Genomic DNA, 56218 nt, shown 5'->3' on the forward strand with positions numbered 1-56218 from the left:
GTCCCGACTCGTTCCTGCGCTACCGCCACTGGGACGTCGGCTCGCTGACCGACCGCGGCTACGCGGTGCTCGGCCAGGTCGCGCCGTTCCTCGTGCTGGGCATCGCCGCCGCGCTCGTGCTGGGACGCGGTCTCAACGCGCTCGCACTCGGTGACGACGCGGCCAAGGCGGTCGGCGCGCGGCCCGGGCGGATCCGACTCGCCGGCATGGTCGTCGTCATGCTGCTCTGCGGCGCCGCAACCGCCGCCGTGGGCCCGATCGCCTTCCTGGGCCTGGCCGTGCCGTTCGCCGCACGCCTGCTCGTCGGCGCCGACAACCGCGCGATCCTGGCGATGTCGCTGCTGCTCGGACCGGGTGTCTTCCTGATCGCCGACGTCCTCGGCCGGGTCGTCGTCGCGCCGTCCGAGCTTCAGGTCGGCATCGTCACCGCGCTCATCGGCGGGCCTGTGTTCATCGCGCTGTGCCGCCGGCGCCGGGTGGGTGTGCTGTGAGCGCCCGGCGCGCGACGGTTCGGGTGGGCGGGTGGTCGCTGCGGCTGCGCCCGCGCACCGTCGCCGTCAGCTCCCTGCTGGTGCTCGCGGCGCTGGCCATAGCCGTCGTCAACCTGTCCACAGGGGACTTCCCGGTGCCTTTCGGCGAGGTGGTGCGCTCCCTGCTGGGCACGGCCTCCGACGGGACGGGCTATGTCGTACGCGAGCTTCGCCTGCCCCGGGTCGCGGTCGCCATGCTGGTCGGCGCGGCACTGGGCATCAGCGGCGCCATCTTCCAGAGCCTGACTCGCAACCCGCTCGGCAGTCCCGACTTCATCGGCCTGACCGTCGGCGCGGCCACGGGCGGGCTGGTCGTCATGCTGCTGCTCGGCGGCAGCGGCCTGTCCGTCGCCGCCGGCGCGCTGGTCGGCTGCCTGGTCACGTTCGCCGTGATCTACCTGCTGGCCTTCCGGCGGGGCGCCCAGCCCGTGCGCCTGGTCCTGATGGGCATCGGGGTCTCGACGATGCTGGTCGCGTTCGACACGCTGCTCATCGTCCGGGCCAAGCTCGAAGGCGCCATGCAGGCCCATCGCTGGCTGATCGGCAGCGTCAACTCCAGCACGATGCTCGAAGTGGCGCTGATCGGCGGTGCCCTGGTGGTGCTGCTGCCGCCGCTGGTCCGCTACGGGCGCGAGCTGGAGATGCTCAGCCTCGGCGACGAGGCGGCCGTCGCGCACGGGGTCCGCGCCGAGCGGTCCCGGCTCGTGCTCGCGGTCATCAGCGTCGCCCTCGCGGCGGTCGCCACGGCGGTCGCAGGACCGATCGCCTTCGTGGCGCTGGCCGCGCCCCAGCTCGCGAGCCGGCTGACCCGCGCACCGGGCGCCAACATCGGTGCCGCGGCGGCGATGGGCGCCTTCCTGCTCACCGCCAGCGACTGGATCGGCCGGCGGGTGCTGCCGCTGGACCTGCCGGTCGGCGTGGTCACCGCCGCGCTCGGCGGCCTCTATCTGACCTGGTTGCTCGCCGGCGAGTGGCGGCGGGGACGGCAGCTCGTATGACTTCGGAGAGCACAATGGACAACCGGCTGGGTGCGCGCGGGCTGACTCTGGCGTACGACGGCTCCCCTGTCGTCGACGACCTGCACCTCGACATCGCCGACGGGTCGTTCACCGTGATCGTCGGACCAAACGCGTGCGGCAAGTCGACCCTGCTGAAGGCGCTCGCCCGCGTGCTCAAGCCGCGCTCGGGATCGGTCGTGCTGGACGGCGCCGAGATCGCGTCGTACCCGACCCGGGAGGTGGCCCGCCGGCTGGGCCTGCTGCCCCAGTCACCGCTGGTGCCGCCGGGCATCGTGGTCGAGGACCTGGTGGCCCGGGGCCGGTTCGCGCACCAGCGGCTGCTGCGGCAGTGGTCGACGGAGGACGCCCGGGCCGTCTCGGACGCGATGCGGTTGACCAAGGTGACCGACCTGGCCGACCGCTACGTCGACGAGCTCTCGGGCGGCCAGCGGCAACGGGTCTGGTTGGCCATGGTGCTGGCGCAGCAGACCTCGATCATGTTGCTCGACGAGCCGACCACGTTCCTGGACCTGGCACACCAGATCGACGTGCTGGACATCTGCGCCGAGCTCCACGAGGGAGGCCGCACGATCGTCGCGGTGCTGCACGACCTCAACCAGGCCAGTCGGTACGCGACGAACCTGGTCGTGATGCGTGGGGGAGTGGTGGTCGCCCAGGGGCCGCCCTCGGACGTGATGACCGCAGAGTTGGTCAACGACGTGTTCGGCGTGCCCTGCCTGGTCATTCCCGATCCCGCGACCGGCACACCGCTGGTCGTGCCGGTGGACCGCTCCCGACGGGCGCAGGGCGTGCTATTGCCGCAGTGACCGAACGGTCACTAAGGTGCGAGGGCCAGGCGCACCCTCCACCCTCGACGGAGGCCCCTCATGCGACGTCGGCTCCTCGCCGTGCTCCTTGCTCTTGTCCTCCCGCTCACGGTTCCGCTGCCGGCCTTCGCCCACTCCTCCGGCCTGCCACGCGGGGTGTCGGTCAAGCGGGACGGCAACGGCATCGCGCACATCCGGGCCGGCAGCGAGCGTGACCTGCTGTTCGCCCAGGGTTGGGTGCACGCCTCGGACCGGCTGTTCCAGATGGACACCACGCGCCGGCAGGCCTCCGGCACGCTGGCCGAGCTGCTGGGCCAACCGGCACTGCCCGGTGACATCGAGGCGCGGACGATCGGGCTGCGGCGGGCGGCCGAGCGCAGCCTGCCCGCCTACTCGCCCGACCTGCGACGGTCCCTCGACGCGTACGCGGCGGGCGTCAACGCCTGGGTCGCGAGCCATCCCCTTCCGGCGCAGTACGCGGCCGTGCGGATCACCCGCTTCACGCCGTGGACGCCGGTCGACAGCATCGTCCTGCTCAAGGCGATCGCGTTCAACCTCTCGTTCGACCTGGACATCGAGCTGACCGTCGCCGCCGACGCGTACGCCCAGGCCGGTGCGCAGGCCGGTTTCGACGGCGCGGCGCTGTTCAGCGACGACCTGTTCCGCGCGGCCCCGTTCGACGCCGCCTCGACGGTCCCCGACGCGACCCGGCCGCGCACTTCGGATCTTTCCGACGTTGCGCTTCGGCTGGCCCGCGACTACCAGGACCGGGCCGAGCGGACACCGCTGCTGGCCGAGGCCGTCGACCGGACCTTCACCCTCGGCTCCAACGAGTGGGCCGTCTCCGGCCGGCACACCAAGTCGGGCCGGCCGATCATGGCGAACGACCCGCACCTCGGGCTGACCACGCCGGCGACGTTCTATCCGGTCGGGCTCCGGGGCGCCGGCCTCGACGTGCAGGGTGAGAGCTTCGCCGGTGCGCCGTACGTCATCCTCGGCCAGAACAAGCGGGTCGCCTGGGGTGCCACCACGAACCCGATGGACGTCACCGACACCTTCGTCGAGCGGCTGGTGCCGTTCGCCGGGTCGCCCAGCGGTCTGGCCACCGTCTACCGCGGCCAGCCGGAGCCGGTCCTCGCGATCCCGGAGACCTTCCGCGTCAACACCCTTGGTGAGCTGGTCACCGTGCCGCCGGGTGGCGCCGTGCCCGCTGCCACGCTGATCGTGCCGCGGCGCAACAACGGCCCGATCGTCTCCCTCGACCAGTCCACCGGCACCGCGCTGTCCGTCCAGTACACCGGCTTCTCGGCGACCCGCGAGATCGAGGCCGCCCGTGGGTTCAACTACGCCCGCGACATCCGGGACTTCCAACGGTCGCTGGACTTCTTCGACGTGGGCTCGCAGAACTGGTCGGTCACCGACGTCGGCGGCCACATCGCGTACTTCACCAGCGCCGAGATGCCGCTGCGCGAGGACCTGGAGGCGGGCGCGGTGCGGGGCCGGCCGCCGTACCTGTTGCGGGACGGCACGGGCGGCAACGAGTGGCTGCCGGCCACCCGGCTGTATCGGGGCCAGGCCCTGCCCTACGAGATCCTCCCGCCGGCCGAGATGCCCCAGGTGGTCGACCCGTCAGCCGGATTCTTCGTCAATGCCAACAACGATCCCGCCGGCACCACATTGGACAACAACCCGGTCAACGAGCGCCGTCCGACCGGGGGCATCTACTACCTCAACGTCGGCTACGACGGCGGCTTCCGGGCGGGGCGCATCACGGCCATGCTGCGCGCGGCGATCGCGAGCGGCCGCAAGCTGACGGTGCGCGACGTTCAGGACCAGCAGGCCGACGTCACGCTGCTCGACGCCCAGTTCTTCCGCCCGTACCTCGTATCCGCCCTGCGCCGGGCCGACCGCAGCTCCGTTCCGGAGCTCGCCGCCCTGGCCGCCGACCGTCGGGTGACCGAGGCGGTCGGGCGCCTGGCTCGCTGGGACTGCACGACGCCGACCGGCATCCCGCAGGGCTACGACGCCTCCGACGTCTCGGGCCACCGCCGCCCGCCCAAGTCTTCCGAGGTGGCCGACAGCGTGGCGGCGACCATCTACGCGGTCTGGCGTGGCCAGTACGTCAAGAACGTGATCGACGCGCGCCTGGCCCCCGCCGGCCTGCCGCAGCCCAGCGGCCCGGAGGCGCTCAAGGCCCTGCGAGTGCTGCTGGAGCGGTTCCCCGACCGGCAGGGGGTGGGCACGTCGGGCGTCGACTTCTACGCCGTTCCGGGTGTCGCGGACCCCGTGGACCGGCGCGACGTGCTGCTGCTGCGCAGCCTGTCCGACGCGCTCGACCTGCTGTCGGGCCCGTCGTTCGCGGCCGCCTTCGGCGGTTCGACGCGGCAGGACGACTACCGCTGGGGCCGGCTGCACCGGGTGACCTTCTCGGCGCCGCTCGGGGCGCCGTGGTCGATCCCGCCGGCCGGTGGCGCGTTCCCACCGCCGCTGTCGGACCTGCCGGGGGTGCCGGTCGACGGCGGCTTCGGCACGGTGGACGCGGCCAGCCACAACGTCCGCGCGGACTCGGCCTCGGAGTTCACCTTCGCCGGCGGCCCGGTCCGTCGAGCGGTAGCCCAGCCGGGCCGCAGCGGCATCGAGGCGGTCTCGTCCCTACCGGGCGGTACCAGCGAAACCCTGGGCAGCCGCTGGTACGCGAACCTCCTGCCGCAATGGCTGACCAACGAGACGTACCGGGTGGAGCTAGGCCGTTAGGTGGTTGGTGGGCGAGTAGCTGATCTTCCAATCAGCGCAGATGCCCAGGGTGCCGTCCTGGAGGCAGCGCACTCCGACGCTGATCCAGCGCACCTCGCCGTCCGTGTGCGGGGCGAAGCCGACACCGACGGCGAACGCCTCGCCCCGCAGGGACAGACGGTCGCGACCAGGTCAGCGTCGACGCCGAAGGTCTTGCCGCCGCACGGGCCGCAGGCTAGTTCGTCGACGCGGGCATGGTCCGGGGTCTTCGACCTGTGACGACAACGGGGCGGGGTGACCTCGTCGGCACCCCGCCCCGCTGTCTCCCTACCGGATCAGGTCGCGGGTGTTCCCTTCACCTTCAGGTCACGCAGCCGGCCGATGTTGTCGAACGAGCCGAAGCCCACCCGGCCCGAGCCGAACGTGGTGTCCTTCGCGGTCATCAGAGGGTCCTTGACACCGTCCACATAGACCGCGATCTCGCCGGTCGTCGGCAGGTGCTTGACCCGCACCGTGTGCCACTTGGCGTCGACGATCGCCGGGTTGGCGCCCAGCGAGCGGCCGTTCCACTGGTAGTCGATCCGCTCGCGGTCGGCGTTGTTGACTTTGAAGATGCCGTTGTGCGGGTAGATCGTGTTGTCGGTCGAGACGTGTGCGTAGTAGAACTCCGTGTCCGACCTGTAGCCGAACACGATGATCACGTCGCGGTTGGTGACCTCGACGGGGGTGTCGAGCCGGACCTCGGCGGTGACCTCCACGGCACCGAAGGAAGGCCCGGCGGTCAGCACCGCGTACTCGAAGGGCCGTCGCGGTCCGGGTCGTGCCTCACCGGCCTCCGCCAGGATGACCTGACCGTTGGTGAACTGCCACTTCGACGGGGTGACCGGCGCCCAGTTGGTCGGGCGCATGGTGTCCCGCACCTTGACCTCGCCGACGGAACCGCTGGCGAACTCCCGCGTACCCGTCACCTTCCAGATCTTGCCGTTGGCCTTCGCGAGGATGTAGAGCTCACCCTGCGCGTCCGTGCCGAACCGCAGGTCGACGCGGTTCGGGTCGCCGGGCGCCCCGGGTGCCGAGAGGTTCTGCATGCGCACCGACTCACCCGCGGCGTTGAACAAGGCGAGCCGGTGGATGGTCGCCGGCGTGTGGCCGCGGCGCATCTCGGACGCCTCGGTGTACATCACCCGGCCGTCGACCAGGTCGCCGAAGACGTACTTGCCGCGCAGCTTCGGCACGTCCTTGCCCCGGTAGACGAAGCCGCCGGCCACCGCGACCCCCACGTCCGCGGTGCAGTTCCAACCCGGTGCGGGGTCGTGGTCGTACGCGGCGACGGGGTAGACGTAGCCCGTGTCGTCCGCGGGCAGCGGGAAGATGCGGTCGCACGGGTTCGTGGCCGTCTTGTCGAAGACGAACGCGCCCTCGCGCTCGCTCCAGCCCATGTTGTCACCCGCGCGAACCTCGTAGATCGCCTCGATCGCGTGCTCGCCGATGTGGCCGAGATACAGCTTGCCGGTGCCACGGTCCCAACTGAACCGGTGCGGATCCCGGTAGCCGTACGAGAAGATCTCGCCGAGCTTGCCGGCCTGACCGACGAACGGGTTCGACGGCGGGATCCCGTACGCCCCGTTGGCCGCGTTGGTGCCCAGCGGGTCGATCCGCAGCAGCTTGCCGTGCGGGATGGCCAGGTTCTGCGGGTCGGTGTTGCGGGCGCCGAGGCCGCCGTCGCCGACCGCCAGGTAGAGGTTGCCGTAGTCGGCGTCCCCGCGCCGCGCGGTCGGGTTGAAGTTGATCTCCTGGATGCCGTGGACCTGCCCGCCGAACCCGATCCGCAGCACCTCGCGGCGGGAGCCGGCGAACGTGCCGGCCGACGGGTCGGTCGCCGTCCACTCGTTGATCACACCGTGGAAGAGCGTGCCGGTCTGCTGCCAGTCGGGCACCTCGGTTGTGGTCGAGGCCTGCTCCGTGTGGATCGTGTAGAACTTGCCGTTGCGCTTGAAGTTCGGGTGGAACGCGACGTAGCCGAAGCCCTGGCCGAGGCCGCGGCCGGAGAAGAACTGCGGCGCGAAGGTCGCGGCGACGTCGAGGTAGACGTGCGGCACCCCGTTCTCGACGAGGTAGAGCTTGCCGTTGAGGTCCGGCACGGCACGGCGGCCAGAGCCGTCGGGGAGTTCCATGATCGTGTTGATCCGGGCCTGCCGCATGAGCCGGCCGTCGGTGGGCGCCGGGGTCGGCTCGGTCTTGGGGAACGACGCGTACTCCTCGAGCACCAGGCCGAGACGGCTCTGCACCTGTGATTCGGGCACTGGGTCGTAGACGGCGTCGGCGGCCCGGGCGGGCGACGCGACGAGCAGAGACAGGGCTAGCGTGGCGGCGGTGAGGCAGGCGGTGGCGATGGGTCTACGCACGCGATCTCACTCCGTTCTCAGGGACGGGTCAACGCATGTGCCGGTACTGCTTCTCGACGTCGCGCGCCGAGACAACCGTGTCGAGGAACATCAGCGAGTCCATCCGGCAGTCGCACGGGTTCTGCTCGCGGGTGTCCTGCGGGAAGCTGCCGCCGATCTTGATGCCGCGCGGGTCCGACGCGGTGGTGACGTGCGGGCCGGGGCCGTTGACCAGCCAGGGGTCGTCGGTGCGGGTGTAGAACCCGTCGACCGGCTTGCCGTTGCGGTAGAGGGCGAGCGTGCCGTCGGCGAAGTTGAAGGTGGCGGCCAGGTGCACCCACTCGCCGCGCGGCAACAACTCCTGCCACGGCTGGTTGGCCGCGAACGTCTGCGAGTTGCCGCCGTCGATCCGCCGGCCCAGCGCCACGAGCCGCAGCTCGCCGTTGACGTCGATCAGCTCGAGCAGCGCACGCACGCCGTGGCCGTCGGAGTCGCCGGTCAGCAGACCGGCCAGCCCGATCGCGTTGAACCGGTCGTCGGGTGCGGCCGTGACGGAGTTGAGCGCGGGTGCGTCCATGTCCACTTTGAACCAACCCATCACGGTGGTACCCGCGACGGAGTTGAACGCCCGCAGGGTACGCACACCGGGCTGGGCGTAGATGCCGGCCTTCCAGTCGTCATTCCCGGTTGTCGCCGGGTCGACCTGTTTCGTCTGCAGCGCGTTGCCGGATCGTTTGAACGCGCGGTCGCGTACCCGCATCGCGGTGCCGCCGTTGACCAGGTCGATCTCGGTGCCGGAGCGGCCCTGGTCGCGCTCCAGGGCGGGATCGCCCTGCACCGGGTGGTCGAAGTCGTAGTAGGCGACGAGGTCGTCGCGCAGGGACGGGTAGACGTCGCGAGGCCCGTCGTTGCTGGCCGAGGCCGGGATCGCGGCACTGCCGGCGGTTAAGAGCGTCGTGGCGAGGGCGATGGCGAGGACGGCTTTCCGCACGGATGCCTCCTAGGGACGGGGTTCGGCGGGTCGGCCGCCGAGGTACAGCTCTCCGAGTTGGGGGTCGGCGATGAGCTCGGCCGCCGGCCCCGAGATGTGGACGCGCCCGAGGTCCAGGACGCAGCCGATGTCGGCGGTCTCCAGCGCCCGGCGGGCGTTCTGCTCGACGAGCAGCACGGCCGTACCGGCGTCGCGCATGCGGACGACCTGTTCGAAGACGGTGGTGGTGGCCTTGGGATCCAGGCCCATGCTCGGCTCGTCGAGCAGCACGACCTTGGGGTCGACCATCAGCGAGCGGGCGAACTCGACCTGCTTCTGCTGGCCGCCGGAGAGCAGCCCGGCGAGGCTGGTCCACCGGTCGGCGACCACCGGGAACAGGCTCTTGACGAAGTCGGTGCGGTCGGCGATGCGGGCCTTGTCCTTGAGGGTGTACGCGCCGAGCAGCACGTTCTCCGCGACGGTCATCTCAGGGAAGACGCTGTGCCCCTGGAGCACGTGGGCCACGCCGTTGGCGAGCATCCGTTGTGGACCCTGACCGGCCACGTCGACACCGCCGACCATTATCTTGCCGGCGCGGGGCGCGAGCAGGCCGCTGGCCACCTTGAGCACGGTCGACTTGCCGGCACCGTTGGGGCCGACGAGGCAGACGATCGTGCCCGCCGGGACTGCCACGCTCAGTCCACGTAGGACCGGCGCCGCGCGGCCGTAGCCCGCCTGGACGTCGACGAGCTCGAGCTCAGGCACCAAGATAGGCTCCCAACACGCGTTCGTCCGTGCGGATCAGCGATGGCGGACCCTCGGCGATCGGCCGGCCGCGGTCGAAGACCACGATGTGGTCGCTGATGCTCATCACCAGGTCCATGTTGTGCTCGACGATGACGAACGTGCGCCCCTCCGCGTTGAGGTCGCGGACCAGGCCGCCGATCCGGTCGAGGAGCGCCGGGTTGACGCCGCCGGCCGGCTCGTCGAGGAGCACGGTCTCGGGCTCGCTCATCAGCACGCCGGCCAGCTCCAGCAGCTTCTGCTGACCCCACGACAGGTTGCGCGCCTCTGTTTGCATCAGGTGCTCGATGCCGAGCTTGGTCAGCCAGCCCCGGGCGCGGTCGATCTCGGCACGGCCGCGGGCGCCGCGCAGCAGGTTGGCGCCGCGTGGGCGGGTGGCCGCGAGCACGTTGTCGAGCGCCGTCATCCGGGGGAAGACCCGGCAGAGCTGGAAGGTGCGGCCGAGCCCCGCGCGGGCGATCGCATGCGGGCTGCGGCGGGTGATGTCGGCCCCCGCGTAGCTGATCCGGCCGCTGTCAGGGCGGATCAACCCGGTGACGCAGTTGAAGAACGTCGTCTTGCCCGAGCCGTTGGGGCCGATGAGCGCGTTCACCTTGCCGTGCTGGAAGCTCACGGTCGTCTTGTCGAGCACCAGATTGCCGCCGAAGGCCTTGGTGAGCTCAAAGGTTTCGAGACTCAGCATGCTGCCGGTCACCTCCTGTCGCGGCGAGCTCGGCCGCGGTCACCTCTCGGATCGAGGTGTCCGTGGTGGGGGAGAGGCGCCGCAGCAGCGCGCCGAGCGCGGGCAGGACGCCGTCGGGCATGAAGAGCACGACCAGGGCGAGCAGCACGCCGGTGGCGACCAGGTGCAGCGGTGTGTTGCCGAACTCGACCTTGAAGTACTCCAGCGCCGACCCGACGATCAGTGCGCCGACCAGCGGGCCGAACAGGTTGCGCACGCCGCCGAGCAGGGCCATCAGCACCATGTAGGAACCGGTGAGGATCGAGAACTGGAAGATGGGATCGAGGTCGCCGAACCAGAGCGCGTATAGGCCGCCGGCCAGCCCGGTGAAGAACGCCGAGACGACGAACACCACCAGCTTGTACGCGAAGGTCGGCGTACCCAGTGTCTCGGCCTTGTCCTCGTCTTCCCGGATCGCCTTGAGGCCGAGCCCGAACCGCGAGCGGTCGATCAGCCACCAGACCAGTGCTGCCAGCGCTAGCAGCGCGAGGAACAGGTAGAAGAAGACGCGGTGGTGCTCGGGGCGGAGCATGCCGGGGAACGGGCGCGGCACGTTGAGCCCGCGCGACCCGCCGGTGAACGACGCCCAGCTCTGGAAGACCAGCAGCGTGACCAGCACCAGCGCGATCGACACGATCACGAACGAGGCGCCGCGCACGCGCAGGGCGGCGTACCCGATGGGGATCGCGACGACCGCGACCAGCACCGCGCCCACGCCCAGGGCCACGAAGCTCGGCAGGCCGCCCTTGGTGATGAGCAGGCCGGTGCCGTAGGCGCCGAGGCCGGCGAGGGCGCCGTGGCCTAGCGAGATGTAGCCGGTGAAGCCGCCCACGAAGTTCCACGAGGTGGACAGGACCGCGTAGTTCAGGACGACGATCCCGACCGAGAGGATGTACGGGTTGGGCGCGAGCTCCGGGAACGCCAGCGCGACGGCGGCGAAGGCTGTTAGGGCGACGGTTGCTGCGATTTTTGTCGAGCGCTCAGAAACGCTGGGCAAGGCGACCTCCGAAGAATCCCTGCGGCCGGACCGCCAGCGTGAGGAACAGCGCGAGGTAGAAGACCGTCTGCGCCCAGGTCGTGCCGAGCTCGATCTGGAGCAGGCTCTGCGCGAGGCCCAGCACCATCGCGGCCGCCGCGGCGCCCGGCACGCTGCCCAGGCCGCCGACCACGATGATGGCCATCAGCGGGCCGATCCAGTGCCAGTGCAGGGACGGGTAGATGGTGGTGTCCAACGACAGCGCGGTGCCGCCGATCGCGGCGGTCGCGAGGCCCAGCCCGAAGCCGAAGCCGGCCACCCGATCGGTGTCGATGCCGACCAGCTTCGCGGCGTCCCGGTGCTGGATCGTCGCGCGTAGTGCCCAGCCGAAAGTGGTCTTCTTCATGACCAGGTAGAGCGCGGCGAGGGCCACACCGGCCAGGCCGAACGCGATCAGCTTGACCACGGCGATGCGCGCGCCGAACAGTTCGAGGCTGGCCGACCCGTACCCGAGCTGGATCCGTCGTTGTGTCCCGCTGAACACGTAGCCCAGCAACCCTTCGATCACCACCGCGATCGCGAAGGTCAGCAGCACCGACATCATCGTGAGCGTGACGGGCCGCAGCCGGGCCAGCAGCAGGCGTTGCAGCAGCACCCCGCAGCCGAAGAACAGCGGGACGGTCACCAGCATCGACAGCAGCGGGTCGATGCCCAGCTCGGTGTGTGACCACCAGGCGAGGTAGGCGGCCAGGATGAGGAACGCCGAGTGGGCGATCATCACCACCCGCATGATTCCGAAGTAGAGCGTCAGCCCCGCCGCCAGGAGGGCGTAGAGCCCTCCCAGCAGCAGGCCGAGGATGACGCTCTGGAAGAGCAGGGCGCCGGACGGCATGGTCAGCTCACCAGGCCGGCTTCGGGTAGACCAGGTCGGTTTCCTTGGCGTCGGCCGGCAGCACGATCTGGATCTCGCCGCCCACCCACTGCTGGATCATGTGCGCGCCCTGCGGCTTGCCGGTCTCGTCCCAGGACAGTGGACCGACGACCGTCTCGACCTTGTTGGCGCGTACCCAGTCGATCAGTTTCTTCTGGCAGTCGCCCTGTTCGGCGCAGCCGGCGGCGGTGATGGCGGCGGCGACGACCTGACCTGTCGTGTACGCGTTGGCCTCGTCCTCCTCGGGCGGCGAGCCGAACTGGGCCGTGTATTTCTCGACGAACTCCTTGTTGCTGGGGTAGGGCGCCTGCTGCGTGTAGCCGGTCGGCGACAGGATGCCCTCGGTCTTGTTGCCGATCGCGGCCGCGAACTCGGGGCTCGTCGGTGCCGTCGAGAAGGCGGCGAGCTTCGGCTGGTAGTTGAGCTGCTGGAGGGCGACGATCAGGTTGACGCCGTCCTGGTACTGCGAGCCGCCGACCAGCATGTCCGCCTTCGACGTGGCGATCTTCGCGGCGATGCTGCTGAAGTCGGTGGTGTTGGGCGGGTAGACCTCGTCGACCACGGTCTTGACGCCGCCGGCCTCGAGCTTTTCCTTGAGGCCGTAGGCGGTGCCCTGCGCGAACGGGTCGTCCATGGCGGCGTAGGCCACGCTCGTCGGCTTCTGTCCTGCGGGGAGTGCCAGCAGGTATTCGGCGAGGTGGTTGTAGTGGTCGTTGGCCACCGCGGGGGCGGCGTAGAACAGGTTCTTGAAGCCCTGCTCGAAGACTTCCTTGGCGGCGCCGGCCGGCTCGACGAAGAGCATGCCGTATTCCTGCGCCACCCGGGCGGCCGGCACCACGAGCCGGGTCGAGAACGGCCCGACCACGATGTCGACCTGGTCGCTGCCGATGAGCTGCTCGTAGTCGGCCACGACCCGGTCGGCGTTGGACTGGTCGTCGAGGATCTTCAGTTCTACTTGGCGGCCGAGCAGGCCACCGTTGTCGTTGGTGATCTTGGCCCAGGCTTCGTAGCCGCGCTGGACGCCCTTGCCGGGCTCCGAGAAGTCGCCGGTGAGCGGCAACGAGATCCCAACGACGATCGGCCCGTCGTTGGTTGTTTCTTCTGGTTCGTCTCCACCGCAGGCGCCGAGCACGAGAGCGAGGGTCGCGCCGACCGCGGTGGCCCATGTGGCTTTTCTGATCGTCATCTCCGGGCGCTCCTTCGAGCCGGTGACGGAAGCGCTTGCGAAAGCGCTTTCGTAGCCTAAGCTGTGGCATGCGGGGCTGGCAATAGAAAGATTTCGCTAGATCGATGTCAGCGCGGGAGTCGCGTATGCCCAAGCCTGGATCACGGTTGCGCCTCGTGGATGTCGCCGAGGCCGCGGGCGTCTCGCTGGCCACCGCCTCGCGGTCACTGACTGGTCGCGACGGGGTGAGCGAGGAGGTCGCCTCGCGGGTGCGTCAGGTCGCGGCGTCGCTCGGCTATGTGGTGAACCCTTATGCGCGCACGCTGGCGGGGGGCGCCAGCTCGTCCGTGGGACTCGTCGTGCACCAGGTGGACGACCCGTACTTCTCCGAGATCGCGGGCGGGGTCATCCAGGTCGCCGGGGAGCGGGGGTTGATGGTCCAGATCTGCCACTCGGGGCGGGATCCGGACTACGAGCTACGGCAGATCCGGCACCTGATCGCGCAGCGAGTGGGGGTCATCATCATCGCGGGGTCTGGGTATGACGACCCGCGCACGGAGGCTTCGACGAAGGCGGAGCTGACTGCTTTTCAGAGTCTTGGTGGTCGGGTCGCGGTGATCGGCCGGCATGCGTTGGGTGTCGACGCGGTGCTGCCTGATAACGAGGCCGGGGGTTTCGCTCTTGGTGCTCACCTGCTGTCGCTTGGCCACCGGCGTCTGGCTGTAGCGGCGGGCACCGGTGCTCTGACAACGGTCACGGACCGGATGGCGGGGGTGCTGCGTTCTTTGCGGTCGCTTGGGCTCGACCCGTCGTCGCTCCCGGTCGTGCACACGGACTTCACGCGCGAGGGCGGCTGCCGAGCGACAGAACAGATCCTGCGGGACCACCCCGAAACGACGGCGATCATCGCCCTGAACGACGCGATGGCGATGGGGGTGCTGTCGGTCCTCCGCGGCCTGAAGATCTCGGTGCCGAAGAAGATGTCAGTGGTCGGCTTCGACGACGTGTCGGTGGCGGCCGACCTGGCACCGTCACTGACGACCGTCCGGCTCCCGATGACCGACATGGGGCGAATGGCGCTGGAGCTGGCTCTGAAACCGCCGTCAACGCGGGCGCGTCGCCGCTCGACGGGCCACACCCTGGTGGTCCGCGACTCAACCGGCCCGCCCAGGCGCTAAGTGTGGACCTCTACGATCCCGGCTCGCGGAGCGCCACCTCTGGCCGGCCGGGGTCGGACAAGTCTGGGTCTTGAGCCACGAACACCTGCTCCAGCGCTTTCCAACCAGCGCTGCTGATCACGTCGGCCTCACCGGACGTGATCGGCACCAACCACGTCAAGACGACTGGCACCGAGTCGTCGACATGGACGACGGCGAACCCTTCGGGCAGATACAACGGGCTGATCGCGACCATCGCAGTCATCTGACTGTCTGGAAACAGCGGGCCACGCGGGCCGATAACCTGCGCGTGTCGCAAGGCGGATCGGCGGCGCACCATCTCGCCAGCCACCTGGAACAACAGCCCCGCAGCGTCACGTCGTTTCCGATCCAGGGGACCCTGGCTGGATCGATCCCACGGTCGCGGTGACAATCGCGGAGTGCGCGACATGATCGAGGAACCGGCGGTGCTGCCCACGCCACGCGAGGTGGTTCTGGCGGCTGGCGACTGGATCGCCAGCCAGCTTCAGCAGGACGGGTTCGTCTGGTTGCCGAGCCGGTTGACGCTGCAACGCTCAGTCGGTTCGGTGCGCCATCAGATCCATGTGCAGCCGGACACGTACAACCGACGCGGCGGCCCGATCGCCGTCCAGGCCATGCTCAACGTCCGGGACACGGCGCTGCGGCGGTGGCGCAAGGCGAACCCACAGCTCGTGTTCGACCCCGACAACGACTACGTCTGCGGCCACTTCCTGGGCTATGCCACCGGTCGGGCCAACGGATACCTGTACGGCGACTTCCGCGACGGCGAAATCGATCTGAGCAGCCCCGGCGAACGGGAACGACACCTGGACGCGTTTGTCGCCACCGTTCGCCAGTCGGTGCTGCCATGGTTCGCCGAGGCCAGCGACCCGGACCTGATCGTCGAATCGCGCGCGGCCGATATGACGAGCTCTCCTGCGTGCATCGTCGATTGGCTGGCCAGTAGAGGGCGCATCGATCTTGTGCCGGTCTACGTTGCCCGCTATGTCGAACGCCATCCCGAGTGGGACGAGGGAGTGCGGCGAGGTGTTGCCCTGGCGGCCGACGGGCAGCGCCCGGAATACTCCACCAACTGGGCCGATGTGTTGGGCTGGACCAGCGCCAAGGTTACCGAGAGCCACCCAGCTGGGCCTGCGACGGGCCGCTAGCTACTGGTGCGTCGGACGGCGCGGCCCCGCACACCGTCGGCGTAGCCATCGAGGAAGCTCGTGGCGCCTCGCGAACATGCCGACGTCGCACGCGGCGTGATATGCGTAACCACGGATCTGAGAGCGACCCACTGGTGTTCGGTCGCTCAGCGCGCAACGCAACCGCCTCACCAGGTCAGCGTCGATCGACCTGTGCAGGCGGGCGTAGTGGCCCAGCGACTGCAACGCGTTGGCTCTGGTCTGGGCGTTGGGCGACACCAAGGCGCGCTTGATCCGCGGAAGCGCGACCTCAGGATCGGGACGGTGGAGCACCAACGTCAGCAACGCGACGCCCGCGTAGGGGTCGTTTCGGTCGACAGCCTCGTCGACCTCCTCCGGACGATCGAGCACGCCGATCCAACTGCCCATGAACCAAGGCTGATCGATCGTCACGTCGCAGAGCATGTCATTGGCTGGAACACGGTCGCGGAGCCGCCGGTCTCGCCGGTGCCGAGCCCACGAGAGAAGCCGGCCCAGATCAGCTTCCAGGCCGGCGCCGCGGGGTCGGCCCCCGCGGACTCGAGGACATCGGCGGCGATGTCGGTCACCTGTGAAGCCCGAGGTTCAGAGGTACGTTGTGAACCCAGTCTCCTGTGCCCGGACGGTCCTCGTCGCGTGCGTCCGCGATGCGCGCGATGGCGGCGTCGAACGCCCGCCATTCCTCATCGCTCATCTCGCCGAGCTCATGCGCGATGTCCTCGAGCGTTGATCACCAAGTGCTCGTGCGAGTAGAGCTGGAGAAGGGTCTCGAAGCTCGCCACGGCCGACAGCAGAGCCCCGACGACACGGTCGATGTCATTCACGACTGCGACCGGAGCTGGACCAAGCCCACATACGGGCCGCCCAGCGAGCTGACCCAGGCCGAGTCCGTGAAGGAAGAGCTGACGATCACCGGCCGAGCCTCCACGATCGACCGCTCCTTGACATGTGACCATTCGGTCACCTATTTTCGAAGGCGTGACAGACGGCGACCTGGTTTTCAAGGCGCTGGCCGATCCGACCCGGCGCTTCCTGCTCGACCTCCTCTTCGCGCGTGACGGCCGCACGCTCACCGAGTTGGAGTCCGAGCTGGAGATGACGCGGTTCGGGGTGATGAAGCATCTGCGCGTGCTCGAGGACGCGGATCTTGTCGTCACCCGCCGGTCAGGTCGGGAGAAGCTGCACTTCCTCAACCCTGTGCCGATCCGGCTGATCCACGACCGCTGGATCGACAAATACACCGAACGCCAGGCTTCCGCCCTGGTGGAGTTGAAAGCTGAGCTGGAGACGACTGATGAGTGATGTCGAGACGACCGTGCAGGTCCACCGGGTCTACATCAAGGCGACGCCGGACGCGATCTGGGACGCGATCACCAAGCCGGAGTGGACTGCCCGATATGGACACCGCGGGCTCAACGAGTACGACCTGCGCCCCGGCGGCGCGTTCGTAGGGCGCGCCAACGAGGGCATGAAAGCTATGGGCGCGCCCGAGGTGGCCGTCGACGGCGAGGTCGTCGAGGTCGACCCGCCGCGCAAGCTGGTGCAGACCTTCCGCATCCTGATGGACCCGTCGATCGCGGCCGAGGGGTTCACACGGCTCACCTACGAGATCGCCGAGGGTGTGAACGGCGTTTGCACGCTGACCGTCGTTCACGACGTGAGCGGTGCGCCCGGCATGGCGGCATTGATGCGCGGCGACCTCGAAGCGATGGGTGCGGGCGGTGGCTGGCCGTGGGCGCTCAGTGGCCTCAAGACGCTGCTGGAGACCGGCAAGGAGATGGAGTCGTGACCGCCACCCTGGCTGCGCCGGCCACCCAGTCGACGGGCCGGTTGCTCGCCGCCGGCGCCGTGGCCGGGCCGCTGTTCGTCGCCGTTGTGCTCGCCCAGGCGTACACCCGCGACGGTTTTGACCTGGCCCAGCACCCGTTGAGCTCCCTGGCGCTCGGCGACGGCGGCTGGCTACAGATCCTCAACTTCGTCGTCTGCGGTGCGCTGACCATCGTGGCCGCGGTCGGCCTGCGCAGAGCCCTGCTACCGGGTCGGGCGAGCACCTGGGGTCCCCGACTCGTCCGCCTGGGCGGCGTGGCGTTGATCGTGGCCGGCATCTTCCAGGCCGACCCGGTCAACGGCTATCCGGTCGGTACGCCGGACGCCGTGACCGTCCACGGCATCATCCACTCGATGGCCCCAGCCGTCGGCGGCATCGCGGGCCTGGTCGCCTACGTCGTCTTCGCCCGGCGGTTCAGCGCCGACCGCGAACGCGGCTGGCTCGCCTGGACCATCGCGGCCCCGATCGCCATCCTCGCCACGGACGCGATCGCCTTCTCCACCACCGATTTCCGCGCGATGCTGGTCGGCCAACTGATCGGCGCGGTCTGGACCACGTCGCTCTGCCTGAAGCTCCGCGGCTAGGGGCTACAGCGGCAGCAGGTCGCGGACGAGTCGGTGTCTTACCTGCCATTGGTCATCGTCGCCCGATGGCCAGGGAAAACCGCCTTCGCTGAAGACCCAGTTCAGGTACGAGACGAACGGCATGGTCGTCTCCCAGCTGAACAGGCCGTCGACGCACCGGTCCGGAAGGACGAAGCCGTACGGGTCGCCTCCGCTGACGTTGGCTTTGTGGAAGCGGTCGGGTGCGGCAGGCAGCACGAACAGGCCGTTGTCGGGGTCGTCGTCGTTCTGCCGTTCGTTCCAGTCGGCCCACTCGTCCTCGAGGTAGTCGCGAGGGGTCGCCTCGACCTCGATCACGAGCGGGTCGGCGCTCGCCGAACCGGCCCACGCCGGGTGTGTGCCCACCAGCCAGACGTCCCCGACGATGCGTACCCAGGAGGACAGAGTCATGGGGACGGCGCCGAACTGCTGCCCCAACCAATCGACATGGGCCGCCGCGTTCGCGGTCGGCGGGATGTGCGGTCGCACGGGCGTCTGCTCGTCGTCGTTGGTGTGGAAGCGGTAGCCATCACCGGACAGCCGCTCGACGATCGCCTCGACGTTCTGGCGGGCGCGGCGCGCCATCTCGTCACAGACGAGCTGCGCCTCGTGCGCTTGTTCGGGCTCCAGAGTCGCGCCGCCGAGCTGACGCAGCTCCTGCCAGACCTGCTCGCGTTGCCCCTGCTCGTAACGGCCGAGCCAGCTCTTTGGTGATCCCACGCCGCGATCTTGCCAGAATCTTGCCGTCAGCCCGCTTGTGAAGACCCGGCCCAGATGTTGAGTTCCGACTCGGTGGCGTAGCGGTCGATCTCCGCGAGTTCCTCCGCCGTGAAGCTGAGGTTGTCCAGCGCCGCCAGGCTGTCGTCGAGTTGCGCGACGCTGCTGGCGCCGATCAGCGTCGAGGTCATCCGCGGGTCGCGCAGGGTCCAGGCGAGCGCCATCTGCGCCAACGACTGCCCGCGCCCGGCGGCGATGTCGCGCAGCGCCCGGATCTTCCCGAGGTTCTCGTCGGTCAGCCAGGCGGCGTCGAAGGAGCCGGGCCGGGCGGCGCGCGAGTCGGCGGGGACACCGTTGAGGTAGCGGTCGGTCAGCAGGCCCTGCGCCAGCGGCGAGAAGCCGATGCAGCCGACCCCTTCCTGGCCGAGCACGTCGAGCAGCCCGTCTTCGACCCAGCGGTTCAGCATCGAGTACGAGGGCTGGTGGATCAGCAACGGCGTACCCAGGTCGCGCAGGATCTGGACGGCTTGCGTCGTCATCGCCGGCGAGTAGGACGAGATGCCGACGTAGAGCGCCTTGCCCTGGCGCACCGCGGAGTCGAGCGCGCCGAGCGTCTCCTCGAGCGGCGTCTCCGGGTCGAAGCGGTGGGAGTAGAAGATGTCGACGTAGTCCAGGCCCATCCGCGACAGGCTCTGGTCGAGGCTGGCCAACAGATATTTACGCGAGCCCCAGTTGCCGTACGGCCCGGCCCACATGTCGTAGCCGGCCTTCGTGGAGACAACGAGCTCGTCCCGGTACGGACGCAGGTCCTGCTCCATCAGGATGCCAAAGGCTTCCTCGGCGGAGCCGTACGGCGGGCCGTAGTTGTTGGCCAGGTCGAAGTGCGTGACGCCGCGGTCGAAGGCCCGGCGCGCGATGGCCCGCTGGGTCTCCAACGGCCGCTCTCCGCCGAAGTTCTGCCACAGCCCGAGCGAGATCGCGGGCAGCTTCAGCCCACTGCGCCCGGTGCGGCGGTAGCTCATCGAGTCGTAACGGTCGTCAGCGGCGGCGTAGCTCATGGCTACAGCTTTACATGGCCTTCGTGAGGTAGCTCTGCACGGTGTCGTCGGCCACAGCCTGGTAGAGGGCCTTGGCCTTGGTCTTGTCCGAAAGAACGACGCTCTGTCCGTCTCGCGTGGCGGTGCCGGCGTTGGGGCTGCCCATGAAGGTCAGGTCGGCGCTGCGCAACCCGCGGAGCTCGACTGCCGTGTCGACGAGGTCGAAATCCTGGTCCACGGTCAGGGATTTGGTCGCGGCCTGGAGGAAACTGTTGAGCTTGACGGGATTCGCGAGGGTGCCGGCGCTGGCGGCCTTGTCCAGCAGGGCCTGCAGGAACTCCCGCTGGTGGCGCTCGCGGCTGAAGTCACCGTCGGCGAACTGGTAGCGCTGCCGCACGTAGTCCAGCGCCTCGGCCCCGGTCAGGTGCTGAGTGCCTTTCTTGAACGTCCGGTACGGCGCGTGGATCGACTTGATCGTCTTCTCGATCTTCAGGTCGACGCCACCAAGCGCGTTGACCACCTGGGCGAAGCCGCCGAAGTCGATCAGCGCCACGTGGTCGATGTGCACGCCGGTGAACCCTTCGACGGTCTGGACGATCAACGGCGTGCCACCCCACGCGTACGCTGCGTTGATCTTCGCCATCGTGTTGCCGTTGTTGCCGTCCGGCGAGGTCGGCACGAACACCCAGGTGTCGCGGGGGATCGAGATGACCTCGGCCTTCTTGTGGTCGGCGTCGACGTGCAAGATCATGATCGTGTCGGTACGGGAGTCGGCGGTCTTGTCCGGGTCGCGGGAGTCGCTGCCAAGTAGCAGCACGTTGAGCGCGCCCTGGACCACCTGGGTCGGCCGGCTTTCCTCAGGCACGTCTTTGAAGGCGTCAGTGCGCGCAAGGTGGTTGTTGAGTGACCGTCCGTAGGCCCAACCGGCCACGACGCCACCGACGCCCAGCAGCACCACGACTGCCAGGGCCCCGATCAAAATCCGTTTCGTCCTGCGACGCACTATCCCAAGCCCATCCGTCCCGCCGGCGACCACGCTGATCCCCGAACGTGAGCGACGTTATATGTCGTTCCTGTGTGCTTTCTTGGAGGTCTGTGTTGATCTTTCCCGGCTAGGGCGTGTCCTGCCGATCAACGTGAGCCGAGCCGGCCGAGCACGTTGAGCCGTGCCGCCCGGATCGACGGCAGGATCGCCGCCACGACGCCCACCATGCCCAGGTGGAGGACGATCGTCGACCACGGCAGCGTCACCGCCAGGTGGCTCGGGATTGCCGGGATACCGGTGTTGCATCTCGGTGATCCAGGCATGCCGCCAGGCGGCGGCTAGGCCCGTCACAGGCCGCGTTGATCGGCAGGACACGCCCTAGAGCGAGGGCTGCAGGTCGCTGAACCGCCGGGGAAGCAGCGCGGCCTTCTGCTCGGGAAACACGTCACCGCCGTAGCGGAAGATGCGGGCGCAGTTTTGACCGCGCGTCTCGGTCGTCAGCGCGCGCCGCGCGAGCGCCGAGTACATGGTGCTGTGCTTCACCCAGGCGGCCTCTTCGCCGTGCCGGTCGAAGCCCCGCCCGCTCCCCGCGTGCCCGAAGGCATCGTGGACCGCGCGGAACATGTCGTTCTGCCCGTCGCTGAGGTACGGGTGGGAGTTGCCGCCGGCGGCGCTGGCCCACACGTTCAGCCGGTGGGCCCGCAGGTCGTCGACCATGGACTCGACATCCGTGTACGGATCCTCGTCGACGACCCGCACGGCCACTCCCAGGCCGCCGAACTCGGTGCGGCCGATCAGGAAGTCGTACTGTTTCAGGGTTTCACGACAGAACGCGGCGTACGCGGAATAGGCGCGCTCCTCGCGGCTCGGCGCGGCCAGGTACGCGTCCGCGATGGCCGCGCCGACGCCCGGATCGAGCCGCACGCGGGCGTATACCTCGGGCGCGACTTCAGTCTTCGGGCCGAACTGGATCGAACCGCTACGCAGATACTCGACCGGTGGGAAGGGCGGTGACGGCGTGGGTACGAACAACGGAGTTCATGGTCCTCCTCAGGCAGTGCGAACTGGGGAAACGTTGGCATCGGGTCGACGGCGGCTAACCGGCCGGTGTCCGGGTTCAGCGGGCCGCCGAGCGCTCCCTGGTGCTGGAGATCGACGGCCGTTCCTCGGCCGCCTGCTGTTCGCGGCGCAACTGCTCGCGGCGCAACTGCTCGCCGAACAGCCGGATCTCGGACGCCCGACGGTCCTGATAGAACTTCGCGATCTTGCCGATGGTCGTGCTGTGCCCCCGACGCGGCATTGGACCCCTCCGTGGCAGTACGTAACGAGGAACGTGAACAACGTAGCGACTGTGAACACTATCCACAAGCTGTTTACCGATGGTAGCGTTCACGTGTGACAAACGAGCCGACAGCGACCATGGGCGAGGCCACGCTGACCGCCAGCGGCATCGCGCGACTTGCCAACGTCGGCAGGGCCGCGGTGAGCAACTGGCGCCGCAGATACGCCGACTTCCCGGAACCCGTCGGCGGCACCCCGGCGAGCCCGTCCTTCGACGCGCGGGAGGTGGAGCGGTGGCTGAGCCGCCACAACCGGCTGCACGAGGTCGGCACCGACCAGTCGGCGTGGCGCCACATCGGGAGCTATCAGCCGGCGGCGGAGGTCAGCGACCTGCTCGCCCTCTGCGGCGCGCGCCTGCTCACCCTGGCCAACGGCGCCACGGCCGGCACCGTGCCGGCACCGCGCGAGCTCGTCACCCAACTCGACGCACTCGACCCGGGCCTGGCGCGGCTCGTCGCCGGTGTCGTGCCGAAGCGCTGGACGCCACAACAGAGCATCGCGCTGTCCACGATCGACCAGCTCGCCGCTGAGCAGGACCCGGAGACGGCCTTCGAATACCTGCACCGCCAGTTCGTGTCCTCGGCCCATTCGCTGTCGGGCCTGGCCGGCACCCCGGACACCGTCGCCGAGGCGATGCTGACGATCGCGGGCTCCGGTCCGGTCACGTTCGACTTCACCGCCGGCACCGGATCGCTCCTGCGGATGGCCGCCGACCGCGCGCTGGCCGGCGGCTCGTCCACCCGGTGCTACGGCCAGGAGATCAGGTCGGAGTACGCACTGGTCGCTCTGCTGCGGCTGTGGTTCGTACACCTGCGGGCCCGACGCACGGGGTTTGCGGCGGAGCCGCCGGTCCTGCATGTCGGTGACAGCCTGCTCGCCGACGCGACGCCGGGATTGGCGGCCGACATCGTCGTGGCGAACTTCCCGTTCGGCCTGCACGACTGGGGGAATGAACGGCTCCCCTACGATCCACGGTGGACGTACGGCCTGCCGCCCCGCACCGAACCCGAGCTCGCGTGGGTGCAGCACGCGTTGGCCCATCTCGCGACCGACGGCACTGCGGTCGTCCTCATGCCGCCCGCTGCCGCGTCGCGGCCCGCCGGCCGCCGGATTCGCGCGGAGCTGATTCGTAGGGGAGCGCTGCGGTCGGTCATCGCGCTGCCGCTCGGGCTGATGCCGCCCACCAACGTCGGCCTGCACATCTGGGTGCTGACCCAGCCCTCGAAGCGGGTCGGCGAGCTGCTGATGGTCGACGCCACGGTCACCCCGCCGGGCCGGACCCTCGCCGACGTCGTGGGGACCATTTGGCGTTCCTATCTGTCGTCCGCGTACACAGAAGAGCCTGGCCTCCATCGCGCGGTGGCCGCGATCGACGTGCTCGACGACCAGGTCGACCTGACACCGCAGCGCCATCTGCCGCAGGCCGACGAGCTCGCCGCTGATCCGGCGCAGGTCGTCACCCGGATCAAGGCATTCGACCGGCTCATGGGGCAGGTGCGCAGCAGCCTGCCCGCCGTGACGGCGACGCCGACAGGGTCGTTGCGTTCGGCTCCCCAGGCGGAGATCAGCGACCTGCTCCGGTCCGGCAGCGTTTCTGTGCATCGCGCGGTCTCCCGCAGCCGATCCAGCGAGTCCGACACGACCGTGGTGGTGCTGACCCCTGGCGACGTGGTGGCGGGTGGGCCGGCAACCGGCTCGGTGACGCGAGCGGCGAGCGACGGTGGGGGTCCGCAGGTACGCACCGACGACATCCTCATCCCGGTAGTCGGCCACTCGATCACCGCGCGCGTGGCAGCCGCGGATCACGTCGGGGCGGAGCTAGGACCCGGCGTCCAGTTGATGCGGGTGGACACGACCCTCTTCGACCCGTGGTTCGTCGCCGGCGTCATCTCCCGGACGGACAACGCCCGCGTCGCCGGCCGAACCCTGAGCACGGTCAGCGGCACCTTCCGCATCGACATCAGGCGCCTGGCCATTCCTGTCCTGCCCTTGGAGCAGCAGCGGCGATACGGGCTGGCCTTCCGGCGGGTCGCCGAGTTCCGTGCACAACTCGACCTGGCGGCGGCGGCCGGCGCGGCGTTGGCTCGCGACATCGGCGACGGGCTCACGGCGGGTGCTCTGGAGCTCTTGCCTGAAGGCGATCCCGAAGCTCGGGTCCGACTTTGACGAGGCTCGGGTAGTCGCCACGCTACGTCGGGGTGCCTCCGGCCTCAGGTCAGGGGACCGCGACGACATCGAGGCCTCCTTGCACCCGTCGACCGCCGCCGACCTGGACCTGGTGGCGGCCGCCGGGTCCGGTTTTTCGACAACCCCGGCGTCGTACGCGGCCCAACGGGCGGTGATCCGCCGCAGTCCGTCGACCAATGGCGGCGCCGCGGCGCTGTCCGGTGTCCTGGGTGATCGTGGCCGTGGTCTCCCTCGCGCTCACGTCAACCGCTTGCCAGTCGGTGTCGCCGGTGCTGGCGCCTCGTCGTGCACCGCCGCGATCGCCGCCTACCGGCCCGACCCGTCGCCGGCGTCGAGGTGTCCGAAGCACGGCGCGCACGCTGGCGGGGCCGCCTTTGGCGTCCACTCCAGCTCTAGACCTGGTCGCATTGCGGTGCCTTTCCAAGGGCGTCCCGGCGCGGGCGCTTCAGCCGTCGAGGTCGCGGAGAAATGCGCTGATCCCATGTCGTTCGCTGCGTCCCAGGGCCGTGAAGATCTCCAGTGACTCGGTCGCCGCCGCCCGTGCGGCCTTGATGTCCCCGGCCGCCCGTTGAGCTCGGGCCAGGTGATGCAGCACCGACGCGACGCCGACCGGAGCGCTCTGCGCACGTGCGATCTCGAGTGTCGCTGTGAACAGCTCCAGCGCCGCCGGCACGTCTCCGCCGGCCAGCGCCACCTCGCCGGCAAGGTCGAGTGCGTCCTTGCGGGCCAGGGTGAAAGGCGCCCGCTTGGCCAGCGCCAGCGCCTGCTCGGAGTGCGGACGGGCCGCTCCCAGGTCGCCGGCCCGCAGACTGACCCGGCCCAGTGCGATCTCGACCATGACCAGCCCCAGCGGCTCGTCCACCTCGCGGAGGATCTGTACCGCTTCCTGATAGCGCATCATCATCTGCTCGTACCGCCCGCTCCGGCGCAACGACTGCGCCAGGGAGATCAGCACGTTGGCCTCGCCGGCCCGGTCGCCGGCTGTGCGCATTACCGCCAGTGCACGGGCGTAAGCGGCCCGCGCGGCAGGCGGGTCGTCCATCTCCAGCAGCAGGTTGCCGAGCGCCAACTGCGCCCACCCGAGCTGAACAGGCGCCGGATCGGCGTCGAGCCGCACGACCGCCCAGCCGACAGCGGCCAGCGCCGGCCGCCACCTTCCCATCACCCGATAGGCCATGCTCAGGTAGGTCGCCGCCGTCGCCGCGCGCAACGAGTCGCCCCGAACCGCGTACGCCCGCCGGGCCGAACGCAGCGGTCCGCGCGCCGCCAACGGCCGCCCGCTGCGCTGCCACACCATGCCCAGCCCTAGCCGCAGCGCGGCGGAGCCCTCCGCATCGGGCCCGGCCGCGAGCACCCGACCCGCAGCGTCAGTCCACTCCGGACCGTACGCGTGCGTCAACGCGACGTTGGTCGTCGCACACACCAGCCGCCACGCCAGCTCGACCCAGCCACGGGCGACGCAGTCGAGTGCCGCGGACAGCACCAGGGCCTGATCGACCCGCGACGCTGGTGGCCCGGCCGGAGCAGGCTCCGCCGGATACGGGCGCGAACCCAGATCGGCCCGCAATGCCTCACCCAGCAACGCCTCGTAACCATGGCGCAGTGCGGCCACATCAAGGTCGTCGCAGTCCTCGCGGGCGTACAGCCGCACCAGGTCGTGCATCTGGTACCGGAGCTCCTGTCCGCTGTCCCACGTGGACACCAGCGACGCGGCCGACAGTCGCTCCAACCGCCGCTCCGCCTCCGGCAGCCCGACGTCCAGCAAGGCAGCCGCGAGCCGAGCGCCGGCCGACGGCACCGGAAGCAGCGCGAGCCGTCGCAACAACAGGGCCGCCGACGCGTCGACCAGCCGGAGGCTCTCCGCGAACACGGCCCGGACGTCCCGGTCGCCCACGGTCAGCTCGTCCAGCCGCGACCGTTCGTCGTCGAGCCGGGCCGCCATCCGTTCCAGCGAGGTGCCTGGTTGGCGGGCCAGCCGGACCCCGACGATGCGCAGCGCGAGCGGCAGGCCACCGCAGAGTTCGAGGAGTCGGCGGGCCGCGTCGGGCTCGTCGGACGTACGCGGCTGGCCTGAGACGTTGTCCAGCAGAGCCGCCGCGTCCCTCGGGTCCAGCACGCCCAGCTCCACGGCGGTGACCCCGTCGAGCCCGGCCAGCGTCGACCGTGACGTCACGATTGTCCGGCAGCCAGGGGCACCCGGCAGCAGCGGCCGCACCTGCGCCTCGCCGGCCGCGTTGTCCAGGACCAGAAGCGGGCCTCGTTCGGCCATTGTGGACCGGTACAGGCCCGCCCGGGCGTCCCGGTCCGAGGGGACCGACGGGCCGGGCAGCCCCAAGGAGCGCAGGATCGAGCCCATCACCTGGTACGCCTCGGGCGGTGAAGGCTCGGTGCCGTGCAGGTCGACGAAGACCGCCTCGGTGTCGAGTTGGTGGGCCAGGCGGACCGCGAGCGTCGTCTTGCCGGCGCCGCCCATCCCGGAGACGCAGACCGTCACGGGCCGCGCGGCGGCGCCGTCGAGCAGCGCGCTGACCCGGTCCAGCTCGGACGCCCGCCCGGTGAAGTAGGAGATGTCGGCCGGGAGCTGCCGCACCCGCGGCGCCGGTCGGGCCGGTGATCCGCCGAACCACGAGCGGACCAGAGCGACGCCCGCGACGGTGTCGCCGAGGAGCAGGTGCCGTTCGATCGCCCGTAGCTCCGCGCCGGGGTCGAGGCCCAGTTCGTCGGCGAGTACGCGCTGTGCCCGGCGGTACGCGGCCAGCGCTTCGGCCTGTCTGCCCTCCAGGGCGAGTCCGAGCACGTGCAGCACCCAGAACCGTTCGCGCAGGGGCTCGGCCAGCACCAGGTCGGCGGTCTGTTCGGTGATCGGACGGCCGGCGAGCAGGTCGACGGCGAGGTGCCGTTGCAGCGCCTCCATCCGTTCGGCGTCGAGCAGGCCGCCCGCCGACCGGATCCGTTCGCCGGCCGCGTCCTGGCACGCCCGCCCGCGCCACAGCCGCAACGCCGCGGCGTAACCTCCGCTCGCGCCGGACCAGTCCGCGGTCGCCGCCCGTTGTGCGGCCCCCGCTGTCAGGGATCGGAAGGCGCCCAGGTCGACCTCGACGGCGTCCGCGGCCAGCCGGTAGCCGGCCGGGTGGGTGGCCAGGAGCATCTGTGGGTCGACCCCCGCCGGCGCGAAGGCCCGCCGGATCCGGTGCACGGCGATCTGTAGCTGGTTGACCGCGGTACGCGGCGGCGCTCCACCCCACACCATGTCGACCAGGTCCTCGACCTGCACCAGCACGCCGGACCGGAGGGCGAGGGCGGCCAGCACCGTCCGCGCCGGGGCGCTGGCCAGGGCCGCCACCACACCGTCCGCCACGATCTCGACGGCACCCAGGATGCGAACTTCGACAGCGGGCACAGCCGCACGCTACCGCCGGGGAGTCCGACTCCGATCAGCACTCTCGCGCGATGGGACACCGTCTGACCCATCCGCCCCACTCTGGCCGCGCGGGGTTTGGTTTCGCGGCTGGCGGTTACGGGTGGGTTTGGCCCACCGTGCGTAACGGGCCGATCAGACAAGGGGGACCACCATGGCATTGCCCACGATCGTCCTGGTGCACGGAGCATGGGCCGACGCGGCCAGTTGGAACGGCGTCGCGTCCGTACTGCAGGGGAGGGGATTCACGGTCTACGCCCCACCGAACCTGCTACGCGGTGTGACCACCGACGCCCCGTACATCGCATCGTTCATCGCCCAGCGTACGAGTGGGCCGGTGGTCCTGGTTGGACACTCGTACGGCGGCCTGGTCATCACCAACGCCGCCCTCGGCGGCGGCGACGTGAAGGCGCTCGTCTACGTCGACGCGTTCATCCCCGACGAGGGCGACACCACCTTCGGGATGCTGGCCAACGCCGGTTCGGCGCTCGACGTCCCGGACCCGACGACGGTGTTCGACGTGGCCGGCTATCCGGGCGCCCCCCAGGGCGATGCCGACGCGTTCCTGAAGCCGGACGCTGTGCACACCTCGTTCGCGCAGGACCTGCCCGAGGCGGACCGGTGGCTGATCGCCGCGGGTCAGCGTCCGCTGACGCTGAGCGCGAACCAGATCCCGTCCGGCCCGCCGGCGTGGAAGACCCTGCCGAGCTGGACCGTGGTCGGCACGCAGGACAAGATCATTCCGCCGGTGGCGCAGCGCCGGATGGCCGAGCGGGCGGGCTCGACCGTCAGCGAGGTCGACGCCTCGCACGTCTCGCTGATCTCGCACCCGGAGGCGGCCGTCGACGCGGTGGTGGCCGCAGCGACCGCCGTCGGCGGGTGACCTTTGGGTCGCGATCCGCGAGCACGCGGTGTGGCCGCCGCCGGGCAGCGACCACAGCGCCGCATCGCCCTGGCCACCGCGATCGAGGAAGTGGCGGCCAGGGACCGGACGCTGGCGCAGTTGGTGGCGACGGTAGGCCCGATCCGGTACCTCCCGCGAGTCCCTGACGGGCCCTTCGGCATGCTCGTCCGTTCGATCTGTTCACAGCAGATCTCGGCGGCGGCCGCGCAGGCCATCATCGCCCGGCTGGCCGCCGCGGTCGGCGGCCTGTTCACACCGTCAGGCTTGGCCACGGCCTCGGACGAGCTGATGCGGGAGGCCGGCCTGTCCCGCAACAAGATGGTCTCGCTGCGTGACCTGTCCGCGAAGGTGCTCGACGGGACGGTCGACGTCAGCCCGGCGACCAGGCAAAGCGACGAAGAGATCATCGAACGACTGACGGCGGTACGCGGCATCGGCCGCTGGAGTGCCGAGATGTACCTCATGCACTGCCTACGCCGCCTCGACGTCTGGCCCGCGGGCGACCTGGACGTCCGTGAAGGCTATGCACGCACGTGGCAGGTCGAGCCGCGACCGACCGAGAAGGAACTGCTGCCGCTGGGCGACCCGTTCCGCCCGTACCGGTCAGTCGTGGCCCGCTACTGCCAGGAGGCGGTGTTCCGCGACCTCCGGAGTTAGTTAGGGTCCTCCGCATGGCAACGCGGCTGGTGCACATCACCATGAAGGCTCGGGACGAGAACGCGCTGGGCGGTTTCTGGGCGAAAGCGCTCGGCTGGGGCGCCACTGTCGAAGAACCCGGCGTCATCAACCTCGAACCCGAAGGCTTCGACTATCCCGACCCGGTCGCCATCTGCATCGACCTGGTCGTCTCCCCGGAGCCGAAGACGGTGAAGAACCGGGTGCACGTCGACCTCGCGACCACGTCGACGGCCCACCAGGCGGAGCTGGTAGCGCGCTTGACGGAGCTCGGCGCGAAGCCCGTGGACGTGGGCCAGGGAGACGACGCCTCGTGGATCCCCATGGCCGATCCGGAGGGCAACGAGTTCTGTGTGTTGGCCCCCGGGCCGCTCATCCAGGACACCGGTCCGATCGCCTCGGTGGTGGTCGACTGCGCGGATCCGCGCGCCATGGCCCGCTTCTGGGGCGAGGCCACGGACTGGACGCTACTCAAGGTGACCGACGAGAGCGCGGTGCTGCGCTCGTCGGCGGGCGTCGGCCCGTACCTGCAGTTCCTCCGCACCCCCGACGTGAAGACCGGGTGGAACCGGGTCCATCTCGACGTCCGCCCGTACCCGGATGACGACCCGGAGGCCGAGGCGGCCAGGCTGCGGGCTCTCGGTGCCACCGAAATCGAGCTGGGCGACATCCCGTGGCAGGTCTTCGCCGACCCGGAGGGCAACGAGTTCTGCCTCCTGGCCCCGCGCTAGCGGGCCAGGTCGGCGGCCCGCCGCAGATGTGTCGCTCGCAGGGCCGCCCAGCTTTCCTGGTCGTCGCTGTCGCGCACGGTCGTGCCGCCCAGCACGACGAACTCGCTCGATCGGGCCCGTTCGCCGATGCGGTCGGTGAGCATCGTGGTGCGCATCGCCTGGTAGCAGCCGGACGACTCGAGCTCGGCGACGGTGTAACCGGCCGTGCAGAGCATCAGAGCCTTGCGCGCCGGGCGCAGGCGGGCCGGTTTGTACGCGTACCCGACCGTCCACACCCGATCGAACCAGCCCTTGAGTAGCGCCGGGCAGTCCGCCCACCAGACGGGGTAGACGAACGCCCAGACCTCGGCCGCGTCGAGTTTGGCGTGCTCGGCGGCCACGTCGTCGCCCACCGGCGCGGTGGCGTCACGGCCGCCTTCCCGTTCGTACTCGTCAAGGGTCAGCTCGGGGCGGAACGCCATCGCGTAGAGGTCCGAGACGGTCCACGTGTGGCCGGTGTCCGCGAGCCCGCCGAGGAAGGCGTCGCGGACCTCGCGGGTGAAGCTGTGCGCGCTCGGATGCGCGTAGACGACGTGAACATTGGTCACAAGGCGATTCTGGCTCACCCCAGGTTCGGCAGGGCAAGCTCCCACAGGCGGTCGGCGGCCTCCGGGTCGAGGGCGTGTGCGGCGACACCGGGGGTCGAGTTCGGGCCGCCGGGTACGACGGGGGACTCACGGTTGTCCTCGAAGTAACGCCCGGTCACACCCTCGACCGTCGGCGACGCGGCTACCAGCACCGTGGCCGAGGCGCCTTCGGCGGGCGTCTTGAAATGCGCCGGGACCAGCAGTTCACCGGTCTCGGTCATGGCGCCGAACCCGACCATCGTCGCGCGGTCGAGGTGCCGCTGGAGCTTGGTGTGAATGGACCCCGGCGCCACGGCGTTGGCTGTGATGCCATCCGCCGCCCAGCGTTGGGCGACCCCGACCGCGAGCAGCACGTCGGCCGTCTTGGACTGGCCGTATGCGGCCCACCCCGCGTACGGCCGGCGGGCGAAATGGGGGTCGTCGAAGTCCATCGGCCACGCGAGATGCGCACCCGAGCTCACCGTCACGACCCGCGCTCCGTCAGCGGCGGCAAGCGCCTTGTGAAGGCCGTACACAAGCGCGAAATGACCCAGGTAGTTGGTGGCGAGCTGGAGCTCCCAACCGGCCGCCGTGGTCTGGCGGGTCGGCAGCGCCATGATCCCGGCGTTGGCGACGAGGGCATCCAGCGGCCCCGTCCAACCGTCGGCGAACGCCGCCACGGAGTCGAGGTCGGCGAGGTCGAGCCGGCTGGCCAGCACTCGACCCGCACCGGACTGGGCGGTGATCTCGTCGATGATCGGCTTGGCGTCAGCGGGCTCGCGGGTCGCCACGGTCACCTCGGCGCCGGCTCCCGCGAGGGCGCGGACGGTCTCGGCCCCGATCCCAGAGGCGCCGCCGGTGACGATCATCCGGCGGCCGGTCAGGTCGACTCCGGCGAGGATCTGGGCTGCGGTGGTACGAGCGTCGAACTCAGTCATGGCTGCTACGGTACGAAGGGATCATCGGACGATGAATAGTTGATACTCCGGCCTTCTTTAGCGAGCGTCCAACCATGGATCCACTGGAAGACGTCCTGACCCTCACTGCCGCCACCGGCCACCTCTCCACGAGCATGGCCGCCGGCGGGCGCTGGGGGCTGCGATTCACCCCGCTCGACGGCGTCAAGTTCAACGCCATCCGCCGCGGCGCGTGCCAACTGCGGGTCGACGGTCTCGCGGACCCGATCGCACTCACGGCCGGTGACTGCTTCCTGCTCACCCGCCCGGTGCCGTTCGAACTGGCCAGGGACGACGACGTACCGGTCGAGCCGGCCGATCCGGTCTTCCGGGCCGCGATCGACGGCGTCGCCCGGGCCGGCACCGGTGACGAGGTCGCCCTGATCGGTGGGCGGTTCAGCTTCCGGGGCCGCGCCCGCGCGCTGTTGCTCGACGGCCTGCCACCGGTTATTTACGTCCCGGGCGCGACCCCCGAGGCCGACGCTGTGCACTGGGCGATCGACCGGATCGAGCACGAGGTGCGGCGCGCGCAGATCGGCTCGACGCTGGTGGCGGAGCACCTGGCCGTGGTGATGCTGATCCAGGTGCTCCGGTTCCACCTGGCCACCACGGCCGCCCCCGCGTCCGGCTGGCTGGCCGGGCTGACGGATCCGGTGGTCGGCCCGGCGTTGCGAGCGATGCACGCCCGCCCGGCGGACCGGTGGTCGGTCGAGACGCTGGCGGATACGGCGGCGGTGTCGAGATCGACGCTCGCGGCCCGGTTCCGCGCTCTCGTCGGCAAGGGCCCGCTCGACTACCTCACCGGTTGGCGCATCGAGCTCGCGGCGGACCGACTCCGGCGCGGAGACGGCACGCTTGCCAGCATCGCGCGGGACGTCGGCTACGGATCCGAGAGCGCGTTGAGCGTGGCCTTCAAGCGGGTCACGGGCGCGTCGCCCGCGGCATACCGGGCGAGCTCCTTGACCTGACCGATTCGCCCGTTTCGCTCGGCCGGGACGGCGCAGGCGTTCACATCCTGGTCTGATCTCGGCGTGAAACCTGCGTGGGCCGCGTTCGTCTCCGTCGCCGCGGTCCTGGCGGTGGTCGCCCTGCTCGTAACAACCTGGCCGTCGACCACGCCGACACCGAGGTTCGTCGCCACGTCGCCGGAAGTGGTCGCGCCGACGTCCGACGTGCCGCCCTCGACTCCGCCGCACACTCCGTTGGCGACGTCCAGCCCCAGTCCCAGAGTCCCGGAACGCACGTCGGTGCCGGGTGCCACGCGACGGGGGAACCGGCCACCGGTGGTCAACAGCGGTCCGCGTACGGGCAATCTCGTCGCCTTGACCTTCGACGCGGACCTGACCGTGTCGATGCGGGAGTCGCTCGACTCGGGGCGCGTGAAGTCCTACGCCAACCTGCGCATTCTCGACCAGTTGGAACGCGACCGCGTGCCCGCGACGTTCTTCCTGACCGGCATGTGGGTGGAGCAATATCCGCAGGTGACACGCCGGATCGCCCGCAACGACCGGTTCGAGCTCGCGAACCACACCTACGGCCACGAGTCCTTCGTGGACAACTGCTACGGGCTGCCCCGGATCCCGCGGTCGAAGATGACGTCCGATGTGGACAAGACCTTCGACATCATCGGCCGGTACGGAGGTCGGCAGACCCGGTTCTTCCGCTTCCCTGGTCTGTGTCATGACCGCGCCGCCCTGGACGCGCTGGCGCCGCTGGGTGTCACGGTCGTGGACGGCGACGTGGTCAGCGGCGACCCGTTCGCGAAGCGGTGGCAGCCGATCGTCAAGGCGGTGCTGACGAACGTGCGCCCCGGGTCGGTCATCATCCTGCACGTGACCGAGGCGAACGCGGCGATGACGGACGACGCGCTGCCGCACATCCTCGCGGGCTTGAAAGAACGGGGACTTCAGCCGGCGATGTTGTCGGAGGTGCTCGCGGCGCGGTAACGCTCGAGCCCGTCCAGCAGCAGGTCGAGGGTGAACTCGAACTCGACCTGGCTGTCACACCACCCCAGCGTCGGATCGGTGGCGCCGTGCATCTCGTGCGCCACCATGGCGGTCAGGTTGGGCAGCGCCTCGGCCATCGCGGCCAGGTCGGCCTCGGCGTCGTCCGGTTCGAGACTGCCACCGGCGGCCGCCGGACTGAACACCTCCTGCGCGAAGCCGAACGGCATGCTGCCGAACGCGTGGATGGCCCGGTGCGCGAGGTGGTGTGAGAAGCCGGCGCGCAGGAGGGTGCCGACGATCCGGTCGAAGTACGCGTAGACGCCGCCGGGGATGGTCCGCCTGGTGGTTAGCAGCCCGGGCGCCCACGGATGGCGCAACATGACCTGACGGGCGGCGAGGAACTGCTCGCGCAGGTGTGCGCGCCAGTCGGTTTGCTGGGTGGAAGTCTCGACGATCTCGTCGAGCACGGTGGAGATGACGCCGTCGAGCAGTTCCTCCTTGCCGGCGACGTAGAAGTAGAGCGACATGGCCTCGACGCCGAGCTCCGATGCCAGGCGGCGCATGGTGAGCGCCTTGATCCCCTCGGAGTCGACCAGGCTGACGGCGGCGGCCAGCACCCGCTCGCGACTGAGCGGTTCCCGAAATGTCTTAGCTGTCATCCACTTCCCAACTCTTGTGCGGCCACCTTACCATGTAAGGCACCTTACGTTGTAAGGCCGACACCGAGGGAGCCGCCAAGATGGACCCGTTGATCCGCACCGCACGCGTGACCGGGCTGCTCTACCTGGGCCTCGCCGTCTCGGGAGCGCTAGGTTTCCTGCTGATCCGATCGCGCCTGTACGCGCCGGACGACGCCGCGGCAACGTTGGCCAACGTGGTCGCACACCAGTCGCTGGCGCGCGCGGGCATCGCCTTCGAACTGCTCACGGTGCTGACGCAGGCCCTGGTCGCGGTCTGGTTCTACCGCCTGTTCCACGCGGCCGACCGCTTCGCGGCGGGCGGCATCGCCGCCTTCGGCCTGGCCAACGCGATAGCCGTCCTGTCCAGCGCGGCCCTGCTGGCGACGGCCCTGGACGCGGCCCTCGACGGCGAGGCCGGCACTGTCCAGTTGCTCTACGGCATCAGCGACAACCTGTGGGGCGTCGGCGCACTGTTCTTCGGCTTGTGGCTCATCCCCATGGGCCAGGTCGCGCTGCGCTCGGGTTGGTTGCCGCGCGCACTTGGCTGGCTCCTGATCGCAGGCGGCATCGGCTACGTGCTGAGCGCGTTCCTCCGCTATCTGACGCCGGACGCGCAACCGATCGCCGACCTCCTCGCCTTTCCGGCCACCGCCGGCGAATTCTGGATGATCGGCTACCTCCTGGTACGCGGCGTCCGCCGGCAGGCCACCGAACACACCTCTGCCCCGCTCGAACAAGTGGCTGCCTAACCCAAGGTGTCGCAGCGATCGATCGTCGGCCAACTCAGGGCACACTTGGCGGACTCGCAGCAGGTAAGTTGGTCGGTGTATTTATCCTCAAACCACACGGGCATCCCGTGAACACGCGTCGAGAGAACCGATGAAAATCGCAACTCCTGATCTGTAACGACGCTGGTCGACAAGTGTGCTTCCCGCTCACGTGGGGATGGTCCGTACGTCTGCACGTTTTACGACGATGAAGTCTAGTGCTGCCCGCGCACGCGGGGATGGTCCGGAGGAGACATGAGCTCTGGCCAGGGCACGACGTGCTCCCCGCGCACGCGGGGATGGTCCGCGATTCCCGACCATGCCGACAGAGGATTACCCATGCTCACCGCGCACGCGGGGTGATCCCCAGATCGTCAAGCCGCAATGGTTGGCGGCGGTGTGCTCCCCGCGCACGCGGGGATGGTCCGGCGGAAGGGCCTGGCGCCAGGATCGCCGGGCCGTGATCCCCGCGCATGGCGGGGATGGTCCGCGAGGACGATTCCGTGCTCCATCGGCGGGGCGATGCTCCCCGCGCACGCGGGGATGGTCCGGACCTGAAGATCGCCGGCTCGGTCAACCGCGGGCGCTCCCCGCACACGCGGGGACGGACAGATTCGTGCGTCCGTACCCGGGTTCGCGTGGACCCGACAGCGGCGAAAAAGCGTTGGCAAAGCAGCCTCAGCCATGCTGGCCACGTCATTCAGCCTCGGGGGGTGAATGGCAAACCCGGGCGCCAAAGAGGAGACACAACCTCCGGCCAGGGCGCCACGCCCCGGTCGCGACGTCACATAGACCTAGCGACCGCCGACCGGTTCCGCTCCGTCCCAGTCCAAGGGACGGGGCGGACGTTCATGTTGGTCGGACGGTCAGCGGCAGGCTGGCCCGAGGCGGCGGGGGAAACGGCCGGCAAGAGGACCGCACTACGAGCTCCGTAGGCAGCCGGATGTGGGTGGACCGCTCCACCCCCGCGATCAGGTCCACGAGCAACCGCAGCGCCTCGGCACCCATTCGCTGCAAGGGCTGCGTGATAGTCGTCAGCGGCGGATTGACCAGCGCTGACTCAGGCACGTTGTCGAACCCGATCACCGACAGATCATCAGGCACCGACAACCCCATGCCGCGCGCCACATCCATCGTCGAGATGGCCGACAGGTCGTTGCCGGCGAATACCGCCGTCGGTCGATCAGGCAGCGACAACAACTCAAAAGCAGGCGCCTCGGCACTTTCGACCCGGAACCCGCCAACCCGGACCAGCCGCTCGTCAACAGCGACCCCGGCATCAGCCATCGCCTTGCGGAATCCGGCCTCCCGCAGGCGAGCGGACTCCAGATCAGGCCGACCACTGAGGTGCCCGATCCGCCGGTGCCCCAACGAAAGCAGATAGTTGGTAGCGAGCACCGCCCCCGCGAAGTTGTCCGAATCAATAGTCGGCAACCCGGACGGGCCGGTATGCGGGTCGACAGCCACCACATGGAAGTCCTGCTTGGTCTCCACGACGGTGGGCGTGACGATCACCGCGCCGTCGATCAAGGTGCCCGACAGCCGCGCCAACGAGCGACGTTCCCAGCCGATCGAGGTCCCGCCGCCGTCGCCGCTGGAGTAGGCCAACAACTGGTATCCAGTGCCGGCCACCTCCTTCGACGCACCCTTCAGGAGCTCCGTCGAGAACGGCTCGAACTCCGCCACCAGGATGCCGAGGACGTTCGTGCGGTGGCTGCGCAACGACTGCGCGCCCAGGCTCGCCTCGTATCCGAGCTGGCTGATGACCTGCTGCACCCGCTCCACGGTGGCCGCCGCGACGCCATAACGCCCGTTCACGACCTTGGACACGGTCGCCACGGAGACGCCGGCCGTGCGGGCCACGTCCGACATCTTCACACGCTGCGGGAACGCCACGCCGATGATGATAGATGCCGCCGCGGGGAGTGTCGGGGGCGTTTCGAAAACGATATCGATAACGATTGACACTGGCCGAGCGGGGCTGCAAAACTCGCCGTCAATGCCGAGTACCGCGACTGCTGGTCGAGGAGACATCGATGGCAACCAAGCACCGTGCAGCCCCATTTTTGGGGATACTTTTGTCCGGATCGCTGCTGCTGACCGCCTGTGGCGGCGGTGGGGAGAGCGAAGAACCGGCCGCGAACGAGCTATACAAGAACCCCGTCACGCTGACCTGGTGGCACAACGCCTCGCAGGACGGTCCGGGCAAGACCTACTGGACAAAGGTCGCCAAGGACTTCTCCGCGGCGCACCCGACCGTCACGATCGAGATCGAAGCGATCGAGACCAACCAGCTTCAGCGCACGCGGCTCCCCGCCGCGCTGCTGACCAGTGACCCGCCGGACATCTTCCAGGCCTGGGGCGGCGGCGAGATCCGCGAGCAGGTCGAGGCCGACTACCTCAAGGACATCACCGACCAGGTCAAGACCGAGGTCGCCAACATCGGCAGTGCCTCCGAGATCTGGCAGGTCGACGGCAAGCAGTACGGGTTGCCGTTCCGGATGGGCATCGAGGGCATCTGGTACAACAAGGACATGTTCGCGCAGGCGGGCATCGCGGCGCCGCCGACGACGTTCGACGAGCTCAACGACGCGGTCACCAAGCTCAAGGCGATCAACGTCGTGCCGATCGCGCTCGGTGCGGGTGACAAGTGGCCCGCCGCGCACTGGTGGTACAACTTCGCCCTGCGGGCGTGCTCGGTGGACGTGTTGAAGAAGGCGTCGATCGACCTCACCTTCGACGACCCGTGCTTCGTCAAGGCCGGTGACGACCTCAAGACCTTCATCGGCACCGACCCGTTCCAGAAGAACTTCATCGCCACCCCCGGTCAGAACGACCCGACCAGCGCCAACGGCCTGCTCGCCAACGGCAAGGCCGCGATGGAGCTGATGGGCGACTGGAACAAGGGCACCCTGGAGACGGTCGCCCAAGACCCCGCCAAACTGACCAAGTTCCTCGGCTGGTTCCCGGTGCCGGCGATCTCCGGCTCCGCGGGCGACCCGAAGGCGGCCCTCGGTGGCGGCGACGGCTACGCCTGCGCCAAGAACGCGCCGGCCGAATGCGTCGAGTTCCTGAAGTACATCGTCAGCCCTGAGGTGCAGAAGGCGTACGCCCAAACGGGTGTCGGTCTGCCCGTTGCCAAGGGTGCGGAGTCCGGCGTCGAGGACCCGGCGCTCAAGTCCATCCTGGACGCGACCTCCAGCGCCACCTACGTCCAACTCTGGTTGGACACCGCATACGGCAGCACCGTCGGCAACGCGATGAACGACGCCATCGTCGCCATCTTCGCCGGCAAGGGCTCGCCTCAGCAGGTCGTCGACGCCATGAAGTCGGCTGCCCGCAAGTGACCTCGACACAACACCTCGCCGGCGGCGCCACCGCGTCGCCGGCGAGGCCCGTCTACCGCGGGTCCGGACGAGCTGCCGAGACCAGGCGCAAGTGGTACGAGATCATCGGGCTGACCACTCCGGCGATCGCCGTGTACGTGATGTTCGTACTCGTGCCGATGGGCTTCGCGGTCTACTACAGCCTCTACCGTTGGCGCGGGGTCGGTCCGCCGACCCAGTTCGTGGGGTTCGACAACTACGTCCTGGCCTTCCAGGACCCGATTTTCATCGACGCCCTGCGCAACAACGCCATCATCGTGGTCGGCTCGCTGCTCGTGCAGGGCCCGATCGCCCTCGGCGTCGCTCTGCTGCTGAACCGCCGGTTCCGCGGGCGCACCGTGTTCCGCCTGTTGGTCTTCGTGCCCTACGTGCTCGCCGAGGTCACCGTCGGCATCATGTGGAAGCTCATTCTGACCGACGGGGGCACGGTCGACGCGCTGCTGAAGTCGCTCGGGCTGGGCAGCCTGACCCAGGCCTGGCTGGCCGACCTCGACGTGGTGATCTGGACGCTGCTGTTCGTGCTCACCTGGAAGTACGTCGGCTTCGCCATCATCCTGCTGCTCGCCGGACTGTCCAATGTGCCTGCCGAGCTGACCGAGGCGGCGGCGATCGACGGCGCGGGGTGGTGGCAGGTCCAGCGGCACATCACGCTTCCGTTGCTCGGCCCCACGATCCGGATCTGGATGTTCCTGTCGATCATCGGCTCGCTACAGGTCTTCGACGTGATCTGGGTGACCTCGGTGCCGGCCGTGCGCTCCCTCGGGGCCTCGGGAACCATGGCGACGTACATGGTGGACAACGGCTTCTTCGCTCGGCTCTGGGGTTACGGCAACGCGGTCGCCGTCATCCTGTTCGTCATCTCGTTCGTCGCGGCGTTGCTGTTCCAGCGTTTCCTGCTCCGCCGGGACATCGAGGGCGCCATCACAAGAAGGGTGGGCTGATGACCGAGCGTCGGCCATTCTCCTGGGGCAGCCCGCTGACCTACTCGTTGGCGTTCGCCGTCGCGGCCATTTCGATCGCGCCGGTGGTCTACGTGATCGTCGGCGGCTTCCGGACCACGCCGCAGATCGTCGCCGACCCGGCCGGGCTGCCCGACCCGTGGGTGTGGGACAACTACGCCCGGGTGCTGACCCAGAGCGACTTCTGGGGCCAGGCATTCAACAGCGCGGTGATCGCCCTGGGCACGACGATCGCTGTGGTGGCTCTGGGCGTCAGCGCCGCGTACGTGCTGGCCCGCTACACCTTCCGCGGCCGCGAGGCGCTCTACACGTTCTTCACCCTCGGCCTGCTCTTCCCTGCGGGCGCGGCGATCCTGCCGCTCTACCTGATGCTGCGCGACCTCAACCTGACCAACTCGTACTATGCGGTGATCCTGCCGCAGGTCGCGTTCTCGTTGCCGTTGACCATCGTGATCCTGCGCCCGTTCCTGAGCGCGATCCCACGCGAGCTCGAGGACGCGGCGGCGATCGACGGCACGGGCAAGCTGGGCTTCCTGTGGCGCATCACGCTTCCACTGTCCAAACCGGCCCTGGTCACCGTCGGCGTCCTCGCGTTCGTGGCGAGCTGGAACGCGTTCCTGCTGCCACTGCTGGTCCTCAGCGACGCCAGCCTGCACACGCTGCCACTGGGCGTGCAGAACTTCTCGAGCCAGTACACGTCCGACACGGCCGGCATCCTGGCCTTCACGTCCCTGGCCATGCTCCCGGCGCTCGTCTTCTTCACGTTCGCGGAGAAGCAGATCGTCGGCGGCTTGCAAGGTGCCGTAAAAGGCTAGTCACCGACCAGCCGAGGGCGAGCAGGAGTGCGGCGGGGACCACGGGGGTCAGCACCCAGGGCAGGGAGCGCGGCGAAAGCACCCAGGCCTGCCGGGAGTCGGCGAGCACCAGTTGGCGCTTCGCCGACTCCGGCACGGTCAACTCCCACTCGCCGGCGTCGTTCGGTTCGACGGTGGTGGCCTGCCACGACCGGGAGACGTCGACGCCATGAATCGGCCCGCTGTAGCCGCGGTCGCCGCGGGTCCAGTTGCCGACGCACCGCGAGTGCGTGTTCTCCTGCCGGTCGTAGGTGAGGTAGCAGTGGTCCACGATGGCGCGCGGCCCGTCGGCCCCCGGCCACAGTCCCGCCGACCAGGTCAGCATCCCACCGAGCACCAGCACGACCGCACCGACGGCGGCGATTCGAAGTCCCAACGCGCGCATGAAGGCCATCGAACCAGTTGATCAGGCGTTTCGGCGGCCCGGAATGAGCAGCGACAGGACGACGGCGACGGCGGCGGTCGCCGCGATGGTGAGGAAGGCGACCGCATAGCCGGTCGACGTGGGCAGCCCGTTGGGCGCGATCGTGCCCGTCACCAGAGCGCTGACCGCCGCCGTGCCGATCGCGCCGCCGATGTTGCGGATGTTGGCGTTCATGCCCGTGGCGGCGCCGGTCGCGGACGGGCTGACCGAGTGGACGATGACGCTGGTCATGGCCGCGTATGCGAGGCCGAGCCCGAGCCCGAAGACCGCGGCCGCGCTGGACACCTGCCACGGCGCGTCGTTGAAGAGGGCGAATCCGGCGGCGCCGGCCGCGAGGAACGCCGACCCGTAGGCGAGTTGCGCGCGGAAGCCCACGACCGTGTGGATGGGTCCGCTGATCATGCCGCCGACGGCCATCGTGACCAGCATCGGGAAGATCAGGAAGCCGGCGACGGTCACGCTGGAGCCGAAGCCGTACCCGGCCGCCTTCGGGGTCTGGATGAACTGGGGCAGGAAGGTGATCACGGAGAACATGGCGGCGCCGAACAGGAGGGCGACCAGGTTGGTCGTCCACACCGGACGGTGGCGCATCATCCGCATGTCGATCACCGGGTTCGACGACCGGGTTTCCACCAACACCCACAGCGTGAACGCGATCGCAGCCACCACGAACAGCCCGAGGGTGGGCGCCGACAGCCAGCCCCAGCGCGCGCCGATGCTCACCGGCAGGAGCAGCGCGACCAGCCAGCCGGCCAGCAGTGCGGCGGCGGGCCAGTTGACGCGGCCCCCGCCGCGGACGGGGGAGGCGGGCACGAACTTCCACGCCAGCGCGGCCACGGCCACGACCAGGACGAGCGGGATGCCGAACAGAGCGCGCCAGCCGAGGGCGGCGGTGATCGGGCCGGCCAGCACGGTGCCGAGGCCGCCGCCGACGGCGATGACGCTGGACATCGCGCCGATCGCCCGCGGTACGCGGTGTGCCGGGTACTCGTCCCGGATGATGCCGAACACGATCGGGAAGATGGCGCCGCCGAGACCCTGGATGATCCGGCCGACGATCAGCACGCCCAGGTTCGGGGCGAGCGCGGAGACGAGGCTGCCCACCGCGATCGCGCCGAGCACGATCAGCAGGGCGCGGTGCTTGCCGATCAGGTCGGCGATGCGGCCGAGGATCGGGGTGGCGACGGAGGCGGAGAGCAGCCAGGCGATCAGCACCCAGGACACGCCCGCCTGGGTGGTGCCGAGGTCGTGGCGGATCACCGGGAGCACCGGGCTGATCAGTGACTGAAGGATGGCGAACGTGCCGGCGCCGAGGCCGAGCAGCACGAAGACCAGCGACGTGGTCGATCGCGCCGGAGCCGCGGCGGGCGGGGTTGCGGTGAGGGTCATCGGAACGCTTCCTGCGATGGATAGACTGATAACCAGACTCCGGTAAAACGGAGCCGCGTTATCGGATTACTGATAACCGTACTCCGCTTCGAGGGGAGCGCCAATGCCGGGCCTCGACCTGTCCGTGGTGGGTGCGCGCCGACCCCACCGGGCGGACGCCGCGCGCAACTTCGACGCGTTGGTGGCGGCGGCGCGGGACGTGTTCACCGAGTACGGCGCGGACGCGCCGCTGGACGAGGTGGTCCGGCGGGCCGGCGTCGGCATCGCCACCCTCTATCGCAACTTCCCCACCAGGGAGCAACTCCTCGAGCAGGTGTACCTGACCGAGGTCGACGAGGTCTGCCGTGCGGCCGAGCCCGCCGCCAGCTTGGCGCCGTGGGAGGGCATTACCACCTGGCTGCGGCGCTTCATCGACTACGTGGCGACCAAGCGCGCGGTCGCGACCGAGCTGGACCGGGGATCGGTCGCCTACCGGGCCGCCACCGAGGCGCTCATCGCGTCCGGTGGGCCGCTGCTCGCGCGGGCGCAGGAGGCCGGCGCCATGCGCACCGACGTCGACATCGACGACGTCATGCGCTTCGTGATGGCGTACACCACCGTGAACTTCGCCTCGGCCGAACAGCGCGACCGCATGCTCGCGGTCGCCTTCGACGGCCTAGCCGCGACGCGGTGACGACCCCGGGCCGCCCGGAGCCGAGCCCCGCAGCACCACGCCGGGATCGCGGCCGAGGTCCAGGAACATCCGCACGTCGTCGAAGCGTTCGGCGCCGATCTCGATGACATTGGGGAGCCGTCCCCACTCCCGGAAGCCGAGCCGCTCGTAGAGCTCGATGGCACCGTGGTTGTTGCCGCGGACGCCGAGCGCCAGGGTCTCGATCCCGGCCTTGCGGGCGTCGTCGATCAGGGCGGCGGTGACGAGCCGGCCGACGCCGCGACCGCGCGCGGCCGGGTGCGTGGCCACCTTCTGCACGTCCGCGGAGTGGGCGAAGATCGGTTTCGGGCCGCGTCGCCACAGGCCGGTGCCGACCACCTCGTCGTCGAGCGTCGCCAGCGCCAGCGCCGCGTCGCCCTCGCCGACCTGAGTCAGCACCTGGTCCAGCCAGGCATCCGTCTCGGTCCGGCTCGGCGGCGCCGCATATCCGATCGCGCCACCGCGGTCGGCCACCGCGAACAGCACGCGGTGCACGCCGGCGCGAAGCTGCTCGTCCGCGACGGTCGGCCAACGGAGTTTGGCGCTTTCCATGATCGAGATCCTAGGTGGCGGGCCGGCCGAGGCCGCGCAACAGGGTGTCGACGACCAGGTCGGCCGCCTGTGGGGGAGTCAGGTCGGGGAAGCGGTACGCGGCGGTGCTGACCAACTGGTCGAGGACCGCACGGGCCCAGGGCACGTCGCCGCGTAGGAGGCCCTCGTCGACCGCGCGGCGTACGAACGCGTCCACGCGGGCGCTCTGCTTCTGGGCGCGGCCCTCGGCGGAGGGGTCGTCGCGCATCATCCGCCGGGTGTCGACCGGCCATTCGCGGCTGACCGGGACGATGCCCTCGACGTAGCGGTGCAGGGCCACGGCCACCGGCGCCTCCGTGAGCCGGGCCTCGTCGAGCACCCGCTCGGCGGAGTCGAGCTTTGCCTCGAACACCGCGCTCAACAGCGCCTCGCGGGTGGCGAAGCGGCGGTGGACGGTCGTGCGGTCGACCCCGGCGGCGCTGGCGATGGCCGCCAGTGAGGTGCTCGGGTCGTCGGCCAGGAGCCGGGCCCCGGCACGCAGGACCCCGGCCAGGTTGCGGGCGGCATCAGCTCTCATCGTGCTGTACATCATACCCCTCGTAGTAGATCAGTCGAGAAACACCACGCTAGCGTCGCACTTACGGTTCGACCATCTACACGGAACGGGAGTTTCGCAATGACACGCACGTGGCTGATCACCGGTGGTTCCCAGGGTCTCGGCCGGGCCCTGACGGCGGCAGCGCTCGCGAAGGGCGACCGGGTCGCGATCACCTCACGGCAGGCCGACGCCCTCGCCGACCTGCGCCAGGCGTACCCGGACCGGCTGTTGACCTTGGTACTGGACCTCACCGACGAGGCTGCCGCCCGGGACGCGGTGGCGGCCGTGGTCGAGCGGTTCGGCTCGCTCGACGTGGTGGTCAACAACGCCGGGTACGCCACCAGCGGCACCGTCGAGGACTTCCCGGCGGACGAGTTCCGCGCGCAGATCGAGACGAACCTCTTCGGCGTCGTCAACGTCAGCCGGGCCGCGCTGCCGGTCATGCGCCGCCAGCGGTCCGGGCACTTCGTGCAGGTCTCGTCCGTCGGCGGACGGGTCGGCGGCACGCCGGGGCTCAGCGCCTACCAGGCCGCGAAGTTCGGCGTCGCCGGCTTCTCCGAGGTCCTCGCCAACGAGGTGGCCCCGCTGGGGATCAAGGTGACGATCGTGGAGCCCGGCGGCATCCGGACCGGCTGGGCGGCCGGCGCGGCGAAGACCTCGGGCCCGACGCGTCCCGAGTACGCGGAGTCGGTGGGGAAGTGGCAGGACATGTTCGCCGCGTACACCGGCAACGAGCCCGGCGACCCCGCCCGGATGGCCACCGCCATCGTCGACCTGGTCGAGGGTCCCGAGCACCCGCGCCGGCTGCTGCTCGGCAACGACGCCCTGGACATCGCCATGGCCGCCGAGGAGGGCCGGCTCGCCGAGGCCCGCAAGTGGGCCGCCGTCAGCCGCAGCACCGACCACCAGAGCGAAGGAGCCAACTCATGATCGTCCGCGACAAGCTCTACATCGGCGGGGAATGGGTCGCGCCTAGCGCGCCGAACCTGCTGGAGATCCGCTCACCACACGACCAGTCGGTGCTGGGAGCCGTGGCCCAGGCGAATGATGCGGACGTGGACGCCGCCGTGGCCGCCGCCCGGGCGGCCTTCGACGACGGCCCGTGGCCGCGCACCGACCCAGCGCAGCGCCAGGCGGTCGTCCGCCGGCTCAACGCGCTGCGCGAGGCCCGGGCCGACGAGATCGCCGCGATCATCTCGGCGGAGAACGGCTCGGCCGGCTGGTTCACCAAGCTCGGCCAGCCGTTCCTGACCCGGCAGGTCAACGCCTATCTGGCCGCCGCCGAGGGGTTCGGCTGGGAGGAGGTGGTCGAGCCGTCGGACCCGTCCGTCGCGTTCGACACCATCGTCCGGCGAGAGCCCATCGGCGTGGTCGCCGCGGTCATCCCGTGGAACTCGCCGTTCTCCGCGGCCACCGCCAAGCTGACGCCCGCGCTGCTGGCCGGCAACACCGTGGTCCTCAAGGTCTCGCCGGAGAACTCGCTGAGCATGACGCTGCTGGCCGACCTCTGGCACGAGGCCGGGCTCCCGGCGGGCGTGCTCAGCATCCTGCCGGCGGACCGGGACACAAGCGAGTACCTGGTCTCGCACCCGCAGGTCGACAAGATCGCCTTCACCGGGTCGACCCGGGCCGGCCGGCGGATCGCGTCGATCGCCGGCGCGCAGCTCAAGCGGGTCAGCCTGGAGCTCGGCGGCAAGTCCGCCGCGATCATCCTGGACGACGCCGACCTTGCCGCCGCGATCAGCGGACTGCGGTTCGGCGCGCTGGCCAACAACGGCGAGGCGTGCATCCTGCAGACCCGGATCCTGGCGCCGCGCGGCCGCTACGACGAGGTGGTCGCCGCACTCAAGGACATGGTGGAGTCGCTGAAGGTGGGCGACCCGGCCGACCCGGACACCTTTGTCGGCCCGATGATCAGGCGGGACCAGCAGGAGCGGGTGCGCGACTACATCCGCACCGGCGTCCAGGAAGGTGCCCGGCTCGTGAGCGGCGGCCCTCAGGTGCCGCCAGGGCTGGAGAGCGGCAACTACGTGACGCCCACGCTCTTCGCCGACGTGCACAACGGCATGCGGATCGCCCGGGAGGAGATCTTCGGTCCGGTGCTGGTCGTGATCCCGTACGACGACGAGGACGACGCGGTCCGGATCGCCAACGACTCCGAGTACGGCCTGTCCGGCGGCATCTGGTCAGCCAGCACCGAGCGCGCGTTGGACGTGGCCCGCCGGTTGCGCACGGGCACCGTCACGTTGAACGGGTCACCGATGAGCTTCGACGGGCCATTCGGGGGCTACAAGGCGAGCGGGATCGGCCGGGAGTACGGCGTGGTGGGGCTGACGGGCTACGTGGAGCACAAGACGGTCACCCGTCGGCGCTGAGCCGGGTCAGCCCACGAGCGTCAGCCGCGAGCCGGTCCCTGGTAGTCCGGGGCGACGTAGACCGGGAGCCGGTCGTCGCCGCCCGAGCGCACGTACCGCCGGGTGTAGTTGACGTGCCTCGGCCGGACACCGTCGAAGGTGGGCACGGCGAAGTGCAGCGGCAACCGGCCGGCGGACTGCCGGGTGGGGGTGACGTCGTGGCGCTGGTCGTGCCAGGGACCGCCAAGGAAGAGCACCATCACGGCCGCGCTCCGGGGTTGCGGGGCGTGAGCACGCTGGCGGCGGTTACGTACGTTTCTTCGCCGGTCGCGGGCGACACCGGATACGTCATGACGACCTGCCAATCTCGGGAGGGGATCCGACCACGGCCCGGGTCGCCGGCGAGGACCAGCGCGTCGCGGCGGGCGGCTGTGAGCAGGAAGGGTAGGACCTGGTCGGCGAGCTGATCATCGTAGAACGCGTCGCCGGCCAACACCACATCGGCCTGGATATCGAGTACGGCCTCGGGTGTCAGGTCGAGGAGGTTGGTGGAGAGGGGAACGACGTGCACGCCGTTCGCCCGGGCGTTGGCCCGGATGGCGGCGGGGGCGTAAGGGTCGATGTCGTTGGCGACGACGACCGCGGCACCCGCCTTGGCCGCCGCGATCGCGACGAGGCCGGACCCGGAACCCAGGTCGAGCACTCGGCGACCGGCCACGATCTCGGGGGCATCGAGAACGTAGCGGGCGACGGCCTGGCCGCCGCCCCACGCTGTAGCCCAGAAAGGTGCCGGGAGGTTGTGGCCCACCTGGGCCTCCAACCGCGCCCAGAGGATCGTCGGATCCTCCGCAAGGAAAAGGCGCACCTCAGGTACGAGCCGCGCCGAGGTGAGTCGGAGACCATCCATGTCAATCCCCGCTCTGATGTTGTCCGGACCGACGCCCGGGATTCTGTCGGTGGCCGTGCCCCCGTGCACGGAAAGTGACCAGGGGCACGGCCGCGACAGGTCTAGATCAGATCGTGCGGATGTTCGCGGCCTGCGGGCCCTTCTGGCCCTGCTCGACGTCGAACTCCACGCGCTGGTTCTCCTCCAGCGACCGGAAGCCGGACGCCGCGATGGCCGAGAAGTGGGCGAACACGTCCGGGCCGCCACCATCGGGGGTGATGAAGCCGAACCCCTTGTCAGCGTTGAACCACTTGACGGTGCCTTGAGTCATTTCTTAAAACCTTTCGGAATGGCGCCCGCACCGTGCGGGGACCGTGATTGCCGAACTCATCCATCCCGACCGGTTGACCCGGCACAACACAAAACGCCCGTGGCTGGAGACCCGGGCGTCTGCAAGGTATGAACGTGAAACCGCAATACCGGAACTTTAGCACGTCCGGGCGGCTTAGTTGACCAGGGTCCGCGAGTTCGTCGGCACCTGGAGGAGGTCCAGGCAGTCGCGCCACAGCGTGTCGAGCTGGGCAGGGTCGTTGAGCAGCTTCGCGAGCAGCACGCGGCCCTCGATCTGGGCCACGATCGAGCGGGCGGCGCCGCGGCTGTCGACCGCCCCGCCGGCCTCGCCGAGGTCCTTCGCCTGGGTGACAACGGCCTCGATCAGGTCGATCTGGGCGTCGAAGATCGCCTGGAGTCGCTCCCGGATCTCCGGGTGCTGGTTGCTGAGCTCGAGGGCGAGGTTGCCGAACATGCAACCGACCACCACGCCGGAGCGCCGCTGCGCGACCCGCTGCACCTCCTCGGTGGCCTCGAACAGCTCGCGCAGCCGCCGCAGCGGGTCGCGGTCGGTGCCGAGCACCGCCTCCCACTGGGCACGCTGGGCCACCCAGTGCTCGTCTATCACTGTCAGCGCGAGCGCCTGCTTGGACTCGAAGAAGTAGTAGAAGCTGCCCTTCGGCACCCCGGCCGCCGCGCAGATCTCCGCCACGCCCAGCGCCGAGTAGCCCCGCTGCTCGATGAGCTGCTTGGCCGCTTCGAGGATCTTGTTTCGCGCGTCACTTGTCCGTCCCACCCTTGGAGAATACATGACCGGTCGTCTAGCGTCTTAGTCGACCAGTCGTCTACCGGCGACATCCAGTCGGATTTGCGAGGTTAAGACAGCTATGAGCACCAACTCAGCACAGAAGGTCGTCGTCATCACCGGTGCGTCCCAGGGCATCGGGGCCGGGCTCGTCGAGGCGTACCGCAAGCTTGGCTACGGCGTCGTGGCCACCTCCCGGTCGATCGCACCGAGCGACGACCCGGACGTCGTGACCGTGCGCGGCGACATCGCCGACAAGGCCACGACCGACGCCGTCGTCACGGCCGCCCTGGACCGGTTCGGCCGGATCGACACCGTGGTGAGCAACGCCGGCGTCTTCATCGCCAAGCCGTACACCGACTACACCGCCGAGGACTACGACCTGGTCTTCGGTGTGAACGTCGCCGGCTTCTTCAACCTCACGCAGCGCGCCATGCCCCACCTGCTCGCCAGCGGTGGTGGTCACATCGTCAGCATCACCACGAGCTTCGTGGACCAGCCGAACTCCAACGTGCCGTCCGTGCTGGCCTCGTTGAGCAAGGGTGGGCTGACCTCCGCGACCAAGTCACTGGCCATCGAGTACGCGAACCGGGGCGTACGGGTGAACGCGGTCGCACCGGGCATCATCAAGACCCCGATGCACTCGCCCGACTACTACCCGACGTTCGACGCGCTGCACCCGGTCGGCCGGATGGGCGAGACGAGCGACATCGTCGAGGCCGTGCTCTTCCTGGAGTCGGCGCCGTTCGTCACGGGCGAGATCCTGCACGTCGACGGTGGTCAGAACGCCGGTCACTGACCAGGGCTCAAGTTGGGGGCGGCGCGTACGCGCCGCCCCCAAGTCTGGGAAAATTGGATCTCCCGTTGGGAAACTGCGCCGGGTGGAGGTAGTTTCGGCGTTAATCGGGGGATGTGATGGTTTTTCATGGCAGGCTGGGGCGACTCCGTGATCCAGACTCCGGATCACCGACTACGCATCTTCATCTCTTCGGCACTCGAGGAACTCGAACCTGAGCGCCTCGCCGTCCGGGACACCATCGCCCGGATGCGCCTGGTGCCGGTGATGTTCGAGCTCGGCGCCCGCCCGGCCGGCGGCTCGGAGATCTACCGCGAGTACATCGACGCGAGCCAGCTCTTCATCGGGATCTACTGGGAGCGGTACGACCACGCCGGCATCGAGAACGAGTACCTGGCGGCCGACCAGCTTCCCAGGTTGATCTACGTCAAGACCCCGGCGCCCGGCCGCGACGCGCGGCTCGCCGCCCTGCTCGACCGGATCCGTGACGACGCCCGGGTCAGCTACCGCCAGTTCCGTGACGCCGACGAGCTGCGCCGGGCCGTGGGCGAGGACATCGCCCTGCTGCTCAGCGAGCGGTTCAACCCGGCCGGCACGGAACCGTCCACCGACGCGCGCGTCCCGCTGCCCCTGCCGGTGGCACCCAACCGGCTGCTCGGCCGCGCAGCCGAGCAGCAGGCCCTGAGCGACCTGCTGACCGACCCTCAGGTGCGGCTGGTGACGCTCACCGGGCCCGGAGGCGTCGGCAAGACCCGGCTGGCGCTGGCCCTCGGGTCGTCACTGCGCGAGAAGTTCCCCGACGGGGTGGCGTTCGCCGACCTCTCCACCGTCGTCGACCCGGACGCGGTCGGCATGACCATCGGCAACGCGCTCGACCTGCGGACCATGCCCAACCAGTCCGCCATCGAGAACGCGGTCGCCTACCTGCGGGACCGCTCGGTGCTGCTCATCGTCGACAACATGGAGCACGTCACCCCCGCCGCGACCGACCTCAGCACCATGCTGGACGCGTGCCCCCGGGTCACGATCCTGGTGACGAGCCGGGTCCCGCTGCGGCTGACCGGCGAGCACGTCTTCGACGTACCCCCGTTGCGCATCCCCGAAGCGACCGACGACCCGACCGTGGCGGTCGACCGCGACGGTGCCGCCCAGTTGTTCGTCGAGCGTGCCCGGGCGGTCAACGCCGGCTTCCGGTACGACGCCGACGGGGCCGCCGCGATCGTCGAGATCGTCCGCCGCCTCGACGGGCTCCCGTTGGCCATAGAGCTCGCCGCCGCCAAGGTCCGGGTGCTGCCCCCGCGGGCCCTGGTCGACCGGCTCACCCGCCAACTCGGCACGCTGACCGGCGGCGCCCGCGACCTGCCCGCGCGCCAGCGCACCCTGCGGGACACGATCGACTGGAGCTACCAGTTGCTGCCGCGGGCCGAGCAGGAGATGTTCGCCCGGTTCGGCGTCTTCTCCGGCGGCTTCGACCTGGACGCGGCCCGCGCGGTGGCCGAGATGAAGGACCGGTACGCCGGCCTGGAGTCGCTCACCGAGTTGATCGAGAGCAGCCTGGTCACCCAGGACAACCGCGGTCCTGAGCCGCGCCTGTCGATGCTCGGGGTCGTCCGCGAGTTCGCGCTGGACAAGCTCCGCTCGGACTTCGACTGGGAGGACACCCAGGAGCGGCACGCCCGCTACTACCTCGCCTTCGCGGAGGCGACCGCGCCGCCGGTCGGGCAGACGTCGACCGACCCCGCCTCGGTCGACCTGTTGGAGCACGAGCACGACAACCTTCGTACCGCCATCAACTGGCTCATCGACAAGGAGCACATGGTCGAGGCGGTGCGGCTCGGCTGGATGCTCTGGCCGCTCTGGTGGCTGCGCGGGCACATCGACGAGGGGGCCAGGACCGTCCGGCGGATGCTCGAGCACGAGGACGCGGCGCCGCGGCGGACGTACGCGCACATGCTGTTCGGCGACGGCGCCATCTCGTTCCTCAGCGGTGACAAGGACCGCGCCCGGGTCCAGCTCGAGCGGGTCCTGCCGATCCTGCGCGAGGTCGGCGACCAGGATGTCAACGCCCGGGCCGCGGGCATGCTGGGGCAGTTGGCGCTGACCCGGGGCGACTACGACGAGGCGCGCGTCCTGCTCGGCGAGACCAAGGAGATCAGCGAGCGGATCGGCGAGCTGTGGATGGCCGCGCTCTACCACACCCGGCTCGGACTGGTGCCGTTCAACGAGGGCGACTACGCGGCGGCGGCGGAGCAGTTCAACGACGGCCTGCGTACGGCCCGCAAGACCGACGACCACCTCGGCGAGGTCGTGGCGCTCTACAGCCTCGCCGTGACGGCGACCGCGGCCGACGACCTGGAGACCGCGGCCCAGCACCTCGCGGTGGGGCTGCGTCTGTCGGCCGCCGCGAGCGACGAGGCGGGCACCGCGCTCTACCTGTCGGCGCTGTCCGACCTCGCGACCCGCAAGGGCGACCTGGCACGGGCGGCGCGGCTGGCGTCCTCCGCCCGCAAGCTGCGCGCTTTCGCGGGCACCGCGTGGATGCAGGCGTACGTGCTGCCCTGGCCACACCTGGGCGCCGACCTCGACGCGATCGACTACGCCGAGGCCCGCGACCAGGGCTACACCGACTCCCTGCAGTCCGCCGTGGCCTACGCCCTGAGCGACATCGAACCCTGACGTCCCTTGTGGACAGCGGGTCACTGCGGGTTATGGGGTGAACAAGCCGATCGGTGCTCGCGACGACGCGAACGCCGGGCGGCTCGGCGTTCGCGTGTCGTGGTGACTCAGCCGTGGGCTGGGATCAGCGTGTCAGCTCCCGGGGGACGTCGCCGAATCAGCGTTGTTGATGCCGCCGCTGCTGTCGCCGAAGGTGCCCCCGACCTGGGCGCAGCCCATCGTGTAGCGGCCGTAGAGTCCCGTGATGAGCGCGGTCTGGTTTCCCCAACCGGCGTGGATCGAGCCGACGGTGGCGCGACTGTCAACGTCGTAGACCCAGCAGTCGATGTCTCCCGAGCCGCCCCACGCGAACATCCGGATAGCGTGGTAGGTGGGATTGGCGCTCAACGTGCCGGTCGTGCAAGTGTTGTCGGCCGGCGTGAGCGTGCACTCCGCGATAGCCGCGGAGGCGGGGGCTTGCGCCACGAAGAAGCTCGCTGCCAGGCCGAGCAGGGTTGCGCTGACGATGGACATGAGGCGTCGTTGCTTCATGTGTTTCCTCTCCCGTTGCGGAGCAGCACCCGCGCGGCCAAACGGCGGTTCGCCTGCGCAGGCACCGGATTGCGCCGCCTGTCGATATTGACCGTACGCCCGCCCGTCCCGCCCCGCATGTCGAAGGCGCGCCATCTTCGGCGCTTAACCGAGCAATGTGGACGGTGTGGTGGACCATGTGGACTGCTGCGAGATAGATCTGGCCCTGGCCGCCGCGCTCTACGGCACCGATGACACCCCGGCCGACCGCGACGCTGAGGTTCGCAAGAAGCTGGAGGCCGAGCGCGGGGATTGTTCAGGCTCTGTTCAGGGCGCGGGCCAGGCGGCGGACCGCTTCGTCCATCAGGTCCGGTGGGGCGGCGGCGTAGGTCAGGCGTAGGTGCGGTGCCGGTGGTTCGGCGGCGAACCACGGGCGGCCAGGGAAGACGACGACGCCCTCCGCCGCGGCCGCTGAGGCCAGCGCGACATCGTCGGTGCCGTCCGGCAGGCGGGTCCACAGGTGCAGGCCGCCGCGGGGGACCGGTGGGTCGGCGAGCTGCGGCAGGTGTCGGTGGAGCGCGGCCAGCAGCGCGTCGCGGCGGGCCCGCAGGGCCGTGCGCAGGAAGCGGCGGTGCCGCGCCCAGGCGGGCGCGCTGACGAACTCGAGGGTGGCCTGCTGGAGCGGGCCGGTGACGAAGAAGTCGTCGAGCAGCCGGGCGGTGCGCAGCCGCTCGCCGGCCGGGCCGCGGGCGCCGATCGCCGCCACCCGCAGGCCCGGCGCGGCCGACTTGGCCAGTGACCGCACGTAGACGACGTGGCCGTCGGGGTCGTCGGCGGCCAGTGGTGGTGGCGCCTCGCCGTCGATGGTGAGGTCACGGGCGTAGTCGTCCTCGATCAGGAAGGCACCCGCGTCGCGGACCGCCGCGGCGACCTGGGCGCGCCGGTGCGTCGCCAGCGTCGCGCCGTGCGGGTTGGCGTGCAGCGGCTGGCAGTAGAACAGGCGCGCGCCGGTGCGGTCGAACGCGGCCGCGAGCTGGTCGGGGCGCACGCCGTCGGCGTCGGCCGGCACCGGCACCACCCGCAGCCCGGCCGCCCGGGCCGTGGCCAGCGTGCCCAGGTAGGTCGGTGACTCGACGAGCACCGTGTCGCCCGGTGCGGCCAGCGCCCGCAGCGCCGTGGACAGGGCGGCCTGGCCGCCGGGGCAGATCACGAAGTCGTCGGGGCGCAGCCCGCCGCCGGCCTCGCGGGCGAACCAGGCGCGCAGGTCCGCGTTGCCCTCGGCCGGTCCGCGCTGCCACGACGCGGGCTGCCGGGCGGCGCGGGCCAGCGCGGCGCCGAGTGCCGCCGCGGGCTGCAGGTCCGGGTCCAGGTAGCCGCCGGAGAGCGGGATCGAGCCGGCGGGCGGCAGCGCCAGCAGCGCCCGCATGGCCTCCTCGCCCGGGCGGCCGGTGCCCAGCGCGACGGTCTGCCAGGACAGGTCGGGTGTGCGGCGGTCGGCCGGCGCGGCCGCCACGAAGGTGCCCCGGCCGGGCCGGGTCTCGACGATGCCCTGCGCCACGAGGTGCCGGATCGCCTCGGCGACGGTGACCGGCGAGGCCTGGTGGCGGGCGGTCAGCTCGCGGACCGCGGGCAGCCGCGTGCCGGGCTCGGCCGCGGCCGCCGCCGCGCGGAGATCTTGGATAACGCGGGCGGCTGCGTTACCGTCATTCATGAGAAGCCAGAGTAACGCTACTGCCGCCGGCACGGTAACGGCCGGGCTGGTGCTCGGCGCGCTGGGCGTGCTGGCCTTCAGCATGTCGCTGCCGGCCACCCGGGTCGCCGTCGAGCGGCTCGACCCGTGGTTCGTGGCGTTCGGCCGGGCCGTCGGCGCGGCGCTGCTCGCGGCGGCCTACCTGTGGTTCACCCGCGCGCCCCGCCCGAGCCGGGCCCAGTGGCGGCGCCTCGCGGTGGTCGCGCTCGGTGTCGTCGCGGGCTTCCCGCTGTTCACCTCGCTGGCGCTGCGCGACGAGACCGCCGCGCACGGCGCCGTGGTGGTCGGGGTGCTTCCGGCCATGACCGCCGTCTTCGCGGTGCTCCGGGCGGGCGAGCGCCCGCCGCGGACGTTCTGGCTCGCCGGCGCCGGTGGCCTGCTGGCGGTGCTGGTCTTCCTCGCGGTCAGCGGGACCGTACACGGTGGACTGTCGCTGGCCGACCTGTTCCTGCTCGCGGCCGTGGTCCTCTGCGGCCTGGGCTACGCCGAGGGCGGCGCGCTGGCCCGCGACCTGGGCGGCGCCCGCACCATCTGCTGGGCGCTGCTGGTCGCCCTGCCGGTCACCGTGCCAGTGACCGTTGTGGCGGCGGTCGCCGCGCCGCCGCGCGCGGACGGTCCCGGCTGGGTCGCGTTCGGCTACCTGACCGTGGTCTCGATGTTCCTGGGCTTCTTCGCCTGGTACGCGGGCCTGGCGCGCGGCGGCATCGCCCGGGTCGGCCAGATCCAACTGGTGCAGCCGGTGCTCACCATGGCCTGGTCGGCGCTGCTGCTCAGCGAGTCGGTCACCGCCGGCGCGATCGCCGCGGCCCTGGCCGTACTGGTCTTCGTGGTGCTCACCCAACGCACCCGCGCCGCCGGCCCCGGACGCCAGGAAGGCGCCCGGGACCCGCTGGTGCGATCAGGCGGCTAGGTGGCTCTGGACGTCGTCCAGGATCTTGTTCGCGGCCGTCACGCCGATGCCGGTCATCCAGGTCTCGGCGGGCACGTCCCAGGACTTGCCGGCCTTGACCGCGCCGAGGTCCTTCCACAGGTTGCCGCCGGTGACCTTGGCCTTCTGGCCTTCGGCGGTCGGGCCCTGTGCCGTCACGAACATGACGTCGCCGTCGAGGTCGGCGATGCGCTCCGGGCTGACCTTGTCGAACCGCTTGTCGTCCTTGTTCGCGAGCAACTGGCGCTCCGGGCGGCCCAGGCCGATGTCGCGCAGGACGATGCCGGAGAAGCCGTCCGGGCCGTACACCCGGATCTCGGCCGGCATGAACCGCACGATCGACACGTTGAGGCTCGCGGCGTTCGGGATCTTCGTGCCCAGTTCCTTGGCCCTGGTCTCGTACGCGGCGAGCAGGTCCTTGGCCTTCTGCTCCTGGCCGAGGGCCTTGCCGTCGAGCAGGAAGTTCTCCTTCCAGGTGATGCCGACCCGGTCGGTGAACACGGTCGGCGCGATCGCCGACAGCTCGTCGTAGAACTTCTCCTGGCGGAACTTGCTGCCGAGGATCAGGTCCGGCTGGAGCGCCGCGACGGCCTCCAGGTCCGGCTCGGAGATCTCGCCGACACCCTTCATCGAGGACAGGTCGCCGAGGTACGCGGGCGGCTTGTCCAGCTCCGGAAGCTCTGTCGCGCCGACCGGGGTGATGCCGAGGCTGACCGCCGTGTCGATCTTGTCCGTGTCCAGCACGACGACCCGCTTAGGGTGCAGCGGGACCGTGGTGGTGCCCATCGCGTGGGTGATCTGCTGGGTGGCGGCGTCGTCACTCGCGCCGGCGACCGGGTCGCTGGAGCACGCGGTGAGGGCCGCCGCGGCCAGCGCCAGGCCGGCGAGCACGGTAGCGGTTCTACGGGTCGACATTGGACGTTCCTAACTCTTCAGATGTGGAGGACGAGCGGTGCGTCGCTCACCGGGCAGGGCACGACCACGGAGTCGAGCCCGAAGACGTCACGGACCAGTTCGACGGTGACCACCTCGCGGGGTGGGCCGGCGGCGACCACCGCGCCGTCGCGCATCGCGACGAGATGGTCGGCGTAGCGGGCGGCCTGGTTGAGGTCGTGCAGGACCGCCACGACGGTGCTGCCGCCGTCGCGCATGCCGCGCAGCAGGTTCAGCACCTCGACCTGGTGCGCCAGGTCGAGGAACGTGGTCGGCTCGTCCAGCAGCAACGTCCCGGTGCGCTGGGCCAGCGCCATGGCGATCCAGACCCGCTGGCGCTGCCCGCCGGAGAGCTGGTCGACCGGTCGGTCGGCGAGCTCCGCCACGCCGGCCTGGTCCATCGCCGCACGCACCGCGGCCGTGTCCTCCGGTGACCACTGCTGCCACCAGCGCTGGTGCGGCTGGCGGCCGCGACCGACCAGATCCGACACCGTCACGCCCTCGGGCACCAGCGGGCTCTGCGGCAGCACACCGAGCCGGCGGGCCACCTCGCGGGTGGGCAGAGTGGTGATGTCGGTGCCGTCCAGAAGCACTGTGCCGTGTCGGGCCGGCAGCAGCCGCGCGAGGGTGCGCAG

The 56218-nt window shown here is 70.1% G+C and carries 56 protein-coding genes (2 of these 56 running past the window's edge); 25 read left to right on the forward strand and 31 right to left on the reverse strand.

The annotated features are described in order from the left end of the window. The 4 genes in view from BLV39_RS34725 to BLV39_RS34740 are tightly spaced (at most 60 nt apart) and all read left to right on the forward strand, a layout consistent with a single transcriptional unit that may run on beyond the window. Window positions 1-491 carry the 3' end of a FecCD family ABC transporter permease gene (locus tag BLV39_RS34725; RefSeq protein ID WP_239083531.1) on the forward strand. 559 nt of this gene lie to the left of the window's left edge, so only the last 491 of its 1050 coding nucleotides appear in the window; its start codon lies off the left edge, out of view; its stop codon occupies window positions 489-491. Then, the gene (locus BLV39_RS34730) at window positions 488-1528 is read left to right on the forward strand and encodes a FecCD family ABC transporter permease (protein ID WP_090801679.1); all 1041 of its coding nucleotides are present in this window, start codon (window positions 488-490) and stop codon (window positions 1526-1528) included. The genes BLV39_RS34725 and BLV39_RS34730 overlap by 4 nt, the downstream gene beginning before the upstream one ends. Beyond that, window positions 1525-2355: an ABC transporter ATP-binding protein gene (locus tag BLV39_RS34735; protein ID WP_204082694.1), complete on the forward strand. Its 831-nt coding sequence runs from the start codon at window positions 1525-1527 to the stop codon at window positions 2353-2355. Before BLV39_RS34730 ends, BLV39_RS34735 begins: the two co-directional genes overlap by 4 nt. Before the next feature lie 60 nt (window positions 2356-2415). Continuing rightward, window positions 2416-5109 (forward strand): penicillin acylase family protein, encoded by a 2694-nt coding sequence (locus tag BLV39_RS34740; RefSeq protein ID WP_090801686.1) that lies wholly within the window; start codon window positions 2416-2418, stop codon window positions 5107-5109. 314 nt (window positions 5110-5423) lie between these two features. Here the strand turns inward: BLV39_RS34740 and BLV39_RS34745 are convergent, their stop codons facing one another. The 7 genes from BLV39_RS34745 to BLV39_RS34775 are packed head-to-tail and all read right to left on the reverse strand — an operon-like array spanning window position 5424 to window position 13060. Beyond that, window positions 5424-7493, reverse strand: coding sequence for a PQQ-dependent sugar dehydrogenase (locus BLV39_RS34745; protein ID WP_090801687.1), 2070 nt, complete (start codon window positions 7491-7493; stop codon window positions 5424-5426). Window positions 7494-7521: 28 nt separating this feature from the next. After that, window positions 7522-8463 (reverse strand): LamG-like jellyroll fold domain-containing protein, encoded by a 942-nt coding sequence (locus tag BLV39_RS34750; protein WP_090801691.1) that lies wholly within the window; start codon window positions 8461-8463, stop codon window positions 7522-7524. 9 nt (window positions 8464-8472) lie between these two features. Next, on the reverse strand, window positions 8473-9207 hold the full coding sequence (locus tag BLV39_RS34755; protein WP_239083530.1) for an ABC transporter ATP-binding protein: 735 nt from the start codon (window positions 9205-9207) through the stop codon (window positions 8473-8475). After that, the gene (locus BLV39_RS34760; RefSeq protein WP_090802834.1) at window positions 9200-9928 is read right to left on the reverse strand and encodes an ABC transporter ATP-binding protein; all 729 of its coding nucleotides are present in this window, start codon (window positions 9926-9928) and stop codon (window positions 9200-9202) included. The genes BLV39_RS34755 and BLV39_RS34760 overlap by 8 nt, the downstream gene beginning before the upstream one ends. Next, a complete protein-coding gene (locus tag BLV39_RS34765) occupies window positions 9906-10964 on the reverse strand; it encodes a branched-chain amino acid ABC transporter permease (protein ID WP_239083529.1) in 1059 nt (352 codons plus the stop codon). The genes BLV39_RS34760 and BLV39_RS34765 overlap by 23 nt, the downstream gene beginning before the upstream one ends. Further along, the gene (locus tag BLV39_RS34770) at window positions 10948-11835 is read right to left on the reverse strand and encodes a branched-chain amino acid ABC transporter permease (RefSeq protein WP_090801698.1); all 888 of its coding nucleotides are present in this window, start codon (window positions 11833-11835) and stop codon (window positions 10948-10950) included. Before BLV39_RS34770 ends, BLV39_RS34765 begins: the two co-directional genes overlap by 17 nt. Before the next feature lie 7 nt (window positions 11836-11842). Further along, window positions 11843-13060, reverse strand: coding sequence for an amino acid ABC transporter substrate-binding protein (locus BLV39_RS34775; RefSeq protein WP_090801701.1), 1218 nt, complete (start codon window positions 13058-13060; stop codon window positions 11843-11845). Window positions 13061-13215: 155 nt separating this feature from the next. On the opposite strand from BLV39_RS34775, the gene BLV39_RS34780 reads away from it, so the two are divergent. Further along, the gene (locus tag BLV39_RS34780; protein ID WP_239083528.1) at window positions 13216-14217 is read left to right on the forward strand and encodes a LacI family DNA-binding transcriptional regulator; all 1002 of its coding nucleotides are present in this window, start codon (window positions 13216-13218) and stop codon (window positions 14215-14217) included. A 10-nt stretch (window positions 14218-14227) separates the two neighbouring features. On the opposite strand, the gene BLV39_RS34785 is transcribed toward BLV39_RS34780, so the two are convergent. Then, window positions 14228-14557: a suppressor of fused domain protein gene (locus BLV39_RS34785; RefSeq protein ID WP_176985235.1), complete on the reverse strand. Its 330-nt coding sequence runs from the start codon at window positions 14555-14557 to the stop codon at window positions 14228-14230. Window positions 14558-14636: 79 nt separating this feature from the next. Between BLV39_RS34785 and BLV39_RS34790 the strand changes: the two genes are divergently transcribed. After that, window positions 14637-15386 (forward strand): hypothetical protein, encoded by a 750-nt coding sequence (locus BLV39_RS34790; protein WP_090801709.1) that lies wholly within the window; start codon window positions 14637-14639, stop codon window positions 15384-15386. Between the two features lie 428 nt (window positions 15387-15814). On the opposite strand, the gene BLV39_RS43320 is transcribed toward BLV39_RS34790, so the two are convergent. Then, the gene (locus BLV39_RS43320; RefSeq protein WP_176985236.1) at window positions 15815-15973 is read right to left on the reverse strand and encodes a hypothetical protein; all 159 of its coding nucleotides are present in this window, start codon (window positions 15971-15973) and stop codon (window positions 15815-15817) included. A 379-nt stretch (window positions 15974-16352) separates the two neighbouring features. Between BLV39_RS43320 and BLV39_RS34800 the strand changes: the two genes are divergently transcribed. The 3 genes from BLV39_RS34800 to BLV39_RS34810 are packed head-to-tail and all read left to right on the forward strand — an operon-like array spanning window position 16353 to window position 17816. After that, window positions 16353-16706, forward strand: coding sequence for an ArsR/SmtB family transcription factor (locus BLV39_RS34800; protein ID WP_239083527.1), 354 nt, complete (start codon window positions 16353-16355; stop codon window positions 16704-16706). Then, window positions 16699-17193, forward strand: a complete 495-nt coding sequence (locus BLV39_RS34805) for an SRPBCC family protein (RefSeq protein ID WP_090801716.1) — start codon at window positions 16699-16701, stop codon at window positions 17191-17193. The genes BLV39_RS34800 and BLV39_RS34805 overlap by 8 nt, the downstream gene beginning before the upstream one ends. Next, window positions 17190-17816, forward strand: a complete 627-nt coding sequence (locus BLV39_RS34810) for a DUF998 domain-containing protein (RefSeq protein ID WP_204082693.1) — start codon at window positions 17190-17192, stop codon at window positions 17814-17816. The genes BLV39_RS34805 and BLV39_RS34810 overlap by 4 nt, the downstream gene beginning before the upstream one ends. A 3-nt stretch (window positions 17817-17819) precedes the next feature. Here the strand turns inward: BLV39_RS34810 and BLV39_RS34815 are convergent, their stop codons facing one another. The 5 genes from BLV39_RS34815 to BLV39_RS34835 all read right to left on the reverse strand — a co-directional run bounded on the left by BLV39_RS34815 (window position 17820) and on the right by BLV39_RS34835 (window position 21873). Continuing rightward, entirely contained in the window at window positions 17820-18554 is a 735-nt protein-coding gene (locus BLV39_RS34815) for a hypothetical protein (RefSeq protein WP_090801719.1), read from the reverse strand. A 26-nt stretch (window positions 18555-18580) separates the two neighbouring features. Next, a complete protein-coding gene (gene mgrA / locus BLV39_RS34820) occupies window positions 18581-19609 on the reverse strand; it encodes an L-glyceraldehyde 3-phosphate reductase (RefSeq protein WP_090801722.1) in 1029 nt (342 codons plus the stop codon). Between the two features lie 10 nt (window positions 19610-19619). After that, a complete protein-coding gene (locus BLV39_RS34825) occupies window positions 19620-20567 on the reverse strand; it encodes an LCP family protein (protein WP_239083526.1) in 948 nt (315 codons plus the stop codon). 384 nt (window positions 20568-20951) lie between these two features. Next, window positions 20952-21497, reverse strand: coding sequence for a hypothetical protein (locus tag BLV39_RS34830; RefSeq protein ID WP_090802847.1), 546 nt, complete (start codon window positions 21495-21497; stop codon window positions 20952-20954). A gap of 193 nt (window positions 21498-21690) precedes the next feature. Beyond that, a complete protein-coding gene (locus BLV39_RS34835) occupies window positions 21691-21873 on the reverse strand; it encodes a hypothetical protein (RefSeq protein ID WP_090801725.1) in 183 nt (60 codons plus the stop codon). Between the two features lie 95 nt (window positions 21874-21968). On the opposite strand from BLV39_RS34835, the gene BLV39_RS34840 reads away from it, so the two are divergent. Further along, window positions 21969-24080, forward strand: coding sequence for an N-6 DNA methylase (locus tag BLV39_RS34840; RefSeq protein ID WP_239083525.1), 2112 nt, complete (start codon window positions 21969-21971; stop codon window positions 24078-24080). 466 nt (window positions 24081-24546) lie between these two features. On the opposite strand, the gene BLV39_RS34845 is transcribed toward BLV39_RS34840, so the two are convergent. Beyond that, window positions 24547-27501, reverse strand: coding sequence for an AfsR/SARP family transcriptional regulator (locus tag BLV39_RS34845; RefSeq protein ID WP_090801731.1), 2955 nt, complete (start codon window positions 27499-27501; stop codon window positions 24547-24549). Between the two features lie 172 nt (window positions 27502-27673). Here BLV39_RS34845 and BLV39_RS34850 point away from each other — a divergent pair, with 172 nt between their 5' ends. From BLV39_RS34850 to BLV39_RS34860, 3 genes are read left to right on the forward strand one after another with little or no spacing between them, the layout of a single operon-like run. After that, a complete protein-coding gene (locus BLV39_RS34850; protein ID WP_090801734.1) occupies window positions 27674-28402 on the forward strand; it encodes an alpha/beta hydrolase in 729 nt (242 codons plus the stop codon). A 30-nt stretch (window positions 28403-28432) separates the two neighbouring features. Further along, on the forward strand, window positions 28433-29080 hold the full coding sequence (locus tag BLV39_RS34855; RefSeq protein WP_090801737.1) for a DNA-3-methyladenine glycosylase family protein: 648 nt from the start codon (window positions 28433-28435) through the stop codon (window positions 29078-29080). A 14-nt stretch (window positions 29081-29094) separates the two neighbouring features. Beyond that, window positions 29095-29829 carry a VOC family protein gene (locus BLV39_RS34860; protein ID WP_090801739.1) on the forward strand — a complete coding sequence of 245 codons (735 nt, stop codon included), beginning with the start codon at window positions 29095-29097 and terminating at the stop codon, window positions 29827-29829. Here BLV39_RS34860 and BLV39_RS34865 read toward each other — a convergent pair. Beyond that, complete coding sequence (locus BLV39_RS34865; protein ID WP_090801742.1) at window positions 29826-30416, reverse strand: NAD(P)H-dependent oxidoreductase; 591 nt, start codon at window positions 30414-30416, stop codon at window positions 29826-29828. The genes BLV39_RS34860 and BLV39_RS34865 overlap by 4 nt on opposite strands. Window positions 30417-30430: 14 nt before the next feature. Then, window positions 30431-31372: an SDR family NAD(P)-dependent oxidoreductase gene (locus BLV39_RS34870; RefSeq protein WP_090801745.1), complete on the reverse strand. Its 942-nt coding sequence runs from the start codon at window positions 31370-31372 to the stop codon at window positions 30431-30433. A 74-nt stretch (window positions 31373-31446) separates the two neighbouring features. Here BLV39_RS34870 and BLV39_RS34875 point away from each other — a divergent pair, with 74 nt between their 5' ends. Together BLV39_RS34875 and BLV39_RS34880 are read left to right on the forward strand one after the other, a co-directional pair. Beyond that, window positions 31447-32358, forward strand: a complete 912-nt coding sequence (locus BLV39_RS34875; protein WP_090801748.1) for an AraC family transcriptional regulator — start codon at window positions 31447-31449, stop codon at window positions 32356-32358. A 63-nt stretch (window positions 32359-32421) separates the two neighbouring features. Then, window positions 32422-33336 carry a polysaccharide deacetylase family protein gene (locus tag BLV39_RS34880; protein WP_239083524.1) on the forward strand — a complete coding sequence of 305 codons (915 nt, stop codon included), beginning with the start codon at window positions 32422-32424 and terminating at the stop codon, window positions 33334-33336. On the opposite strand, the gene BLV39_RS34885 is transcribed toward BLV39_RS34880, so the two are convergent. Further along, the gene (locus tag BLV39_RS34885; protein ID WP_090801750.1) at window positions 33297-33995 is read right to left on the reverse strand and encodes a TetR/AcrR family transcriptional regulator; all 699 of its coding nucleotides are present in this window, start codon (window positions 33993-33995) and stop codon (window positions 33297-33299) included. The two genes, BLV39_RS34880 and BLV39_RS34885, sit on opposite strands and share 40 nt — an antisense overlap. Window positions 33996-34075: 80 nt before the next feature. Between BLV39_RS34885 and BLV39_RS34890 the strand changes: the two genes are divergently transcribed. Next, on the forward strand, window positions 34076-34765 hold the full coding sequence (locus BLV39_RS34890) for a DUF4386 domain-containing protein (RefSeq protein WP_090801753.1): 690 nt from the start codon (window positions 34076-34078) through the stop codon (window positions 34763-34765). 867 nt (window positions 34766-35632) lie between these two features. Here BLV39_RS34890 and BLV39_RS34895 read toward each other — a convergent pair. After that, the gene (locus BLV39_RS34895) at window positions 35633-36751 is read right to left on the reverse strand and encodes a LacI family DNA-binding transcriptional regulator (RefSeq protein ID WP_239083523.1); all 1119 of its coding nucleotides are present in this window, start codon (window positions 36749-36751) and stop codon (window positions 35633-35635) included. A gap of 110 nt (window positions 36752-36861) precedes the next feature. On the opposite strand from BLV39_RS34895, the gene BLV39_RS34900 reads away from it, so the two are divergent. Genes BLV39_RS34900 through BLV39_RS34910 form a run of 3 tightly spaced genes read left to right on the forward strand, consistent with a single transcriptional unit; the run spans window position 36862 to window position 39943 of the window. Further along, the gene (locus BLV39_RS34900; protein WP_239083522.1) at window positions 36862-38130 is read left to right on the forward strand and encodes an ABC transporter substrate-binding protein; all 1269 of its coding nucleotides are present in this window, start codon (window positions 36862-36864) and stop codon (window positions 38128-38130) included. After that, window positions 38127-39110, forward strand: coding sequence for a carbohydrate ABC transporter permease (locus BLV39_RS34905; RefSeq protein ID WP_090801757.1), 984 nt, complete (start codon window positions 38127-38129; stop codon window positions 39108-39110). Before BLV39_RS34900 ends, BLV39_RS34905 begins: the two co-directional genes overlap by 4 nt. Next, complete coding sequence (locus BLV39_RS34910; protein ID WP_090801760.1) at window positions 39110-39943, forward strand: carbohydrate ABC transporter permease; 834 nt, start codon at window positions 39110-39112, stop codon at window positions 39941-39943. Before BLV39_RS34905 ends, BLV39_RS34910 begins: the two co-directional genes overlap by 1 nt. Here the strand turns inward: BLV39_RS34910 and BLV39_RS34915 are convergent. Then, window positions 39888-40367 (reverse strand): hypothetical protein, encoded by a 480-nt coding sequence (locus tag BLV39_RS34915; RefSeq protein WP_143050019.1) that lies wholly within the window; start codon window positions 40365-40367, stop codon window positions 39888-39890. The genes BLV39_RS34910 and BLV39_RS34915 overlap by 56 nt on opposite strands. Before the next feature lie 21 nt (window positions 40368-40388). Further along, on the reverse strand, window positions 40389-41795 hold the full coding sequence (locus BLV39_RS34920) for an MFS transporter (RefSeq protein WP_090801765.1): 1407 nt from the start codon (window positions 41793-41795) through the stop codon (window positions 40389-40391). A 103-nt stretch (window positions 41796-41898) separates the two neighbouring features. Here BLV39_RS34920 and BLV39_RS34925 point away from each other — a divergent pair, with 103 nt between their 5' ends. Further along, window positions 41899-42468, forward strand: coding sequence for a TetR/AcrR family transcriptional regulator (locus BLV39_RS34925; RefSeq protein WP_090801768.1), 570 nt, complete (start codon window positions 41899-41901; stop codon window positions 42466-42468). Here BLV39_RS34925 and BLV39_RS34930 read toward each other — a convergent pair. Together BLV39_RS34930 and BLV39_RS34935 are read right to left on the reverse strand one after the other, a co-directional pair. Further along, entirely contained in the window at window positions 42451-43038 is a 588-nt protein-coding gene (locus BLV39_RS34930; RefSeq protein WP_090801771.1) for a GNAT family N-acetyltransferase, read from the reverse strand. The genes BLV39_RS34925 and BLV39_RS34930 overlap by 18 nt on opposite strands. Window positions 43039-43048: 10 nt before the next feature. Further along, on the reverse strand, window positions 43049-43594 hold the full coding sequence (locus tag BLV39_RS34935; protein WP_090802853.1) for a TetR/AcrR family transcriptional regulator: 546 nt from the start codon (window positions 43592-43594) through the stop codon (window positions 43049-43051). A gap of 99 nt (window positions 43595-43693) precedes the next feature. Between BLV39_RS34935 and BLV39_RS34940 the strand changes: the two genes are divergently transcribed. Further along, window positions 43694-44545, forward strand: coding sequence for an SDR family NAD(P)-dependent oxidoreductase (locus BLV39_RS34940; protein WP_090801773.1), 852 nt, complete (start codon window positions 43694-43696; stop codon window positions 44543-44545). Further along, window positions 44542-45990, forward strand: coding sequence for an aldehyde dehydrogenase (locus BLV39_RS34945; protein WP_090801776.1), 1449 nt, complete (start codon window positions 44542-44544; stop codon window positions 45988-45990). Before BLV39_RS34940 ends, BLV39_RS34945 begins: the two co-directional genes overlap by 4 nt. Window positions 45991-46010: 20 nt before the next feature. Here the strand turns inward: BLV39_RS34945 and BLV39_RS34950 are convergent, their stop codons facing one another. The 4 genes from BLV39_RS34950 to BLV39_RS34965 form a co-directional block, all read right to left on the reverse strand. Next, window positions 46011-46229, reverse strand: a complete 219-nt coding sequence (locus BLV39_RS34950; protein ID WP_089251828.1) for a hypothetical protein — start codon at window positions 46227-46229, stop codon at window positions 46011-46013. Further along, window positions 46229-46876 (reverse strand): class I SAM-dependent methyltransferase, encoded by a 648-nt coding sequence (locus BLV39_RS34955; protein ID WP_090801779.1) that lies wholly within the window; start codon window positions 46874-46876, stop codon window positions 46229-46231. The genes BLV39_RS34950 and BLV39_RS34955 overlap by 1 nt, the downstream gene beginning before the upstream one ends. Before the next feature lie 106 nt (window positions 46877-46982). Further along, window positions 46983-47186 carry a cold-shock protein gene (locus tag BLV39_RS34960; RefSeq protein WP_089251832.1) on the reverse strand — a complete coding sequence of 68 codons (204 nt, stop codon included), beginning with the start codon at window positions 47184-47186 and terminating at the stop codon, window positions 46983-46985. A 174-nt stretch (window positions 47187-47360) separates the two neighbouring features. Beyond that, window positions 47361-47981 (reverse strand): TetR/AcrR family transcriptional regulator, encoded by a 621-nt coding sequence (locus tag BLV39_RS34965; RefSeq protein ID WP_090801782.1) that lies wholly within the window; start codon window positions 47979-47981, stop codon window positions 47361-47363. A gap of 91 nt (window positions 47982-48072) precedes the next feature. On the opposite strand from BLV39_RS34965, the gene BLV39_RS34970 reads away from it, so the two are divergent. Together BLV39_RS34970 and BLV39_RS34975 are read left to right on the forward strand one after the other, a co-directional pair. Next, on the forward strand, window positions 48073-48789 hold the full coding sequence (locus tag BLV39_RS34970) for an SDR family NAD(P)-dependent oxidoreductase (RefSeq protein WP_090801784.1): 717 nt from the start codon (window positions 48073-48075) through the stop codon (window positions 48787-48789). A 126-nt stretch (window positions 48790-48915) separates the two neighbouring features. Then, on the forward strand, window positions 48916-51462 hold the full coding sequence (locus tag BLV39_RS34975) for a DUF4062 domain-containing protein (protein WP_090801786.1): 2547 nt from the start codon (window positions 48916-48918) through the stop codon (window positions 51460-51462). A 132-nt stretch (window positions 51463-51594) separates the two neighbouring features. Here BLV39_RS34975 and BLV39_RS34980 read toward each other — a convergent pair whose 3' ends face one another. After that, window positions 51595-51975, reverse strand: coding sequence for a hypothetical protein (locus BLV39_RS34980; RefSeq protein ID WP_090801789.1), 381 nt, complete (start codon window positions 51973-51975; stop codon window positions 51595-51597). A gap of 313 nt (window positions 51976-52288) precedes the next feature. After that, complete coding sequence (locus BLV39_RS34985) at window positions 52289-53683, reverse strand: aminotransferase-like domain-containing protein (RefSeq protein ID WP_090801792.1); 1395 nt, start codon at window positions 53681-53683, stop codon at window positions 52289-52291. Between BLV39_RS34985 and BLV39_RS34990 the strand changes: the two genes are divergently transcribed. Beyond that, window positions 53682-54632 (forward strand): DMT family transporter, encoded by a 951-nt coding sequence (locus tag BLV39_RS34990; protein WP_090801794.1) that lies wholly within the window; start codon window positions 53682-53684, stop codon window positions 54630-54632. The two genes, BLV39_RS34985 and BLV39_RS34990, sit on opposite strands and share 2 nt — an antisense overlap. Here the strand turns inward: BLV39_RS34990 and BLV39_RS34995 are convergent. Both BLV39_RS34995 and BLV39_RS35000 read right to left on the reverse strand, forming a co-directional pair. Then, window positions 54621-55565: an ABC transporter substrate-binding protein gene (locus tag BLV39_RS34995; RefSeq protein WP_090801797.1), complete on the reverse strand. Its 945-nt coding sequence runs from the start codon at window positions 55563-55565 to the stop codon at window positions 54621-54623. The two genes, BLV39_RS34990 and BLV39_RS34995, sit on opposite strands and share 12 nt — an antisense overlap. Before the next feature lie 17 nt (window positions 55566-55582). Further along, window positions 55583-56218, reverse strand: partial view of an ABC transporter ATP-binding protein gene (locus BLV39_RS35000; protein ID WP_090801799.1) — the 3' portion only. It continues 132 nt past the right edge of the window; 636 of the gene's 768 nt are visible here — the last part of the coding sequence; its start codon lies beyond the right edge, outside the window; its stop codon occupies window positions 55583-55585.

This window comes from Asanoa ishikariensis (genome assembly GCF_900107455.1).
Taxonomy (GTDB): domain Bacteria; phylum Actinomycetota; class Actinomycetes; order Mycobacteriales; family Micromonosporaceae; genus Asanoa; species Asanoa ishikariensis.

Coding starts and splice junctions, on each gene's coding strand:
- BLV39_RS34735 (WP_204082694.1), top strand. CDS start 1,525: ATGACTTCGGAGAGCACAATGGACAACCGGCTGGGTGCGCGCGGGCTG.
- BLV39_RS34740 (WP_090801686.1), top strand. CDS start 2,416: ATGCGACGTCGGCTCCTCGCCGTGCTCCTTGCTCTTGTCCTCCCGCTC.
- BLV39_RS34760 (WP_090802834.1), bottom strand. CDS start 9,928: ATGCTGAGTCTCGAAACCTTTGAGCTCACCAAGGCCTTCGGCGGCAAT.
- BLV39_RS34770 (WP_090801698.1), bottom strand. CDS start 11,835: ATGCCGTCCGGCGCCCTGCTCTTCCAGAGCGTCATCCTCGGCCTGCTG.
- BLV39_RS34775 (WP_090801701.1), bottom strand. CDS start 13,060: ATGACGATCAGAAAAGCCACATGGGCCACCGCGGTCGGCGCGACCCTC.
- BLV39_RS34805 (WP_090801716.1), top strand. CDS start 16,699: ATGAGTGATGTCGAGACGACCGTGCAGGTCCACCGGGTCTACATCAAG.
- mgrA (WP_090801722.1), bottom strand. CDS start 19,609: ATGAGCTACGCCGCCGCTGACGACCGTTACGACTCGATGAGCTACCGC.
- BLV39_RS34835 (WP_090801725.1), bottom strand. CDS start 21,873: ATGCCGCGTCGGGGGCACAGCACGACCATCGGCAAGATCGCGAAGTTC.
- BLV39_RS34850 (WP_090801734.1), top strand. CDS start 27,674: ATGGCATTGCCCACGATCGTCCTGGTGCACGGAGCATGGGCCGACGCG.
- BLV39_RS34860 (WP_090801739.1), top strand. CDS start 29,095: ATGGCAACGCGGCTGGTGCACATCACCATGAAGGCTCGGGACGAGAAC.
- BLV39_RS34870 (WP_090801745.1), bottom strand. CDS start 31,372: ATGACTGAGTTCGACGCTCGTACCACCGCAGCCCAGATCCTCGCCGGA.
- BLV39_RS34875 (WP_090801748.1), top strand. CDS start 31,447: ATGGATCCACTGGAAGACGTCCTGACCCTCACTGCCGCCACCGGCCAC.
- BLV39_RS34885 (WP_090801750.1), bottom strand. CDS start 33,995: ATGACAGCTAAGACATTTCGGGAACCGCTCAGTCGCGAGCGGGTGCTG.
- BLV39_RS34890 (WP_090801753.1), top strand. CDS start 34,076: ATGGACCCGTTGATCCGCACCGCACGCGTGACCGGGCTGCTCTACCTG.
- BLV39_RS34910 (WP_090801760.1), top strand. CDS start 39,110: ATGACCGAGCGTCGGCCATTCTCCTGGGGCAGCCCGCTGACCTACTCG.
- BLV39_RS34915 (WP_143050019.1), bottom strand. CDS start 40,367: ATGCGCGCGTTGGGACTTCGAATCGCCGCCGTCGGTGCGGTCGTGCTG.
- BLV39_RS34920 (WP_090801765.1), bottom strand. CDS start 41,795: ATGACCCTCACCGCAACCCCGCCCGCCGCGGCTCCGGCGCGATCGACC.
- BLV39_RS34925 (WP_090801768.1), top strand. CDS start 41,899: ATGCCGGGCCTCGACCTGTCCGTGGTGGGTGCGCGCCGACCCCACCGG.
- BLV39_RS34930 (WP_090801771.1), bottom strand. CDS start 43,038: ATGGAAAGCGCCAAACTCCGTTGGCCGACCGTCGCGGACGAGCAGCTT.
- BLV39_RS34935 (WP_090802853.1), bottom strand. CDS start 43,594: ATGAGAGCTGATGCCGCCCGCAACCTGGCCGGGGTCCTGCGTGCCGGG.
- BLV39_RS34940 (WP_090801773.1), top strand. CDS start 43,694: ATGACACGCACGTGGCTGATCACCGGTGGTTCCCAGGGTCTCGGCCGG.
- BLV39_RS34945 (WP_090801776.1), top strand. CDS start 44,542: ATGATCGTCCGCGACAAGCTCTACATCGGCGGGGAATGGGTCGCGCCT.
- BLV39_RS34950 (WP_089251828.1), bottom strand. CDS start 46,229: ATGGTGCTCTTCCTTGGCGGTCCCTGGCACGACCAGCGCCACGACGTC.
- BLV39_RS34955 (WP_090801779.1), bottom strand. CDS start 46,876: ATGGATGGTCTCCGACTCACCTCGGCGCGGCTCGTACCTGAGGTGCGC.
- BLV39_RS34960 (WP_089251832.1), bottom strand. CDS start 47,186: ATGACTCAAGGCACCGTCAAGTGGTTCAACGCTGACAAGGGGTTCGGC.
- BLV39_RS34970 (WP_090801784.1), top strand. CDS start 48,073: ATGAGCACCAACTCAGCACAGAAGGTCGTCGTCATCACCGGTGCGTCC.
- BLV39_RS34975 (WP_090801786.1), top strand. CDS start 48,916: ATGGCAGGCTGGGGCGACTCCGTGATCCAGACTCCGGATCACCGACTA.
- BLV39_RS34980 (WP_090801789.1), bottom strand. CDS start 51,975: ATGTCCATCGTCAGCGCAACCCTGCTCGGCCTGGCAGCGAGCTTCTTC.
- BLV39_RS34990 (WP_090801794.1), top strand. CDS start 53,682: ATGAGAAGCCAGAGTAACGCTACTGCCGCCGGCACGGTAACGGCCGGG.
- BLV39_RS34985 (WP_090801792.1), bottom strand. CDS start 53,683: ATGAATGACGGTAACGCAGCCGCCCGCGTTATCCAAGATCTCCGCGCG.
- BLV39_RS34995 (WP_090801797.1), bottom strand. CDS start 55,565: ATGTCGACCCGTAGAACCGCTACCGTGCTCGCCGGCCTGGCGCTGGCC.